This is a genomic window from uncultured Enterococcus sp. (genome assembly GCF_913775425.1).
Lineage (GTDB): Bacteria > Bacillota > Bacilli > Lactobacillales > Enterococcaceae > Enterococcus_G.
In genome coordinates this window covers 1-51,756 of sequence record NZ_CAJYIS010000050.1, presented here as the reverse complement: position 1 = coordinate 51,756, position 51,756 = coordinate 1, and the positions used below count along the sequence as shown (strand labels likewise).

The following is a 51,756-nucleotide window of genomic DNA, read 5'->3' as shown; positions in this document are numbered from 1 at the left end:
AAATGTCAATACACCATCATTTGTGCCTTTTTTTTCAAACTTTGCAGTCATGTAATTCCCTCCGAATATCTGTCTATTGTTATATGAAATAGCTTCATGCATACTTTTAAATAGTACACTATACAGGCCCAATTGTAAACATTTTAAACACAAACTCCGTTATTTCTCAGCCATTTTTTAAGAAAATAACGAGAATTTTAGCCGAATCTTTTCTTTTGTTTCTTGGATGTTTGCTAGTGCGATTTCCTGATGCACTGGCTGTGCTAAATGACTGACTTTGTAATCTAATGCATAGACATCGACCCATTGTGTCACGTCTTTAACTTCTGGTAAAAATGGATAAAGATAGGCCCAATGTGCGCGTATTTCGGCTACTGTTGCCGCTAATGTCTGCGGTTCATTTGCCAATCGTCTACTTTCTTGATCTAATACTTGTAACTGCTTGCTTCCTTCTAGCGTCGTTAAAGTAGAAAAATCGATCGCATGTTGTTGTTTTGTCAATGGATGGGTCACGTCTAAAACACGTGACTCATTTAGTTTGACCAAGAGTTCGGCTGCTTTACTTTTTAACGCGACTTGTGTTTCTGCTTGATAAACCAGTAGTTCAGGCAATAGTGTTTTTGCTTGTTGACTTGTCAATCCTTCTAAAAAAGCCAGCCAAGCTTTAGCTTGACGTTTTCCTTGTTTTAAATCCAACAATTGGCGTGCTTTTTGGGTTGCTTGTTCTGGATGAAACTGTAGATAGCCATTTTCCATCATCAATACAGTTTGCTGCAAGTCATCCTGACCTAGTGCACAACTAACAAACCATGCATCTAAAAACCGATATGTCTTACATAGCGCTTGAATGTAGCAAGTGTACATGTTCTGTGTTGTGAGTAAGGCGGCGTGTTCTTTTAAATACAACAAGACAGCTTCATATTCGCCCAAAGCCATTTGACAGTGTACGATCATTTCTTGCTCCTCTTTAGCGAGTGACTCCGGTACTAATTGCGCTAGTGCGGACAAACAAGCATGATACTCTTCATTTAAAAAGGCGGTCTTAGCTTGTTCTTGTAAGCGTTGGTGCTCCTCTGGAAATAACACGGTTAAAGGCTCACTTCCTTATATGCTGCTTCTACTTGATTCGATTCATCTGTTTGATGTAAAAAAGCCGCAACTACCTTTAGATTCACCACAGAGGTATCGCAAAAGAGATCGGCGATTTGTTGCTTTCTTTTCGTAAATAAAATCGGTGCGTATAAAAAGAGATTCAAGATCGGGATACTTAAAAAGAACCGTCCACATCCTTCACGCAACAAAACCGTTTGCCAATCCAATGTGGAACTCGTCAAAGAGACGACCCGGATGCCAAAAATCATTTTACCGATCGTTTGCCCGTAATTGTATTTAGTCAGTAAAATAAAGTAACCATAGTAGACGATCAAACCGCAAATTCCATATACACTAAACGTACCAAGTGTTGAAAACGTGATAAACATGCCCACGATCGTACGCACCACTTGAGTCAATGCGGCAATACAAATCAGATCGAGGAGCAATGCAAACATGCGAATCCACACGCCACTAAAAAAATAAGGCGGTAATGCAGTATTTACCTCAGCAATCTCTGGAGGCAGTGTCGCTTGACTTTGTTGTTTGATCGCATTGATTTCTGCTTGTGTATACTGTTGTTTTTTACTTTGTGCGACCAATTCACTAAAAAACGTTTCTTGTTTTTCGCTCATCTTACTCCCCTCCATACATATACATTGGTTTTGGTGCGCTTTGCGTTCCAATACTTTCGATCACTTTCGTCAAACGAGTTTCTGGACTTTGTGTCAATCCTTGCCATTGCGCTAATTTCGCACCAAAGAAGGTTTGGGCAAATCCTGTGCTGCTTGTTCCATATTCAAACACTTGTGCATGTTTCAAGTTTTTATCTTTACGCAAAGCAGCTAATGCTTGATCTTCATACCCAATCTCATCGACTAGACCATTTTTAACTGCTTGACTTCCATCGTAAATACGACCGTCTGCTAATTTATATACGGTTTCTTTAGGTAACTTACGGCCAGTTGCTACAATATCTACAAATCGTTCATATGAGCTATTGATATAGTCTTGCATCACATTTTTTTCTTCTTCACTTGGCTCTTTTGTTGGTGCATTCATATCTTTTAATGCCCCGCTTTTGTATGTTTGTTCTTTTAATCCTAATTTTTCTAACAATCCGGCATAATTTAAACTAGAAGAAATGACCCCAATCGAACCAGTAATCGTTTCATCTGTAGCAAAGATTTTATCTGCCGATGCAGAAATATAATATCCGCCACTAGCAGCCATGCTTTGCATCGATACATAGAGTGCTTTTTTCTTATCTTGAATCAAATGGATCTGTCTAGCAAGTTCTGCACTTTCATATACCCCACCACCTGGTGAATTAACCTCTAATAACACTGCTTTGATAGAATCGTCTTCTTGGATCGCTTGTAACTGTTGCAATACAAAAGCATGATTGTATCCTTCACTTGAAAATAATCCACTCGACTCACCTGTATCGGCAATTGTACCATCGATCGTAACTTTTACGATACGCTTATCGACATCGCCGGGTTCCAATTGATTTTCAGCTAACTCATTGCTTCCATATAAAATACTTTGGACAGTCGTTAAATTATTCTTTTCTGTTTGATCGTCTGAAGAGCCCATCACACTGACTAGTATCGAACCTACGACAACGACACCAAATATTCCCACTGCTACCCATCTTCTCTTATTCATTTCTTATCCCTCTACTTCCATTTAATATTTATGGTCAAACACAAGAACATCTTGTTTATCCCCGGTCGTTTCTTTGGTATGCGCTTTTTCTTCTAATACGAAGCCACCATAGTATTCTTTGGTCAATACATCTTGAATTTGGAACGGTCTTGCTTGTTTTACAGTCAATGCATCAGGATCGAGTTCTTGAATGCTATCCCAGCCAGTATCTAAAAATATCGGTGTGTCTTCGCCTACACCTGAAGCTTCCAAAGCTGCGATCGTTGTTTTTAATTGTTTTAATGTCATGATTTCCATTGTGTGGCTCCTTTTAAAAAAAGAGAAAAAGATTCGATTTCACTTTTTCTCTTTTTTAATTCTTTATTCGTTTTATTGATAAGTTTGTGCAAGATAGGAAAGTAGATCATCGGCTTGTTTGATCGCCGTATACTCTCCTTCACTGTCTTCAAACATGCTAACAGTCAAATAGTTGTGCTTGCCATAATCATAAGCAAATAAGAAACTATTTTCTGTTCCAGTGGTATCATCTTGTGATTGTTTGATTTCTGCCGTACCCGTTTTAGCTGCGACATCGATTCCTAAAGCATTTAACCGATACCCAAAGGCTGTGGGTTCCGTCACAACTGCACGCAAGTCACTACCGACGATCTTCACTGCATCTTGACTGATGACATTGTCTTTTGTTTTTGTTTTGGCATCAAGTAGTAATCGTGGATAGACCAAATTTCCTTCGTTTGCAAATACCGAATACATCGTTGCTTGCTCTACTGGACTGATCAATAACTGGCCTTGCCCATAGCCCGTATCCGCTAATAAAATCTCTGAATTAAATTGATCGGCATTTGAAATTTGTGCGGCTTTCATCTCAAATGGTAGATCAAGGGTTTCTCCAAAAATAAAGCGATTCAATCCTTCTCTAAATGTCGCTTCGCCCATTTTTAATGTTTGTTGTGCAAAGTAAATATTATCTGAATACATCAAAGCATCTTTTAAATTGACTTCATCGGTCTGTTGGACACGGGTCACTTGATAATCTCCCCATGAGTCATCTTTTTGCCATTTCAATGATGGGATCGCAATTTTTTGATCTGGATCAAGCGTTTTTGCATCGATTCCTAAAGCAGCCGTAATCGTTTTAAAAGTCGAGCCCGGAGCATAACGTGTCGCAAAGCGACTGATAAACGGTTTGGCTTCATTTTCAGCATATGCATTGTAGTCTGCTGTTGAGATACCATTGGCCATTTTATTCGGATCATAGCTTGGTGAACTGGCCAAAGCTAGTAGATCTCCAGTTTTAGGCATCGTGGCAACCGAAGATCCTTTTTTGCCCCCTAAATGTTCAAAAGCGATTTTTTGTGCATTGCTATCTAAAGTCAATGTAACGTCTTGACCATTGGTGACTTGTTTTTCTAACAAAACTTTTTTTTCTTGTTGATCTTGATCTAATAAAACAATCTTACCACCGTCTTGACCACGCAATGTATCATCCAGTGTTTGTTCAAGTCCTGATCGTCCAATTAATTGCCCAGCTTCCAATTTTGTATTTTTCTCCAAGTCTTCTGCTGTTACTTCTCCTGTGTAGCCAATCAATTGCGCCGCGGCTTCTCCTAATGGATAATAACGACCTGTAGTTTGTCTAATCTCCACACCAGAAAGGTTTTCATTTGGTGCGTCTTTTGTCACTTTCAATGGTACGAAAGCATCATCTGTCACCCAACTTTGAGCTAAAGTTTGGTTGATTCCTTCACTAGTCAATCCATATAAAGTTGCGATTTGTGCGATCGCATTTTCTTTTTGTTCTCCTAGCTGTCCTGGAATAATTCCGACTTGATCAAGCGTATCATTGATTGCTAGACCTTGCTGATTTCGATCGAATATTTGCCCTCTTGTAGCTGAGAGCGGCTGATAAGAGACCGTATCGTCTTTTGTCATATCCGGGAAAATCAAAGCTGGTGTCCATTTTATCTTGTTCGTATCAACCAGCGCTTGATACGTCGCCGTATATTTTCCTAATGACGTACTTAACGTGAGTTCGTAAGACACTTCGTATCCTTTTTGTTGTTTCGTAGTCTTCATCTGATCGACTTTGACTGCTGTTACTCCGATTCCTTGGTAAATATTTTGATATTTCGTCGCCAACTCATCTTCTTTAAGCCCTGCTGTTTTGATTGAATCTGTTGTCACATATTGACTGAGTTCTGTAAATTTTTGTTGGCTCAAGGCTTGGGTAAACTCCGTCACAACTTCTTTGGCTTTGGCTTGTGCTTGATGTGTTTGGTAATACCAAGTTGCACCACCTACACCGAATAAAATCGCGATTCCACCGATGCTCCATAACTTATATTTTGTCTTCATAATGCCCTCCATTAGTCAAAAAAGCTGCGAGAGAAGTGGTTCTCTTCACAGCTTTTTTAAGGTTAATCTAAACCGATTTCTTCACGTACGACTGCCGCGATTTTTTCAACATAGTACGTAACCTTTTCATCGGTTGGCGCTTCTGCCATCACGCGTAACAACGGTTCTGTTCCAGAAGGACGAACTAAAATTCGACCTTCTCCATTCATCTCTTGTTCCGCTTCTTCGATTACAGCTTTGATTTTTGGAACGTCCATTGCACCATATTTATTCGATACACGGATATTGACTAATTGTTGAGGATAGATTTCAACTTCTGCTGCTAACTCAGATAACGTCTTTCCAGTTTCCTTCATGACATTTAACAATTGGATACCAGACAACATCCCATCACCAGTTGTATTAAAATCTAGGAAAATCATATGTCCAGACTGTTCTCCACCAAAATTGTAGTCATTTTTGCGCATCTCTTCTACGACATAGCGATCCCCAACTTGAGTGATCACATCTTTTAGACCAATTTGTTCTACCGCTTTATGAAACCCGAGATTACTCATAACTGTCGTCACGATCGTATCGTGTTTTAGACGTTTCTTTTCCGCAAGATATTTTGCGCAGATATACATAATTTTATCGCCATCGATAATGTTCCCTAATTCATCTACCGCGATTACGCGATCACCATCACCATCAAATGCCAGACCAGCATCGGCTTGTTTTTCAACAACCATCGCAGCTAATGTTTCAGGATGGGTTGAGCCTACACCATCATTGATGTTTAATCCATCTGGTGACGTTCCCATCGTATAAAAATCTGTCTCTAAATCGGCAAATAAACGATTGACACTTGATGCTGTCGCGCCATTTGCCGCGTCGATACAAACCGTCAAACCTGAAAGATCACTTGGAATCGTTTGAACTAAAAATTGTGAATACTTCATTAGTCCTTCAGGATATTCTTCTACCGTGCCTAACCCAGTTGATGAAGGACGAGGTAGTGTATCTTCCGGTGCATCCAATAATGCTTCGATTTCTGCTTCTTGGTCGTCAACTAATTTAAAACCGTCACTTCCAAAAAATTTGATCCCATTATCTTGTGCAGGGTTATGTGATGCTGAAATCATCACACCTGCGCTCGCTTTTTGCAAGCGTGTTAAGTATGCGACACCTGGTGTTGAAATCACCCCTAGTTGAAAGACTTCGATCCCCACTGAAAGCAAGCCTGCGATTAAGGCATTTTCTAACATTTGACCAGAAATTCGTGTATCTCGCCCTACTAATACGCGTGGTGTGCGGTCAGCACTTTCATGTTGGCTTAATACATATCCGCCACAACGGCCTAATTTAAAGGCTAATTCTGGTGTTAGTTCAGTATTGGCTTCTCCTCTAACTCCGTCGGTTCCAAAATATTTTCCCATAATGTCCTATATCCTCTCTTATTCAAAAAACTCAATTTGTGGTTTCGCTAGTAACGACTTCTTCAGACACTGACGTACTAGTTTCTGTTTCACTAGTCGTACTTGCTGTCGTTTCATTAGTGCTTGTTGAACTGCTAGAAGCAGCCGATGTTTGCGCACGACTAGACGAGGTGGTACTTGTTGTTGGCTTTTGTACAGGTTTGATCGTTACCGTCACTTCATTTGGTGATACTTCGACTCCTTCTGGTACATCGACTGGTGTCGTGACTTGAGTTTGTTTGACTACATTGTCGATATCGACCGATACCGAAACTTGCGTGACTTGATCAAGTGCTGCTTGTTCACCACTTACCGTCACATTGTATTCATTTAACTCATAATCGATCGATGATAGACTTGTAGCCATCTCTCCCGTTGGCACGACCGTGATCGGCACTTGCTTAGAAGGCAGTGTGACGGTTGCGTTTACGGTCACTTGTTCTGGTGAAATCACGACCGGTAACTTTTGACCATTCGCATCTACCGCTGCTACAGCTAATTTTGCATTGATATCTTTGGTCGCATTGACGATCGAATTGGCAGATACAAGCACTTGGTCGATTTCTTTTACTGTTTCTTCGCCCGTCGTTACCGACACTGTACTCGGTTCGATTGCTATTTTACCTAATTCATAGCCATCTTGCAAATTTGCTTGCGATAAATCTGTTTTGACATCAAATGTTTTGGTGACTTTTTTCTCGATTGTGACAGTGATCGTTTTGGTTTCAAGTGTTGCACTGACGCCACTACTTAAGTTTTCGACCTTGAGTGCGACTTCATGTGTTCCAGGCTCTAGTCCATCAAGGTCTGCGATCACTCTAAAATTACGCGTTTCGGTATTCAGTTCCGTATTCAATTGGACCCGATTATCACTTTTTAATTTGACCGTTACGGTTGGTGTAAATCCTTGAATAAAATATTTATTAGAGTCATATTGTGGTTGGATCGCAATTTCTTTTAACGTTTCCTCATAACTTGTTGGTGCGGGAATGATATTTCCTTGTAATGTCGATCCATTTGCATTAAAAAATAACACTAAGGTAAACAATAACGAAATCACTGCATAAAAAATATTTTTGCGCCGCTTCGTTTTTAACATTATTTATCCCCCTTTTTACTCAAGCGATTCATCTCATCGATGAAGACCTTATAAAAAGGTTTTTTAACAGTTTTTTCTTCATTTGGAATCAATTCACGACGTAAGATCGCTAAATATTCTTCGCGAGTCAGACCAGGTAATAATTGGTTGTTCATGGTGATGCTCACATCCCCAGTCTCTTCAGATACGATAAACGTTACCGCATCACTTACCTCAGAGACACCCACTGCTGCACGGTGCCGTGTTCCAAACTCTTTTGGAATCAACAAGCTCTCAGATAAAGGCAAATATGCACAACAGACACTGATTTTACCATCGCGAATAATCACAGCACCATCGTGTAGTGGTGTATTTGGGATAAAGATATTGATCAACAATTCTCCACTGATATCTGCATCGACAGGAATCCCGGTTTCAATATATTCTTCTAATCCGGTATTACGTTCGATCGTCACTAATGCTCCGATTTTTCGTTTTGACATATATTGGATCGCTTTATCAAACGCTAAAATCATTTGCTCATCTTGACGTTTATTTGATTTCGTCGAACTAAAAAACGAAGTCCGGCCTAAATGCTCTAACCCACGGCGAATCTCTGGTTGAAAAATGACGATAGCGGCGATCACACCATACGTGATAACTTGATCCATCAGCCATGAAAGTGTATGTAGCCCAATCAGCTCTGCTACAAAACGTGTTGCGATAAAGACCGCAACCCCTTTTAATAATTGGATCGCTTTCGTTCCGCGAACCAATTGAATCAATTTATATAAAATAAACCAAACCACTAGAATATCTAGTAAATTAATGGCAAAATCCCAAGATAAAAAATCAACGGAAACAAACTGTTTCCAGTGTTCTAAATTAAAAAAATTCGATAAGTTAATTGACATATATGAAGCCTTCCTTTGCTCTCAGACTTTTCAACTTTTAGTATAACATAAGCGTTTTTCAAAATTGAACAAAATCATGACTTTTTCCGAAATTTTTTAAAAACTTTTTGCATCTGTAAAAAAGAAGTGTGACAGAAAATTGTCACACTCTTAAAAATCAAATATGCGATTTTTTTAGAAGTAGCTTATTGACTACACCCTCTTTTACTCGCGCTGCTTTCGCGCAGCTCGTCTGGCCAAACGACGTTGGGTCGCTTCATCGACTTCAGTTGACTTTTCTTCACGATTTCGTTTACCAGTCAATCCTTCATAATAGCTAAAGCGTTGTGTCACTTGCTCGGTCAATTCGTTTACCATCGGGGTCAATGTTTTGGTTTTTTGCGCCTGTTTAAACCGCAATTGTAACGTTAAAAAGTCTTCTAAGCGTTCGAATTTAGGCCGTTTCGTATCTAAAGTAAATCGTTTCGTTTCTGGGTGATACCGATACAGTGGCCAATAGCCGCTTTCAACAGCCAACTTGGCTTCGGTTAGACTTTGTCGCATACCACCGATCAATCCATGCGCGATACATGGCGTATAGGCGATTAAAATCGATGGTCCAGGGAATTTTTCAGCTTCTTCAATCGCTTTGATCGTCTGTATCGGACTAGCTGCAAATGAAATTTGAGCCACATAGACCGATTCATACGTCATCGCGATTCTTCCTAGGTCTTTTTTGCGTTGTGCTTTTCCGTTTGATACGAATTTTGCAACAGCATGTTTCGGGGTGGCTTTTGAGACTTGTCCTCCTGTATTTGAATAGACTTCATTGTCTAACACAAGTAAATTGACATCCGCACCGCTTGCAATGACATGATCCAATCCACCATAGCCAATATCATAGGCCCAACCGTCACCACCGATGATCCACTGACTCGGTTTCACAAATAGATCTTCTTGTGCTAATATGGCTTGTCGCTCTACTTCAAAAGCTGTTTCATGGTACAAAGCTTGTCTTAATTTTGCAGCGCGTTGCTTGGTTCCGTCACTTTCTGCTAAATGATCAATAAACTCTTTCATCAATTGTACTGTTTCTTTTTCAAACACATTGCGAGCTTTTTTTGCAAGTAGATGGATCTGACGCGCTAGTGCTTGGCGTCTAGTTGTTATGCCAATATGCATACCATAGCCAAATTCAGCATTGTCTTCTAATAATGAATTCGACCACGCCGGTCCTTGACCTGACGCAGTTGTCGTATAAGGTGTCGTGGGAAAAGAAGCGCCCCAAATTGAAGAACAACCTGTCGCATTGGCCACAAGCATCCGATCACCAAATAATTGGGTCAACAATTTGACATAAGGCGTTTCACCACAACCGGCACAAGCACCTGAAAATTCTAGTAGCGGTTGTTCGAATTGTGATCCCATGACACTTGATACTTTTACGGGATTTTCTTTTTGTTTCAATGTCATCGCAAACGCCCAATGAATCGCTTCTTGCTTTTTCGTTTCATAAGGGACCATTGCTAACGCTTTGCCTTTTGCTGGACAAGCCTCAACGCAAAGTCCACATCCTGTGCAATCTTCTACTGAAACTTGGATCCGATACCATAGTCCATCCTTACCTCGAAACTTGCGTGTAATAAATCCTTCTGGAGCTGCTTGTTCCTCTTCTTCGTCTAATAAAAATGGGCGGATCGCTGCATGTGGACAGACAAAAGCACATTCATTACACATCGTACAACGTTCACTAAACCACTCTGGAACTTCTAAAGCGATCCCTCGTTTTTCATACGCAGCAGTCCCCAATGGCATCTGACCGGTTTGCCGTGTTGATGGTGAAAAAGCCGAGACAGGCAAGCGGTCTCCTTTTTGTTCCAGCACTGGATTTGCCACGTTTTCCATATAGTCGTCTGTCGCTGTCTTTTTATGTGAGTCGACTTCCAATGTTGCCCATTCTTTAGGCACAGCGACTTTTTTTAAACTATTGACGACTTCTGCTAAAATCGCTAAATTGTTTTCGACGACTTGCTCGGTTTTATATCGGTATTTTTGTTTGATTTCAGCTTTCATCGCTTCCATTGCTTGTGTAAAGGGACATGGATTCATTAAATAAAAGAAGACCGTTTCCATAATTTTATTGATATGTCGACCTAGACCATAGCGTTGCGCAAGTTCCATAGCGTTGATCGTATAAAACTGTATCTGTTTTCGTGCCAAGTCACGTTTTAATGCAGTTGGCAGTGCCCGCATCAGTTGCTCTGCCGTCCATGGTGTGTTTAAGACAAAAATACCTTGTGTTTTCAAATCTTCTAATAAAGAATAACGATGAACGTAAGCAGGCGTATGGCAAGCAACGTAGTCCGCTTTTGTGATCAAATATTCTGAACGGATCGCATCGTTTCCATAACGTAGATGCGAAATCGTCAATCCACCTGATTTTTTTGAATCATAGTAAAAATAGCCTTGAACGTTTTGCGTTGTTTGTTCGCCAATGATTTTGATCGCTGATTTACTTGCACTGACTGTTCCATCTGAACCAAATCCCCAAAATTTTGCTTGCTTGATTGTACTTGGTGTGAGATCAAGTGTCGCTCCTACTTTCAACGAAAGGTGTGTCACGTCGTCTACAATGCCTAAAGTGACTTCTTTTTGCGGTTGCTCTTTTTCCAACTCATCAAATAAAGCGTTGATATCTTCTGGTCGTGTATCTTTTGCGCCTAGACCGTAACGCGCACCAATAATAATGGGCGTATTCTCCTGACCATAAAAAGTACTTTTTACATCTAGCAGTAAAGATTCTCCAGGAGCAGTCGCTTCTTTACTACGGTCTAGAACAGCGATCTTTTCAACAGTCTTTGGCACCACTTCTAATAGATCTGTTACTGGAAAAGGACGATATAACCGTATACATACCACGCCCACTTTTCGTCCTTTCGCCTGTAGATATTCGACAGTTTGGCGAATCGTTTCCGTGATTGATCCCATGGCAATGATCACTTGCGTTGCTTTAGGATCACCATAGTAGTTTGCCACATCATAATCGGTTTGACGAAAAGCATTTAACTTAGAAAAATATTCTTTAACTGTAGCAATCACGTCTTGATAAGGTTGGTTTAGCGCTTCACGTTGCTGAAAATGAACATCTGGATTTTGATTGACACCACTTACTGTGGGATGATTCGGATTCATCGCTTCGGCTTTAAACGCTTTAAGCTGTTCTTTGTCGAGCCATTTTTCCAATTGCGCATAAGGTAGCACTTCGATTTTTTGCATCTCATGACTCGTTCGAAAACCATCGAAAAAATGCACAAAAGGAATTCGACTGGTAATCGTTGCTAGATGAGCAATCGCTGCAAGGTCCATTGCTTCTTGAACGGAACTAGATGCTAGCATGGCATAACCACTTTGGCGCACGGCCATCACATCAGAATGATCCCCAAAAATACTCAATGCATTAGTCGTCAACGCTCGACTCGCTACGTGAATCACACTTGGCAACAACTCTCCAGCGATTTTATACATATTAGGTAACATCAATAATAATCCTTGCGACGCGGTATACGTGGTTGTTAAAGCTCCTGTTTTTAAGGCACCATGTACAGCCCCTGCTGCTCCTGCTTCAGATTGCATATCCACGATCGTGACCGGTTCGTGAAACATATTTTTCTTTTGTTGCGCGGCCCATTGTTCGACCAATTCAGCCATTGGTGAACTTGGAGTAATAGGATAAACGGCAGCAACTTCAGTAAAGGCATACGACACATACGCTGCCGCTTCATTCCCATCCATTACACGATATTCTCTCATACTGACACTCCTCTACTTGATTTTCTTCTCTAGTATAATAGATTGTGAAAAAATTATAAAGATGAAAGTTATCTTTTTCACAAAAAATCAAACTGCTTGATTAGTGGGCATTTTGGTAAAAATTAGGTACAATAGTGATAGTCATTAAAGGAGGATATGAGAATGGATATTTCTGTTATTAAACCTGAGGCAACAAATACTACACATGGAATTAAAATCGGAGACAACGAACGCGTGATGATCGAGTTTGTGAATCTACGTTGCCCTTATTGTAAAAAGTGGTTCCAAGAATCGGAGCACTATTTAAATGAAGCGGTAAAAGCCAATCAATTGTCTCGTCTGATCAAACTGACGGATCGACAAAAAGAATCCTTACAACGTGGAAATGTGATGCATCAATACGTGACAACAAATGATGCGAAAACAGCATTGATGGAGATCGCGAAAATTTTTGACACACAAGATCAATGGGGCGATCTATCTCTAGAAGAAGTCGCAACGTTTGCTGAAGAAAAACTAGGCCTAACACGTCATAATCATGAAGAGTATGCCAAAGAGATCACAGCTGAGAGCGAAGCCGCGAATATCAAATTTGTTCCAACGATTTTATTTGCGGATCAAATCTTTGATGAAAGTATCACCCATGAAGATTTAGTTTCATTAGTCGAACGCTAAATAAAAAAAACCAAAAGCCGAAGTGTTGAACTAACCTAGGCTTTTGGTTTTTTATTTTGCTTCGCGCAATCGTTCAGCGAATTCATTGATTTTGCGAATCCGATGATTGATTCCCGACTTAGAAATCGCTCCTGATGGAATCATTTCTCCTAATTCTTTCAAACTAACTTCTGGATTTTCTAAACGTAATTCTGCAATTTCTTGTAATTTTTCCGGCAATGCACTGAGTCCGACCGTATCCTCGATAAACGCAATATTTTGCAATTGTTTTGATGCTGCGTCGATTGTTTTATTCATATTGGCCGTTTCACAATTGACTAAACGATTCACCGAATTGCGCATATCTCTTACAATCCGTACATCTTCAAATTTCAGCATCGAATTGGTAGCCCCGATCACCACAAAAAAATCGGCGATTTGCTCGGCACCTTTAAGATAAGAAATATAGCCATTACGGCGTTCAAGCGTACGTGCATTCAACTGAAAAAAATTCAACATTTCGCAAATATCTTGATTATGTTCTTCATAAAGTGAATAAATCTCTAAGTGATATCGACTCGTTTCCGGATTGTTCACAGAGCCTGATGCCATAAATGCTCCTCTTAGATACGAACGCATTTTTTGACTATTTCCCATGATCTCATCGGATACATGCGTGTGAAACATCATGCCATCCATAATGTCTAAATCTGTTAAAATCCGTTGAGTATCTTGTTTTAGACGTACGATATACACATTGTTCTTTTTCAATTTCATTTTACGACGTACAAGTAACTCACTTTTTACATCATAATGATCTTTTAATAACGAATAGATTCGTCTAGCGATCGCCGCATTTTCTGTTTGGACATTTAAGATGAATTGATGGTTGGCTAAACTTAGAGAACCATTCATCCGAATCAACGCCGCAAGTTCTGCTTTAGCATGCTCGCGATGCACTTCAAGACCCGTTAATTCTTTTTTGACCTCGGCTGCAAAAGACATCCAGATCACCTTCTTTCTACACTAGCCCTTAATGTCTTCGTTTTCGTTCATACACTAAGCGCAATAATTCTTGTACAACTTTTTCGCCATCGTGAAACACTCCACCATCACGCAATTCAAGAAAGTCAGTAGATACTACTCGACAACCTTCATCACGTAAAGCCGAAAAGTCATGTTTTACTTGGACTAAATACTCATCGTAACGCTCATTGTCCATATAATCTTCTGGTACTTTTTCAATATTGACCAAGACGGTATCGATAAAAGGTTGACGCAAGTGCTCATGCAAGACACGCACATGATCGGCATCGCTAAAATACTCGGTTTCGCCTTTTTGCGTCATAATATTACAAATATAGACTGTTTCTGCTTTTGTTTCTAATAACGCTTGGCCGATTTCAGCAATCATTAGATTTGGTAAAATACTGGTAAATAAACTACCCGGCCCTAATACCACCATATCTGCCTCTAAAATTGAAGAAATCACTTTACGTGCCGCTTTTGGCTCACTTTGATTGTGTTGATTTTGCACAAAAACACGATCAATCGTTTTTCGCTGTTTAGCAATATTCGATTCTCCTACAGCCGCCGTTCCATCTTTAAACACTGCATGTAAAATCAAAGGTTCATCAGAAGATGGAAAGACGCGACCGTCGACATGCATCATTTTAGATAATAATTGTACCGCGTCATATGTACTCCCACGCATTTCAGAAATAGCCGCAATAATCAAATTTCCTAACGCATGATTGGCTAAAAAATGATCTTCTGATTTAAAACGATACTGAAAAATATCCTCATAAAGTCTTGGCATATCCGATAGCGAGACCAATACATTCCGTAAATCTCCTGGCGGGGCCATTGTGATCGAATCACGAATCACCCCACTACTCCCTCCATCATCTGCGACCGTCACGACTGCTGTAATGTCTACTCCTTGATTGCGTAAGCTTTTTAAGATCACCGGCAATCCCGTTCCGCCACCTAACACCACCACTTTTGGTTTATGGATACGGTAAGTCTTTAAGCTCATGAACGATTGACCGTTTCTTTACGTTTATCTTTATCTCGATGTGTGGTGTGTACGAGATACTCTTGCTTCAACAAGTCTCCGATTCGTTTTGTCAATGCCACTGAACGGTGTTGTCCACCCGTGCATCCAATCGCAATCGTTAGACTGCTTTTGCCTTCTTTGATATAACCTGGCATCACGCTAAGTAGCAATTGACTAAACTGTTGGTAAAAAGCTTCCGTTTCATCAAAAGACATCACGTAGTCGTAAACAGGTTGATCGAGTCCCGTTAATGGACGCAATTCTTGGATATAATGTGGATTTGGTAGAAAACGCACGTCCATCACGATATCTGCATCGATTGGCAATCCATACTTAAATCCAAATGACAACATCTCGATACGAAATCCCGGTGTAGTATCGCTCGTCCGAAACTCGGCATTGATTCGCTCTCTTAATTGACGTGGAGTCAATTCTGTTGTATCGACAACAACCGATGCTTGCGCTTTAAATTCTTCTAATAAGTGACGTTCTTTCTTGATGCCTTCTGTGACCAAACCATCCATTGCCAATGGATGAGCTCTACGGGTTTCTTTATAGCGAGAAACCAATTCGGCATCTGACGCTTCTAAAAATAAAATACGTGTATTGATAAAATTGGTATTCTCGATTTCAATCAACATACTTTGGATCTCTTCAAAGAACGAGCGTGAACGCATATCGACGACCAATGCGATTTTTGAGATTTTGCCAGATTCTTTGATCAATTCCCAAAATTTTGGAATCAATGATGGCGGCATATTATCAATACAAAAATAGCCCATGTCCTCGAAACTTTGAACAGCCACCGTTTTTCCAGCTCCGCTCATCCCTGTAATAATGACTAATTCTAAATTATCTACCATAGTATTACCCCCTCTTTTTTCATAATCTAAACAATTATATCATCCCGGGCGTATCATGACTACATTTTATCGAAAAAAAAGTAAAGACGAGTTTCGCCTTTACTTTTTTTTAAGACAATACTGTCTTCAAATACTTTCCAGTATAACTTTCTTCTACTTGTGCGAGTGCCTCAGGTGTCCCAGTCGCTAGAATCGTGCCCCCACCGGCACCGCCTTCTGGTCCAAGGTCGATCAAATGATCCGCAGACTTGATCACATCAAGATTGTGTTCAATTACTAACACCGTATTGCCTTTTTCAACTAAGCGATCCAAAACCTTTAACAAACGGGCAATATCTTCTGAATGTAGTCCAGTTGTGGGCTCATCTAAGATGTAAAAACTTTTTCCATTTGATATCTTGTGTAACTCACTTGCGAGCTTCATCCGTTGGGCTTCACCACCAGATAATGTGGTAGCAGGTTGACCTAATGTGATATATCCTAGACCGACATCTACGATCGTTTGCAGTTTCCGATTGATCTTTGGAATCGATTGGAAAAATTCGACCGCATCTTCAACCGTCATATCTAAGATATCGGCAATATTTTTTCCTTTATAGTGAACTTCAAGTGTTTCCGAATTGTACCGTTTCCCATGGCATACTTCACACGGTACATAGACATCGGGTAAGAAATGCATTTCAATTTTGATAATTCCATCTCCACGACAAGCTTCACAACGACCGCCTTTGACGTTGAAACTAAAGCGCCCTTTTTTATATCCCCGGACCTTTGCTTCATTGGTTTTTGCAAACAGATCACGGATATCATCAAAAACACTCGTGTAGGTCGCAGGGTTACTTCGTGGTGTACGACCGATTGGACTTTGATCGATATCAATGATTTTCTCAATAGCTTCATATCCTGTAATCGAGCGATATTTTCCAGGCTTTGCGCTGTTTCGATTGATTTTTTGCGCTAAGGCTTTTTTCAAGATCTCATTGACCAAAGTCGATTTTCCTGAACCAGAAACACCTGTGACCGCAACGAATTCACCTAGGGGAAAAGCTACATCAATATTTTTTAAGTTATTTTCTGAAGCCCCAAGCACTTCGATCGCCTGACCATTTCCTTGTCTTCTCGTCTCAGGTACTGGGATTTTTCGTTTACCAGATAAATATTGTCCAGTAAGCGATGCTTTATTTTTTTCCACTTGTTTTGGTGTTCCTTGTGCGACGATTTGACCACCAGCAGCACCTGCTCCTGGACCTACATCGATCAAATAATCCGCAGCGCGCATCGTGTCTTCGTCGTGTTCTACAATAATTAGTGTATTTCCAAGATCGCGCATTTTTCGAAGCGAATCTAATAAACGATCGTTATCACGCTGATGCAATCCAATCGAAGGCTCATCTAAAATATACAAGACACCAGATAGATTTGATCCAATTTGTGTAGCCAAGCGGATCCGTTGTGCTTCGCCTCCAGAAAGCGTTCCGGCTGCACGGCTTAACGTTAAATAATCAAGTCCTACATTACGTAAAAAGCTTAACCGATCATTGATTTCTTTTACGATCGGTTGTGCAATCGTTTGTTCTTTTTCAGACAAGATTAGCTGATCAACAAAATGTAACGCCTCGGTGATCGCCTTTTCACTCACTTGACCGATATGTTCCCCTCCGACTTTAACGGATAACGCCTGACGGTTCAAACGATAACCATGGCAGACGTTACAAGGCAATTCTGTCATATACAATTTCATCTGTTCTCGCGTAAAATCACTATTGGTTTCGTGATAACGTCGTTTGATATTGCTCATCACACCTTCAAACGCGATATCGACATCACGGACACCACCAAAATCATTTTCGTAATGGAAATGGAACGCTTCTTCACCAGAACCATACAAAATGATGTTTTGTTCTTGTTGACTTAATTGTTCAAAAGGCGTATCCATATCGATTGAAAAAGCATAGCACGCTTGTTCCAACAATTGCGGATAATATTGTGAACTGATTGGATTCCAAGGCACCAGAGCGCCTTCACGCAACGTTTTGGTTGTATCAGGTACGACTAAATCTAAATCGACTTCTAATTTCATCCCTAACCCATCACATTCAGGACAAGCCCCAAATGGTGCATTGAATGAAAATAAACGCGGTTCCAATTCACCGACTGTAAACCCACAATAAGGACAAGAATAATGTTCACTAAACAATAACTCTTCCTCGCCGTTCACATCAACAACCGCATAGCCATCTGCTAAACGTAACGCCGCTTCAAATGAATCAAATAAACGTGAACGAATTCCGTCTTTGATTACGATACGATCGACAACGATCGCAATCGAATGTTTTTTCGTTTTAGGTAATTCCGGAACTTCTGTGATGTCATAGGTTTCTCCATTTACCCGTACGCGAACATAACCTTCTCGTTGGATCATTTCAAACACTTTTTTGTGTTGTCCTTTTTTTTCATGTACAACGGGTGCTAATAATTGGATTTTTGTACGCTCAGGTAGCGCCAATACTTGATCGACCATCTGCTCTACTGATTGACTGGTAATCTCTACATGATCGTTTGGACAAATCGGATGACCTACACGTGCATAAAGCAATCTTAGGTAGTCATTGATTTCAGTGACTGTCCCAACGGTTGAACGCGGATTTTTACTCGTAGTCTTTTGATCGATCGAAATCGCTGGGCTCAAGCCATCGATACTGTCGACGTCCGGTTTATCCATTTGACCTAAAAATTGCCGTGCATAAGCAGAAAGACTCTCAACGTAACGACGTTGTCCTTCTGCATAAAGCGTATCAAAGGCAAGCGAGCTTTTCCCAGAACCAGAAAGTCCGGTCACTACGACCATCTTGTCACGCGGAATGGTCACATCAATATTTTTTAGATTATGTGCTCGTGCACCATGAATCACTATTTTATCATTTGCCACAAATAAGCCCCCTATATTATTCTGCTTTTAATTCTAAAATGGTATCGCGTAGTGTAGCAGCTGTTTCAAAATCTAATGCTTTAGCCGCATCGCGCATTTCTTTTTCTAACTTCAATAGTAATTGTTCTTTTTCCTCTTTTGAGAGTTCGGTAATCGACTGCACGTCATAAGCTTCTGCAGTTTCTGCGACCTTAGAGATGCGGATCAGATCACGGATCTCTTTTTTGATGGTAATCGGTGTGATTCCATGTTTTTCATTATACGCCTCTTGGATCGAACGTCTTCTAGCCGTTTCTTCGATCGCTTTATTCATGGAATCGGTCATTTTATCTGCATACATGATCACTTTCCCATTGGAATTTCGTGCCGCGCGCCCAATCGTTTGAATCAATGAGCGTTCGCTACGTAAGAATCCTTCTTTATCGGCATCTAAGATCGCAACTAGAGAAACTTCTGGCACATCGATCCCTTCTCGTAGTAAGTTGATTCCAATCAATACATCAAATACGCCTAAGCGTAAGTCACGAATGATTTCAGTTCGCTCAAGTGTTTTGATATCACTATGCAAGTACTTCACTTTGATACCAAGCTCTTTGAAATAATCTGTCAAATCTTCTGCCATTTTTTTCGTCAACGTCGTAATGAAGACACGCTCGTCTTTTTCTGCACGCTCGTTGATCTCTCCTACCAGATCATCGATTTGCCCCATGATAGGACGCACATCGATGATTGGATCCAAGAGTCCAGTTGGTCGGATGATCTGTTGTACGACGTGATCTGTTTGCTCGTATTCATATGGTCCTGGAGTGGCAGAAACATAGATGATTTGATTGACATGCGCTTCAAATTCTTCCAATCGTAAAGGACGATTATCTAAAGCTGATGGCAAACGAAATCCATAGTCTACTAACATTTGCTTACGTGCGCGATCTCCATTGTACATGCCTCTAATTTGCGGCATCGTAACATGTGATTCATCGATCACCATCAAAAAATCTTCAGGGAAAAAATCAATCAACGTATAAGGTGGTTCTCCTTCTTTACGTCCATCCATATGTCGCGAATAATTCTCGATTCCTGAAGTATACCCCATTTCACGTAACATCTCGATATCATAATTAGTGCGTTGTTCTAAACGTTGTGCTTCTAGTAACTGCTCATTTTCTCGTAAAATCTTTAGACGCCATTCAAGTTCGGCTTGAATGGAAGCGATCGCGGTTTCCATATGATTCTCATCGGTCAAAAAGTGCGTTGCCGGAAAAATCGAGACATGCTCTATATCGTTGTGGACTTCACCTGTCAAGGCATCGACTTCACGAATCCGATCGACTTCATCGCCAAAAAATTCAATCCGCAACGCACGTTCATCGCGTGAAGCTGGAAAGACTTCGATAACATCGCCTCTCACGCGAAATCGTCCCCGCTGAAAATCAATATCATTGCGTTCAAATTGGATATCAATCAGACGACGCAACACTTCTTCGCGTGAAATCTCCATTCCTTCGCGAATCGAGACAACTTGCTTTTGATATTCCATAGGAGAACCTAAACCAAAAATACAAGAAACTGAAGCCACCACTACCACGTCATTGCGCTCTAAAAGCGAACTCGTTGCCGAATGACGTAATTTATCGATTTCATCATTGACACTTGAGTCCTTTTCGATATATGTGTCGCTTGAGGGAACGTAAGCTTCTGGCTGATAATAATCATAATAACTCACAAAATATTCCACTGCGTTATTGGGGAAAAATTCTTTAAACTCACCATATAATTGACCAGCTAGTGTTTTATTGTGCGCAATGATCAAAGTCGGTTTATTGACCTGTTGGATCACATTTGAGATCGTGTAGGTTTTCCCCGTTCCCGTTGCTCCTAGTAGTATTTGTGCTTTTTCTTTCTTTTGAACTCCTTCGACTAGTTGGCGGATGGCCTCCGGTTGATCACCGGCCGGTTGGTACGCAGAAACTAGATCAAAAGGAATCGAATCATTTCGTTCAATCATCCTCAAGCCTCATTTCAATTGTTCGTTTTCGTTCTTATATTTTATCATAGCGAACATATTTTCGCTATTCTTGTGACTTGTTTCATAAGGATGGAAGTTTATCTCTTAAACTTTTCATGTAAGTTTTCCTAACATTTCATGTAAGCATTCAGTTTATTTTTTTCTTTTTTCTTGTTATACTCTTGCTAATCGTCAATTCAAATCGAATCGACTAAGTTTTTATGAGAAGAAATGGAGGAAATCATTACATGAAACGAAAGCTTTTTTATTTATCACTACTTTCCATCGTGGCGACGTTAGGGTTGTTTACGGCACGTAGCGTAAAAGCAGAAGAAACGACTTATCAAATCGGAACTGACATCACATTTGCTCCGTTTGAATTTCAAGATGACAATCAAAATTATGTAGGGATCGATATTGATTTGTTAAATGCGATCGCCAAAGATCAAGGATTCGCCATCAATTTGCGTCCACTGGGATTTGATTCATCGATCCAAGGAGTCCAATCTGGACAACTAGATGGTATGATCGCAGGAATGAGTATTACAGATGAGCGGAAAAAAAGTTTTGACTTTTCTGATCCTTATTTTGATAGCGGCATCCAAATGGCTGTTAAAACTGGCGATAACTCAATCAAATCCTATGAAGACTTAAAAGGAAAAGTTGTCGGTGCTAAAGTTGGAACTGAAAGTGCAACATTTTTAGAAGCAAACAAGGATAAATATGGCTATACGATCAAAACCTATGACGATGCTACTGGCGTATACGGTGCCATCAAAAATGGAACGGTGCAAGCAATTTTCGATGATTATCCTGTTTTAGGATACGCCATCAACAAGGGAGAACCTTTGCAACTCGTTGGGACAGCTGAAAAAGGAAATGCTTACGGTTTTGCAGTCAAAAAAGGCGAAAATGCCGAACTGATCCAAAAATTCAACGCCGGTCTTAAAAAATTAAAAGAATCAGGCCAATATGACGAAATCGTTCAAACGTATATCAAAACAACTAGCGAAACGGCAACATCACAAACAGAAATGAAAAAAATCACACCGCTAAAAGAGAAATACATCATTGCAAGCGACTCTGCTTTTGCCCCATTTGAATTCAAAAACGAAGACAATGAATATGTGGGGATCGATGTCGATTTGATGAAAAAAGCGGCAGAATTACAAGGTTTCACGATCGACTTTAACTTCATCGGCTTCTCAGCAGCAGTTCAAGCCTTACAAGGGCAACAAGCTGACGGCATGATCGCCGGTATGACTGTGACAGACGAACGGAAAAAAGAATTCGACTTTTCCACTCCTTATTTCCAAAGCGGTATCCAAATCGCAGTCAAAAAAGGCAATAAAGACATCAACTCTTATGAAGACTTAAAAGGCAAAAAGGTCGGGGTAAAAGTTGGGACCGAAAGTGCGGACTTTTTAGAAGCCAATAAAGATAAATATGGCTACACGATCAAAAGTTATGATGCAGCAGATCAATTATACGAAGCAGTCAAGGTCGGCGCAGTCGACGCCATCATGGACGACTATCCAGTAATCGGCTATGCGATCTCTCAAGGTCAAGAACTTGCTACACCGATTGCACGTGAAAGTGGCGGGGAATATGCCTTCGCTGTGAAAAAAGGGCAAAACCAAGAATTACTTGAAATGTTCAACGAAGCTTTAGCACAAATGAAACAATCAGGTGAATATGACAAGATTATTGCAACGTATATCGCAGATGGCGAACCAGTCAAACAAGAATCGACTAAAGATAATTCTTCTTTATGGGGAATCTTAAAAAACAACTATAAACAATTGCTTGCCGGTTTAGGCAAAACAATGCTTCTTGCCTTGATTTCCTTTGCGCTCGCGATTTTAGTCGGCGTCATCTTTGGCTTAATGAGTGTCGCACCAATCAAAGCACTACGCATCATCGCGTCAATCTACGTGGATATTATTCGCGGGATTCCAATGATGGTATTGGCATTCTTTATCTTCTTTGGTTTATCAGGAGCGATCGGCATTACCATTCCAGACTTTGTTGCTGGGGTCATCACCTTGACGCTAAACGCCAGTGCTTATATCGCTGAAATCGTTCGTGGCGGAATCAACGCTGTACCAAAAGGACAGATGGAAGCATCACGTAGTCTTGGATTATCTTACAACCGAACGATGCAAAAAATCATTTTACCGCAAGCGGTACGCATCATGGTGCCTTCGTTTGTTAACCAATTCGTCATTACCTTAAAAGATACAACGATCATTTCCGCTATCGGTGTGGTCGAGTTGTTACAAACTGGAAAAATCATTGTAGCAAGTACGCTCCAAAGTACGTCTGTCTACTTTATTATCGCGATGATCTACTTAATCGTGATCACAGCATTAACTCGTTTAGCGAAAGTTTTAGAAAAGAAGGTGAATTAAGATGGCAGAAAAAATCTTAGTAGAACATTTAGTCAAACAATACGGAGACAATACTGTTTTAAACGATATCAATGTCTCGATCAAAGAAGGCGAAGTCGTCTGCATTATCGGCCCTTCTGGTTCAGGAAAATCGACCTTTTTACGTTGTCTAAACCGTCTAGAAGAGCCTTCTAGCGGAGATATCATCGTCGATGGCGCCCATCTAATGGATAAAAATACAGATATCAATATGGTCCGTCAACATATCGGGATGGTGTTTCAACACTTCAACCTTTTCCCACATCTATCGATTATGGAAAACATCATCCTCGCACCAACAGACCTTAAAAAATTAAGTAAAGCCGAAGCAGAAAAAAAAGCTGTTAAACTACTTGAAACAGTTGGATTAGCCGATAAAAAAGACGCTTATCCGGATAACCTATCTGGTGGGCAAAAACAACGGGTTGCCATTGCTCGCGCATTGGCGATGAATCCTGATATCATGCTCTTTGATGAGCCGACATCCGCGCTAGATCCTGAAATGGTTGGCGATGTGTTGAACGTTATGAAAAAACTAGCCAAACAAGGGATGACGATGGTGATCGTTACCCACGAAATGGGATTTGCTAAAGAAGTCGCCAACCGTGTTATGTTTATCGATGGTGGAAACTTTTTAGAAGATGGCACACCAGATCAAATTTTTAATCATCCAACCAATCCACGTACCAAAGACTTTTTAAACAAAGTTTTAAATATCTGAAAAAAGAGGTGTGACAGGACATTGTCACACCTTTTTCACTATCGAAAACATGGTATTTTAGAAGCACCGCCTACGAAAATAAGCCGAATCACGCCCGAAATTATCGGGCGTGATTCGGCCTATTTCTTAGAGCTGTCTATTTTGGTCACAGCTTCTTTGTGCTTATTTTTTCTTACCACCAAATGCATCTTTGACTTTATCGAAAAAGCCTTCTGCATGTTGTTCTGTAGTACTTAAACCAGATGCTTTCGCAAATTCACGTAACGCATCTTTTTGCTGTTCATTTAAGTTTTTCGGTGTGATCAATTTCACGGTCACTTGTTGATCACCGTTGCCACCACCACGTAGACGAGGTGCTCCTTTACCACGTAAGCGGAATTTCGCACCTGTTTGGGTACCAGCAGGGATCTTCAATTTCACATCACCATGAACCGTTGGGACTTGGACTTCATCACCTAAAGCCGCTTGAACAAAGTTTAATGGCAATTCATAGTAAATCTCACCGCCATCACGTTCAAAAATATTTGACGATTTAACTCTGAAAATCACGTATAGATCTCCATAAGGACCACCATTGGTTCCGGCTTCACCTTGAGAAGCTAAACGCATTTGTTGATCGTCTTCTACTCCAGCTGGAACAGTGACTTTTACTTTATGATTTGCTTTTTCATGCCCTGTTCCATGACACGTTTCACATGGATGCGCAATTTCTTTTCCTGTTCCATGACACACGTCACACGTTTGTTGTGTCATCACACGACCAAGCGGTGTTTGACGTTCTACATTGATACGACCTGCTCCGTGACATTTATGACAGGTTTCTGGTTGCGTACCTGGTTTTGCTCCGCTACCCTCACACGTATGACAGGTTTCTTCACGTTTATAGTGGATTTCTTTTTCTACACCAAAGACCGCTTCTTCAAACGTTAAATCGATAATGTATTGTAGATCTGCACCTTGTCTTGGAGCATTAGGATTAGCAGCACGTCCACCTCCGCCGCCAAAGAATGACTCAAAGATATCTTCAAAGCCACCAAAACCACCACCAGAGAATCCACCAGCACCGCCGAAGCCACCAAAGCCTCCGCCGCCACCATAGTTTGGATCTGTCCCGGCATGTCCATATTGATCATAAGCGGCACGTTTTTGTGGATCACTTAAAATTTCATATGCCTCTGAAACTTCTTTAAACTGAGCTTCAGCGCCTTCTTCTTTATTGATATCTGGATGGTATTTTTTGGAAAGCTTACGATACGCTTTTTTTATTTCATCGTCCGAAGCTCCTTTTTGTAAACCTAGGACTTCATAATAATCACGTTTTGTTGCCATGGGCTTCCCTCCGTTTTCTTCATATACCTTAGTATTCTAACATAGATTTTTTCAAGATGTTACTCAAATTTTATCAAAAGAAAAAGCCAAAGCAGTCGACTTTGGCTTTTTCAACGTGAACTAGATTATTTGTTGTCATCCACTTCTTCAAAGTCAGCATCGACTACATCATCAGCGCCACTTTGAGCTGCGTTAGGATCTGCTTGTGCTTGTTGTTGAGCAGCTTGTTCATACAATTTAACGGTTAAGTTTTGTACGATTTCGTTTAACGCATCACGTTTTGTTTTCATTGCTTCGATATCATTTGCTTCCACAGCCGCTTTTAATTCATCGCGTGCTTCTTCCGCTTTTTTCAATTCGTCTTCTTCGACTTTACCTTCAAGTTCTTTTGTTGTTTTATCTACAGTGAACAATAAAGCATCGACTTCATTACGTAGATCGACTTCTTCTTTACGCGCTTTATCTGCTTCAGCATTCGCTTCTGCATCTTTTACCATGCGTTCGATTTCATCATCAGATAAACCTGAAGAAGATTTGATTGTGATCGTTTGTTCTTTTTGTGTACCTAGATCTTTAGCCGATACATTTACGATACCATTTTTATCGATATCAAATGTTACTTCGATTTGAGGGATTCCACGTGGTGCTGCTGGGATATCTGTCAATTGGAAGCGACCTAATGTTTTGTTATCTGCTGCCATTGGACGTTCACCTTGTAATACGTGAATATCTACAGCTGGTTGGTTGTCTGCTGCTGTTGAGAAGACTTGTGATTTACTTGTTGGGATCGTTGTGTTACGATCGATCAATTTCGTAAATACGCCACCCATTGTTTCGATACCTAATGATAATGGAGTTACGTCTAGTAAAACAACGTCTTTTACATCTCCAGTGATTACCCCACCTTGGATCGCAGCTCCCATTGCCACTACTTCATCCGGATTTACAGATTTGTTTGGTTCTTTACCAGTTTCTTTACGTACTGCTTCTACTACTGCAGGAATACGTGTAGAACCACCAACTAAGATCACTTCATCGATATCTGATTGAGATAAACCAGCATCTTTTAGTGCTTGACGTACAGGACCTTTTGTACGTTCTACTAAGTCAGCTGTGATTTCGTCAAATTTCGCACGTGTTAAGGTCATTTCTAAGTGAAGTGGACCTGCTTCTCCAGCTGTGATAAATGGCAAGCTGATTTGTGTGCTTGATACACCAGAAAGATCTTTTTTCGCTTTTTCAGCAGCATCTTTCAAACGTTGAACTGCCATTTTATCTTTACTTAAGTCGATTCCATTTTCTTTTTTGAACACGTCTACCATGTGGTCGATGATTTTGTTATCAAAGTCATCCCCACCTAATAAGTTATCTCCAGCTGTTGACAATACGTCAAACACGCCGTCACCTAATTCAAGTACAGATACGTCAAATGTACCTCCACCAAGGTCAAATACTAAGATTTTTTCATCTTTATCTGTTTTGTCTAAACCATAAGCCAAAGCTGCTGCTGTTGGTTCATTAACGATACGTTCCACTTCTAAACCAGCGATTTTACCAGCGTCTTTTGTTGCTTGACGTTGCGCATCGTTAAAGTAAGCAGGAACAGTGATGACTGCTTTTTCAACTTTTTCACCTAGATAGTCTTCTGCAAATCCTTTGATGTATTGTAAGATCATTGCTGAGATTTCTTGAGGTGTGTAGTTTTTACCTTCTACTTCAACTTTGTATCCAGGTTCGCCCATGTAGCGTTTGATTGAAGAAATCGTATTTGGGTTTGTTACAGCTTGGCGTTTTGCTACTTCACCCACTTGGATTTCACCATTTTTAAATGAGACAACAGAAGGAGTTGTACGATTTCCTTCAGGATTGGTAATGATTTTTGCTTCTCCGCCTTCTAATACAGCTACTGCAGAGTTTGTAGTTCCTAAGTCGATTCCGATAATTTTACTCATATCTAATTCTCTCCTTTTTCATTTTACATCAATATTGGTTTGATTTATTTTTTATTGTGCAACGATAACCATACTTGGTCGTAAGACGCGATCATGCAAGCGATAGCCTTTTTGCAAGACTTCCACGATCGTATCTGTTGCTTGATCTTCAGTTGCTGGGATCGTTTGTACTGCTTGATGCAGCATTGGATCAAACGGTTCACCTTTAGCCGGAATTTCTTCGATTCCTTCTTCTTTTAACGCATGTCGTAAGCTTTCTAAGACCATTTCAACGCCTTTTTTCAAGCTTTGACTTTGTTCATCCGTTACTTCAGCAGCCATTGCACGCTCTAAATTGTCGATTGCAGGCAATACTTTTTTCCCTAAATCTTGAGAACGGTATTTTTGCAACAATTCACGTTCGTTACGATTGCGTGAAGTAATATTCGCAATTTCCGCAGAAGCACGTAAGAACTTATCTTCCATTGCTTCAAATTCAGCTTTAACTGTATCTAGTTCAGATACAACCTCTTCTTCCATTGCTTCGGTCACTTGATCTTCTACAAGTTCCTCGACTTGTTCTTCTTGCATATCTTGCTCATGTTTTGTCACTTAATTCCATCCTTTCTATAGATGATAGACATGGTCTAATCCGTTATAATAATTGGCTAATGTCGTGGATAGCTCATCTTTGAATAGATCCATTAAGCTATACATTTGCGCATAAGGCATATTCGCCGGGCCTAGTAAGGCAATGGTTCCTAAGCCATGGTTTTTAATTTCATAGTTTGCTTGAATGATACTCATATTTTCTAGTAGATCCACACCGATCTCTTTTCCAATTTTGACTTGGATCGAGTCGTTTCTAGAAGCAAACAATTGACCGAGCGCTTCAGAATCTTTCATAAAATCATACAATTGTTTCACTGTCGTGCCACTTTGATTCGTTTCGAAATTCAATACATTCATCCGTCCACTAACGAATACCTTATCTTCAAACGCTTGACTGAGTAGATGATAAAACACATCTAAAATCCCTTCCGTCGATTGAAAATAGCGATTCATAATCATGGGAATCTCGGTTCGTAAACGATGGTATACCGTTAACAATGACTCATTGAGTAGACGCTCATTTACTATTGAAGCAATCGTTTCTAAATCTTCAAGCTTCATCGTATCCGGAATTGTAAATACGCTACTTTGTACGTTATTTTTATCCGTTACAATAATCGTCACTACTTGTCTTTGATTTAACGGAATCATCCGAAACCCGGTCAGCTTGCGATCACTCATCTCCGGACCAAGTGCTAGTGCAGTATAATTTGTCATCTGGGATAATAATAGCGCAGATTGACGAATGATCTCATTGATTTCATGAAATTCTTTTGCAAAAGCATGTTTGATCATGACTGTCTCTTCTTTAGAGATCGTTTTTGGAACCAATAAATGGTCCACATAATAACGATACCCTTCTAATGAAGGAACACGTCCTGAAGAAGAATGGGTCTTTAATACTAACCCTTTTGCTTCTAATGTTTTCATCTCGTTTCGAATCGTAGCCGAACTCGCTTCAATTCCAGATTCCATCAATGTTTTCGAACCAACTGGCTGTTCATCGCTAGTATAGTTCTGGATGATAAGACGTAGAATCTCTTCTTGTCTATTGGTCAACATTTTCATCACCCCTTGTTAGCACTCGATATACTTAAGTGCTAATACAAGTATAAATATATCATATTCTAGATAATTGTCAAGAATTTCACTCACATTTTTAGCACTCTTTTACATCAAGTGCTAAAAACCGCTAGAGTCCAATTGCTCTAGCGGTTTCGTAACTATTTATCCAATAAAAAACGCTCAAATACTTCATTTCCTACAAACATTCCTGCTTTCGTTAAAGCAATTGCTTCTTTTGTTTCGATCAACCATCCTTTAGCAATCAGTTCATCTAAAACTGGTCGATACAACGCGTCGATCGTTGTCGAAAATTTCGTTTCAAAGTGTGCTTTTGACACACCCGTTTGTTTCCGCAACCCTAAAAAGAGTTCTTCTTCGATTTGATTGACTCTAGCAATCGGTTCTTGTTCCATAATGGGGAGAGTTTGTTCGCGTAATGGGTTGAGATAATGCTGGATCGGACCAAAATTACGATAACGAGTCTGATCGACATACCCGCTAGCACCTGCACCAAACCCAAAGTATTCCTCATTGTTCCAATACACTAAATTATGCTTGGATTCAAAGCCAGGTTTTGCAAAATTACTGATTTCATATTGGTGATACCCTGATTTTTCCATTGCTTCAATCGTTTGCTCAAACATCGCCACTTCGACTTCTTGACTAGGTAGTTCCATTCGCCCTTGGCGGACCCAATTCATAAACATCGTTTTATTTTCTAAAATTAATGAATACAAGGAATAATGAGGCAAGTCAAAGGCTAACGCTTGCGCTAAGGTATCCGAAAATCCTTCAAGCGTTTGACCAGGTAAAGCATAGATCAAATCGATACTGATATTGTGGAATCCTTCTTTATCAAGCAAGGCTAACGTATCGTAAACATCTTGCGCGGAATGTTTACGCCCAATTTTTTTTAGCAAACGGTCGTCAAATGTTTGCACCCCCATCGACAGACGATCGATGCCATAATTTTTCATGACTTGTAGTTTTCCTTTTGTCAAATCACCAGGATTTGCTTCAATCGTAAATTCTTTAACCGTCTCCATCGGAAAGCGCGACACGACTCCAGAAAGTAAGGCATCGAGCTGCGCTTCATTTAGAGAAGTCGGTGTGCCGCCTCCGATATAGATCGTAGGAGATGCGGTGATCGGTTGTTTGGCTAACGTCAATGAGATCTCATCTAATAAACGTGTCACATATTCGTCGACTGGTTGTCCTTCTAAAAATACTTTATTAAAATCACAATAAAAGCAGATATGTTCACAAAATGGGATGTGAATATAAGCGGATCGTTGCAATTGTGTTGGTTGATTCATGATTATCAAATTCCTCTTCATTCTTTTGGTCTTTGGTTAGTGTACCACAAAACCATCACGATCCACACTGTTTAAAAGTCTGAATGTATTATCTTTCTTTTAGGGTAATGATTTGCTCCGCTAGAATATCCTCTTGACTGATTTGCTTTTTGGCCTTTTCAGGATCTTTTTTTACAGCCTCGATCGTCTGCTCTTGGTCAGAAAAAATAAAGACCCCTACAGCACCATTTTTTGATTGAGTATAAGGGACAAAAGCACAAAAGGTCTTGTCAAAAGACCTACTGCTTCCGTAAGCATCCATCTCTCCATATTTAGTGTCGGATACAGACATCTTGACTTCAGATATTGCCTTCCCTTCTTTTTGCGCTGTACTAAATGTGACAGTATAGGTTATAGTGGAAGGTACTTGACTATTTTTTGTCGACATTTCCTCTGCACTTGTATTCGTTCGTAAATCCTTGCTTTCAATCTCGATATATTCGTCTTCTTTTTGCGTGATCGTATAGATCATTTGGTCTTTTTCTTTTGTTACAGTAAATTCTGGTTCTGTCTTTGTACTCGTCTTCACGATAAACAATCCAATCCCGATCAATACAACGAGCCCTACTATACTATACCCAATATACCTCATTTTCATAAAACTCACTCCCTTACCTAAAATTTGAATACACTCATCTTTATTTCATTTTAATTTAATTTAAGAGATTCTTCAACATGAAACCGAAATGTCAGAACACTACTTTCACTCGTGCGCTAAATTTAATTTTACTATCAAAATCGTGATTTCATTTCTGAGCGAGTTCGAAAAAAATACATAACTTTTATAGCACAATCATTTGTCTACTCATTTAACTGCTATGCACTAATCGCTTTACAAAAATCTAAACACAAAAAGTAAGTTCACTTTTGACCTCCTATTCTATATACTTGTAAATAAGAGATCGTTTGGGATGGATAACATACTATTTTCTTTAAATGATCTTATTTTTGAATAAGAAAGAAGGAAAAAACATGAAAAAAAGTGTATTGATTGGGTTTTGTGCGACAATTTTACTCGCAGTTAGTGCCTCAGCATTGACTACCACTACCGTTTATGCAGAAAGTCAACCACCTGTAATGACCGAAAAAAATACGGTTATAAGTACATGGGGTACAGCAAAAGTAACCTTTGATACCAAAACAGGTACTTTGCGTGTTGAAAACGGTGTGATCTATGATGCTGCCACACTTTCAGAAGTTGAAAAGAATTCAGAATTTGTAGACGCCTCTCAAAAAATTGCTCGTAAAGAAGTGAAACATCTTTTGTTTGGAGAAAATGTTTCTATTAAAAATAGCGAATCTGCTTGGCAATTAGATGGAACTGCAACATCGCTTGCACAATTTAAAGAAGAATTTACCCATTTTGATCAATTGACGTTCATTTTGGGTGAGCTAGGCAATCCAAATTTGCCATATCCAGCACCGTTCGCTCACGGAGTTATTCAGGATGTTTATCGTGCGTATAACCCAAACTCTGGAGATCATCTTTATACAATGTCTAAAGATGAATTTAATTATGTTGTCGATAAAGGGTGGAAAAATGAAGCTGTAGCATATGCAGGATACGACTGGTCAACTGTACCGATTTATCGTATTTATAATCCAAATTCTGGTGAGCATATGTTTACGACGAGCCAAGATGAATATTTTGCACTATATGAAGCGACTTGGATTCCAGAAGGAATTTCATTCGGTGCAGCAGAACAAACAATGAATACACAAGCCGTATACCGTGCCTTTAATCCGAATGCTAAAGGACCGGGAAGCCATTTATTTACTAAAAATGCCTCTGAGATCCAGCATTTAGTCAATCTTGGTTGGAAAAATGAAGGGACAGCTTATTTTGTTCCTACCGGGGCAGATATGTTGGAAAATACAAAATAAAACTAGAATGAGCACGGCAAATGAATAGCTTATTCTATAATAATTTTTACCATGTAAAGTCACTCTACAAAGAGCAAAACAAAAAAAGAAGCCATCCTTAGATGACTTCTTTTTTGTTTATTTAGTCCATTCGTCGACTTTATCTTGATTTTTTTCAATCCAGTTTTGTGCTGCTTTTTCAGGTGATGTACCATTAGAAATTTCAAGCATTACAGATTCAACATCATCTGTTGTCCAGTTAAAGTTGTCTAATACTTCGTTTACTTCTGGCATATCGTCTTTAAAGCCTTCACGAGTCATGGTATGGATGCTTTCTGCTCCACCCATTGTCTCTTTTGGATCTTCAAGATATTTCAAGTCATATTTTGCAAACATCCAATGTGGTGACCAACCTGTGATCACGATCGGTTGTTTATTTTGGTACGCTTGATCTAACGCAACCATCATCGCACCTGATGAAGAAGTCGAAACTTTCCAATCGGCTAAGTTTGGATAAGACTCTTGTGTTTTTTCAGCTGCAGCGACTGCACCTGAACCAGGTTCGATCCCAACGATTTCTTTGTTGGCTTGGTCTTTTAGGTCTTCGATTGAATTTACGTCCATATAAGATGGCACAACTAATCCAACTTTAGCCCCTTCAAGGTTCGGTCCTAAATCGACCAATTGATCTTTATACTTTTCATATTGTGGTTTATGTGTACTTGGTAACCAAGCAGATAACATCGCATCTGACTGACCAGTTGCCACAGATTGCCACATGATCGCATTATCTAAAGGGGTTAAGTTTACCGTGTAGCCCATTTGTTTCAAGACTTCACCGACAACATTTGTTGACGCAACTTCAGTATCCCACTCCACATAAGCTAAGTTTACCGTACCTTTTGCTCCAGCTTGATTGTCTTTACCATTAAAGAAAGCACCACTTACGATTGATACTACGATAGCAGCAAGTGCTACGACTGTTACAATACGAGAAGTTTTCTTGCTAACCGCTTTTTCTTTTTGGTGATTTGGTTTATTGATCAATTGTGTGAAACGGTCGATAATAATCGCTAAGATTACTAAGGCTAACCCGTTTACAAAACCATTTCCGACTTGCGCATGTTGTAAGGCAGATAATACTCCACGACCTAGACCAGGAGCTCCGATCATTGACGCGATCACGACCATTGACAATGCAAGCATTGTTGTTTGGTTGATCCCAGCTAAAATCGTACTTTTTGCTAATGGCAATTCTAATTTGAATAGACGTTGACGTCCGGTACTACCAAATGAATCCGATGCTTCAACCAATTCTTTTGGAATTTGACGAATCCCTAAGTTCGTAAAACGAACAGTTGGTGGTAAAGCAAAGATTACAGAGGCAAATACCCCAGGAACCATCCCGATACCAAAGAAGGCAACGGCTGGAATCAAGTAAACGAAACCAGGCATGGTTTGCATGAAGTCAAGGATCGGTTGGATCACTTTTTCTGCACGATCACTTTTAGCCATCCAGATCCCTAATGGTACCCCGATGATGATCGACACTAAACTGGAAACGATCACTAACGTCACGGTATTCATCAAGTCGCCCCACAAGTTTTGATTGTAGATGTATAGCAATCCAATAAAACTAAACGCAGCTAATCCCCATTTACGACCAGAAATCATAAAGGCTGCGACAGTCATCACGACAATAAACAATAACGGATTAATCAATGTTAATACGTTGGTAATAAAGTTCATTCCGGCAGTTCCGCCATCTTGAACGATTTGGAATAACCCAGAAAACGTACTGGTTATCCAGCTTGATGCACTTTCAACCCAATCTGCAACTGGAATCGATTGTTGTAAAAAATTATCCATTTAACATTTCCTCCTCAATGATTGATTCTTCGATAGGTCCTTCTGTATCAGCCAAAGCTTCAATCACACTACCGCGAATCACAACTCCCATTAATTTTTCATTGTCATCGACAACAGCTAATGGAGTTGGAGAATCATAAATCAAGTTGAAAATGTCCGTGACTAATGTATCTGCATGGACTTTTTTCACGTTTTTATCGATTACTTCTTTTAATGGTAAATTATTTTTACGAGCGTCACGAGCAGATTCTGCCGTTAAACTTCCTTTTAATTTACGCTGTTTGTCGATTGCAAGTAACATACTTACTTCTTCTTTACGCATACGTGTTAACGCAACGTTTGGTCCATCGATTTCGATGTTTGTGGTAATCGCAGGAACCATAATGTTTTGCGCCGTCAAGACTTTCGAGCGATCCACATCTTCTACGAATTCGCGGACAAAGTCATTGGCTGGGTTTGTTAAGATTTCCTCACCCGTACCGATCTGCATGATTTGACCATCTTTCATCAAGGCGATGCGATCCCCAATACGTAATGCTTCATTTAAATCATGAGTGATGAAGATGATTGTTTTTTGAACTTTTGTTTGTAGTTCCAATAACTCATCTTGCATTTCACGACGGATCAACGGGTCAAGCGCTGAAAAGGCTTCATCCATCAATAAGATTTCAGGGTCATTTGCTAGTGCACGGGCTAGACCCACACGTTGTTGCATCCCACCAGATAATTGATTTGGATATTGATCTTTAAATGAGATCAAACTAGAATTTTCTAAAGCTTGTTCCGCTTTTTGTGTTCGTTCTTCTTTTGGTACACCACGAACTTCCAAGCCATATTCCGTATTTTCTAAAATCGTACGGTGTGGGAATAATCCAAAGTTTTGGAATACCATGTTGATTTTGTGACGACGGATCTCGCGTAATTCTTCTTTATTCATTTTTGCGATATCTTCACCATCGATATAGATATCTCCATAAGAAGGATCGATCAGACGGTTGATCAAGCGAACAAGTGTTGATTTCCCACTACCAGATAGACCCATAATTACGAAGATTTCCCCTTCATTCACTTCGAAATTCGCGTCATAAACCCCAACGGTCGCACCGGTTTTTTCTAAGATTTCATTTTTCGATTTATTTTGTTTTACTAATTCTAACGCCTGTTGTTGACGTTTCCCAAAGATTTTTGTTAAATGTTCCACCCGAACTTTTACCAAAAATATCACTCTCCTATTTCTGATTTAAATATTAAAAAAATATCAAACTGACCATACTAGATTAACATCGTGTGGTCAGTTTGTCAAAAAATTGAACCGAAACTTTTCATGAAAAAAAGTTCCGGCTCAATGTAAGCTGATATTAACGGGTTTCATTCGCATAAAAAAAGTTAGATACACGTTGGTAGACGACTTCACTTCCAACAAAAAACACTCGATTGCCAACACTTAGTTTCGCGTATGGCCCTGGAGAAATAATTGTTTCCGTATCTGTTTGAATGGCAATAATCGTTCCACCTGTTTGATGCCAAAAGTTTAAATCTTTGATACTCACTTCTAAGTTACGTGCTTCACTCGTCAAAAAAATCTCATATGGTACAAAAGGCAATTGATCGTGAACTTGCTTCATTTGACGCACCAAGTCATTTAACAACTGATATTGCCGTTCAGCTTCTTCTTTAGATCGCTGGATACTTTCTTTCATATCTTCACGAATCATTTGAATGGTCTGGATCCCCTTATATTGCTCGACAAAATCATGTGCTTTCTCTTTTGATGATACAAATGCACCACTTCCATGTTTGACGTCCATAATTTGTAGATCCACTAACACATTGATCGCTTTGCGTGCCGTTTCTGGTGAAACATTAAAATGCGTCGCAAGTGTCGAGCGTGCATGGATTTTTTCCCCAATATGGTAACGGCCTTCCACAATACGTTCCGCGATTTCAATCGCAACTTGTTGATATTTCGGTAAGCCCGTCGTTGTTTTTGTTTTTTCGCCCAAATAACCCCTCCTTTATTTGTCAGTAAAGTAAGCACGACTATTTTTTTCATCTAATTGTAGCTGCGTGATCAAAGCGTCCACTGAAGGATAGGCTTCTTGATCACGTAGGTAAGCCAACCAACGTACTTCAACATGTTCGCCGTAAATATCTTCGTGAAAGTCAAAAATATTTACTTCCACTGTAATGGGTCGATTTTTTTCAAAGGTATCATTTCGACCAATAGACCCCATTGAAGGATACCACGTTTCACCGATCAAAATCTCGGTTACGTAAACCCCTTCTTTTGGTAAACGCACTGTCGATTTGGTTTGGATATTGGCAGTCGGAAACCCTAATAAACGTCCTCTAGCATCTCCATGAACGACCAACCCTTCTGTTACGTATTCATACCCTAACATTGTATTCACTTCCTCCATTTCTCCTGCAGCTAACGCTTGACGGACGCGCGTCGAGCTGACCTTTTCACCTGTTAGCGTCTTTTTAGGTACCGTAATGACCTCAAAACGTTCCTTGGCATATAACGGTAAATGCTCCATCGCCGCGATTTCTTTGGGTCCATACGTATAATCAAACCCCGCAACGACGACTTTCGCTTGCCAATTGACGATATATTGATCGACAAATGCTTGCGGAGATAGACTAGCAAATCCTGAAGTAAAATCGACAACAAATAAGTAATCCACGCCTTGTTGCGCCATCAAGTTTGCTTTTTGTTTCACTGTTGTTAAATACTTCATCGAATGTGGCGCGATTTTTTTAAATACGATCGATGGATGTTGATTAAACGTCATCACAGCTAATTTAATGCCTAATTCGTCTGCCTTTTTACGCCCTGTTTCAATCACTTTTTGATGTCCTTTGTGTACCCCGTCAAAAAAACCCAATACCAAAACCATGGGTTCATTCGGTAGTTGTTCTTGATGATAGGGATGTCTAATCTCAATTACTTGCATACTGTCTCCTTAATCGTTTCGAAATACTTTTAGCGGTTTTAAAACCGTCGTCTTCTCATCATAGCGATAGTATAAACTTACAACGTTTTCTTGATAAAACAAAGCAATCGGCTCACTTGGAACATGTTGAAGGCCAAAAACAGTATAGTCTAAACGCATTCCATTTTTGACTTGTTGGTATAAACGATCGCTAATATCGACTCGATCAAATTTTTTCACACCATACTCGATCGGCAAAATAAAGTCTTCTAAGCGATTTTCTTCTTTTGCTTCTTGAACTTGACTTAACGTCAATGCCTGTGCTTTTGTAAATCCACCACTTTGCGTCCGAACAAGATCTGACATATGCGCTGGATAGCCTAATGCTTTGCCTAGATCAACAGCTAAAGTGCGAACATAGGTCCCTTTGCCACACGCTACTTTAAAGTACCATGACTGTGTTTGTGTTTCTTGATCGAACACTGGCTCTGTTGTGCGTTCAAAAGAAGTGATCACAGCTTTTCTGATTGGACGCTCAACTTCTTCGTTATTGCGCGCGTACTCGTAAAGTTTACGACCGTTGACTTTGACCGCTGAATACATCGGAGGAATCTGTGTGATCTCTCCTACCATACTTGCCATTTTTTCATCGATCTCGATCGTTGTAAGTGGCGCAAGTACCGCTTTTTGCTCCACTACTTCCCCTGATTTATCTTCAGTTGTCGTACTAAAACCTAGCGTGATCTCTCCTTCGTAAACTTTACCCGAGTCGGTCAAAAATTCGATCACTTTGGTTCCTTTACCGATGCAAATCGGTAAAATGCCTTCTACATCAGGATCAAGTGTTCCGCCGTGTCCAACTTTTTTTGTTTGCAAGATCTTTCTTAATTTAAATACACAATCGTGGCTCGTCATGCCACGCTCTTTCCATAACGGTAAGATACCATCCATGGTTTACACCTCTCTTTTTTTAACTGCTTTATTATAGCATATCCATCTATCAAGTTTGATCATAAAAAAAGAGTATCGACCGTGGTCGATACTCTACTTGTTTACTCTTTGTTTAAATCGCGTAACAACTGATCGATTTTTGTTCCATATTGAACTGATTGATCAATCTCAAAAACAAGTTCTGGTGTTTTATATAACGTGAGTGCGTGTCCGAGTTCACGACGGATCAGACCAGAAGATTTTTCCAATCCTTTTTGCGCCTTTTCACGATCAGAAGCCAAGTCAGATAAAATACTGTAATAAATGGTCGCTTGTTGCAAATCACCTGTAACGTGAACATCTGTAATGGTCACATCTTGTACACGTGGGTCACGCACTTTTTTACGTAAGATTTGATTGACTTCTTTTAAAATTTCTTGTGCCACTCGACGGTCTCTATAGTTTGCCATAGTATCCCTCCTATTAGTCGGCTTTGATTTCTTCCATTACAAAGCCTTCAATGATGTCATCCACTTTAAGGTCATTGAATTTTTCAACCATTGCTCCACATTCATACCCCATGCGGACTTCTTTGGCATCATCTTTGAAGCGTTTCAAGCTTTCTAATTTACCTTCGTAAATCACGATTCCTTCACGGATCACACGTACGCCACTGTCGCGACGGATAAAGCCTTCTGTAACGTAAGCTCCAGCAATCGTTCCGACTTTCGAAACTTTATACGTTTCACGAACGATCATTTGACCAGTGATTTTTTCTTCGAATTCAGGATCAAGCATTCCTTTCATCGCTGTTTCGATTTCTTCGATTGCTTTATAAATGATACGGTGCAAGCGAATATCGACTTCTTCTGCTTCTGCTTGTTGTCTTGCTTGAGGTGTTGGACGAACGTTAAATCCGATGATGATCGCATTACTTGCTGCAGCAAGCGTTACGTCACTTTCATTGATTGCGCCAACTGCTGAATGGACGATTTTCACACGTACGCCTTCAACATCGATTTTTTGCAATGAAGCAGCTACCGCTTCTGCTGAACCTTGCACGTCTGCTTTGACGATGACGTTAACATCTTTTAACTCGCCTTCTTTAAGACTAGCAAATAAGTTTTCTAATGTTACACGGCTGCTACTTGCACGTTGTTCTAACAACGCACGTTTGGCACGCTCTTCACCAGCGGCACGAGCTGATTTTTCATCATCAAAGACTACAAAACGATCGCCTGCTTGAGGTACATCATTTAATCCTGTAATCTCAACTGGTGTTGCTGGTCCTGCTGCTTTATCGCGACGACCCAAGTCATTGGTCATCACACGTACACGACCAAAGGTATTTCCAACTACGATTGGATCTCCCACGCGTAATGTCCCTTGTTGGACAAGTAACGTCGATACTGGACCTTTTCCTTTATCTAAACGAGCTTCGATTACTGTACCGATCGCATTTTGAGTTGGATCCGCTTCTAAATCTTCCACTTCAGCAACTAAAAGGATCATTTCTAGTAATTCTTCAATGTTTTGACCGAATTTCGCTGAGATTTCAACAAAGATCGTATCGCCACCCCAAGCTTCAGGAATCAATTGGTGTTCACTTAATTCTTGCATCACGTGTTGTGGGTTCGCACCTGGTTTATCGATTTTATTTACTGCTACGATGATTGGCACACCGGCAGCTTTCGCATGGTTGATCGCTTCAACTGTTTGTGGCATTACCCCATCATCTGCTGCAACGACTAAAATCGTGATATCTGTGATACTTGCTCCACGCGCACGCATACTTGTAAAGGCCGCATGTCCTGGTGTGTCTAAGAATGTGATTGGCTTGCCGTGGATATCGATTTGATACGCTCCGATATGTTGCGTGATTCCACCAGCTTCACCACTTGTCACACGTGAGTTACGCAATGTATCTAGTAATGTTGTTTTCCCATGGTCAACGTGTCCCATGATCGTAACAACTGGCGGGCGAGCCACTAGATTTTCTTTTTTCACTTCTTCTGGTTCAAAGAATTTGTCGATATCGGCAATATCCACTTGTACTTTTTCTTGTGGTTCCATACCGTAGTCGGTTGCTAATAATTCGATCGTGTCTTTATCTAATGGTTGATTTTGATTGACCATGACACCCATCATAAAGAGTTTTTTAATGATTTCAGCTGGCTCACGGTGAATTTTTTTCGCAATATCCGCAACATTCATTCCTTCTGTATATTCTAATACATCTGGTAATTCACGGAATTTACGTGCTGGTACAGCTGGTTTTTTCTCTTGATTATGATTTGGACGGCCTTTTTTCCCTTTTTTATTGAAACGATTACGGTTGTTGCCGTAGTTGTTGTTGCGTCCACGATTATTGTTATTGCCACCGCCTGATGTATTGCGGTTTTGCGTGTTTCCACCATTGCTGTTACGATTTTGGGTAGTTCCAGTCGTATTCGAACGGTTTTGTGTTGTATTTCCACTGGTTGTATTGCTGCGTTGCGCAGTATTGCCAGTCGTGTTATTACGGTTTTGTGTATTATTGTTACGGTTTTGTGTATTATTGTTACGGTTTTGCGTATTGTTATTACGATTTGCATTATTTCCTGCTGGACGCGTAGTATTGCTGCGATTTGCTGCAGGCTTCGTATTTTTTTGGTTAGATTGGTTCGTTTGATTAGATTGAGTCATCTAGTTTTAGTACTTCCTTAATGAGTATTCCGATTTTAGAGGCTATTGCCTCTCTTGCCAGATTCGTGGTTTATCTTCGATCGGTACCTTGTTTAAAGGATGAGTCCGTACTTCACCCCGTAGCTAGGCTACATTTCTTCTAAGAGCAATTCTTTAATGCGACGGGCAAACCCTTGGTCTACCACGCCTACGACCATTCGTGGCTTGCCGATTGACTGAACGATTTCTTCAGACGTAAAGGTATCCAGTACTGTCACATGATAGAATGCACCTTTATCTTTGATTTTTTTTTGCGTATTTTGGCTAGCATCTGATGCAACAAAAACTAATGGTACGTTTTGTTGACGAATCTCTCGTAACACGAGTTCTTCACCACTTACGATTTTCCCTGCTCTCATGGCTAAGCCTAACATATTTTTCGCTTTTTGTTTATTCATTTGCAAAAAGTTCCTGACGTGCTTTTTGATGTGCTACATAATCCACTAATTCTTGATAGAATTCGTCAGAAAGTGTCGTTTCAAACACTCGATCTAAGATTTTTTTGTCCCAAGCTAATTGGGCTTCTTTAGGATCGATGGCAATATATGCTCCTCTGCCAGGCATACGACCAGATGGATCGATCGCAACGTCTCCTTCTTTCGACCGTGTGATACGCAAGAGTTCTTTTTTAGGAAACATTTCGTTCGATACGACCGATTTTCTTAATGGAATTTTACGTTTTTTCATGAAAAATCCCTCCCTTGTTTACTCTTCGATTAGTTCATCTGAAACTTCTTCAACCAATGTTTCTTCGACTAATTGTTGGTCTTCTTCTACTGCCGCAGCTAAATCATCGCTGACGATTTCTTCTTCAATAAGCGCTTCTTCTTTACTTGCTTGTTCTTTTTGTTCATAAAGAGCAGCCATATCTGATTCTGATTTGATGTCGATTTTAAATCCAGTCAATTTTGCAGCTAATCGTGCGTTTTGACCGCGTTTTCCAATCGCTAATGACAATTGGTAATCTGGAACGACTACTGTACACGCTTTTGGATTAGTTTGATCAAAAATCACATCGGAAACTTCTGCAGGATTTAAAGCATTGGCAATAAAGACAGCTGGATCTTCATTCCATTCAACAATATCCATATTCTCGCCTTTTAATTCATTGACTAAGGCTTGAACACGTTGGCCTTTTGGTCCTACACATGTTCCAACTGGATCGATATTTTCATCATGTGAACGCACAGCGATTTTCGAACGATCTCCTGCTTCACGAGCAATGCTTACGATCTCAACGATACCATCATACACTTCTGGCACTTCTTGTTCGAATAAGCGACGTAATAAATCTGGATGGCTACGACTTACAAAAACTTGTGGTCCTTTTGACGTATTTTCAACACGTGATACGTAAACTTTAATTCGATCATGTGGTTGATAAAATTCGTTGGCCATTTGGTCTTGTTTTGATAAAACAGCTTCGATCTTCCCTAAATTCACGTAGATGTAACGGCTATCTTGACGTTCAACGACCCCTTGCATAATGTCTTTTTCGTAAGCGCTAAATTCATTATAGATAATTGAACGTTCTGCTTCACGAACACGTTGTAAGATCACTTGTTTTGCCGTTTGGGCTGCAATTCGACCAAAATCTTTAGGAGTAACTTCAAAGCGGATCTTATCCGCAATTTCATAAGCAGGATTGATCAACATCGCATCTTTTAACGAAACTTCTAATTGCGAATCCATTACTTCTTCAGTGACTTCTTTAACTGCAAATACATGGATATTGCCTTTTTTGCGGTCAAATTCTACCTCAACGTTTTGCGCTTGGCCATAATGACGTTTATATGCAGAAATCAATGCCGCTTCTAAAGCTTCGATTACGACTTCTTTTGATACTCCTTTTTCTGCTTCTAACGCATCTAGTGCGTTTAACATTTCTTTACTCATGATTAATTATATCCTCCGTTATTAAAATTGGATCGCTAAACGCGCTTTCGCGATGTTTTTGCGCTCAAACACGACTGTTTTTTCTCTTGTTTTGATACGATACGTCAATGTCAATGTTTCTGCCGTGACTTCGTTTAAAATACCTTCATATTGTTTTTGTCCATCGATTGCTTGATACAGTGAAATATGGATAAATGATCCCACCGCTTTTTCAAAATCTTTTTCCTTCTTCAACGGACGCTCAGCACCTGGCGAAGAGATTTCTAAAAAATAAGCTTGAGGGATTGGATCAGGATCCATAGCATCTAATTTTTCACTGACTTGTTCACTGACATACGCACATTCTTCAATATCGATGCCGCCTTCTTTGTCAATAAAAATACGTAAGAACCAGCTTTTTCCTTCTTTGACAAATTCTACTTCTACCAACTCGAACTGTTTTTCTTCTAAAATTGGCAGTACTACTTCGGTTACAGTTTCCACAACTGAACTCAACTACGATCGCCTCCTTAAACATGAACCAGAGCTTGTTTCCATTAAAAAGAGTGAGGGATAAAAACCCCTCACTCAGCTCAAGTATCATTACACTTGTAGTATATCACTTTTTCGTTTAAAACTCAACTGTTGCGCGCGTTTCTCTTAAGTCAACTTAATCTAAAACACGACTATAGTTGTTCACGTCTGCTAATAGTGCAGCAACAAATTCATCTACGCTCAACACACTTGTTTCTTTGCTACCGTAACGACGGATATTCACACTGTGATCTTGTGATTCTTGATCGCCTACTACCAATTGATATGGGATCTTTTGCGTTTGAGCGCCACGGATCTTATATCCCATTTTTTCATTACGCGAATCGACTTCTACACGAATGCCGACTTCTTGTAATTTTTGTTTCAATTCAAAGGCATATTCGCTATGCGCTTCTACTGAAACTGGAATGATCATCGCTTGCACTGGTGCTAACCATGTTGGGAAAGCCCCTTTATATACTTCAGTCAGATACGCTACAAAACGTTCCATTGTCGATACGATCCCGCGATGGATCACGACTGGACGATGATTGTTTTCACCATCTTCACCGACATAAGTTAGATCAAAACGTTCTGGTAACAAGAAGTCTAACTGGATCGTTGATAATGTTTCTTCCATTCCTAGAGCCGTTTTTACCTGTACGTCTAATTTGGGACCATAAAAGGCAGCTTCACCTTCTGCTTCAAAATAGTCTAAACCAGATTCGTCCATCGCGGCTTTCAGCATCGTTTGGGCGTTGACCCACATTTGATCATCATCGAAATATTTTTCAGTATTTTCTGGATCGCGATAGCTTAAACGGAAGCGGTAGTCGGTAATGCCAAAATCTTTATAAACAGCTAACATGATATCTAGTGTCCGTTTAAATTCATCTTTGATTTGATCTGGACGAACAAAAGTATGTCCATCATTTAAGGTCATCTCACGCACCCGTTGTAATCCCGATAGTGCTCCTGATTTTTCGTAGCGGTGCATCATTCCAAGTTCTGCAATTCTTATCGGCAATTCTCGGTAAGAATGGATATCGTTTTTATAGACCATCATGTGATGCGGACAGTTCATCGGACGAAGCACTAGCATTTCGCCATCGCCCATATCCATTGGTGGGAACATATCTTCATGGTAGTGATCCCAGTGACCAGAAGTCTTATACAAATTGACATCCGCCATAATCGGTGTATACACATGTTGATAGCCTAAGCTGATTTCTTTATCTACGATGTAGCGTTCGATTGTACGGCGAATCGTTGCCCCTTTTGGCAGCCAGAACGGTAATCCTGATCCAACTTCTTGTGAGATCATGAAAAGATCTAGTTCTTTTCCTAATTTACGGTGATCACGTTCTTTGGCTTCTTCACGCATCCGGATAAATTCTTTTAATTCTTTTTTATCAAAAAAGGCGGTTCCGTATACCCGTTGCATCATGTGATTATTCGAATTTCCGCGCCAGTAAGCTCCTGCTACTGAGAGCAGTTTCACTACTTGGATACGTCCAGTTGATGGCACGTGTGGCCCACGGCAAAGGTCGACGAATTCGCCTTGCTCATACGCTGTAATCACTTCATCTTCTGGTAACTCATTGATCAATTCTTCTTTATACGGGTCTCCTGCAAACAAGTCTAGAGCTTCTTGTTTTGTTAAGACACGTCGAGTGATCGGTAGATTTTCTTTGACGATTTTAGCCATTTCGGTTTCGATCGCAGTTAGATCTTCAGCAGTAATCGGATGCTCTCCATTGTCGGTATCATAGTAAAATCCTGAATCGATCGCAGGACCTACGCCAAAATGGATCGATGGGTATAATCGGCGCATCGCTTGTGCCATTAAATGCGCAGAAGAGTGACGGATCAAACCAAGTGCATCTTCGTGATCAGGTGTAACGATTTCGATTTTACCACCTGTTGTGATTGGTAAATCTAAATCAATCAATTGCCCGTCTAATTTTCCTGCTAAAGCTTTTTTTGCTAAACTTTTTGAAATACTTTCTGCGATTTCTTTTGTTGTAATGCCAGATTCAAACGATTTTACAGCGCCGTCTGGAAAGATAATTTCAATCATGTGAATTCCTCCTTAAGATAGTGATTGATCAGGACACAAAAAAAGTCCTAATAGCTTGGTTCGCTATTAGGACGAAAGTCATCGTGGTTCCACCTAAATTCAAATACAGTACACTGTATTCCTCAATGCGTTAACGGTGCATGCCGCCCTTGTTTCAACAAGGGTTTCGAAAGTGGTCAGCCTTTGGTTTTCTCCTAAGAGTGTTTCAGCCTAGCACTCTCTCTCTAATCGAAGACTCTCAAATTTTGTTGTCTTTCTCATCAATCAATTATGGTATCATTTAACCACTATTTTTTTGAAAATGCAAGCATTATTTCCATTCTCCATTGACCCCATACGTGCCTTTTTTCATTTCATTGATAATAATATGGATATGTTCTTTTGGCGCACCAGTATTTTTATGAACAGCTTCCGTTACGTCTTTCATCATGTTTTCTAAGGCTTCTGGTGTGCGTCCTTCAACTAGTTCGATATGGACAAATGGCATGGTTCATTCCTACTTTCTCAAGTTATTTTTGGGTTCGTTTTTCATAAGCTTTCTTAATGATACCATAAACCAAGCGGTTGGTCGTCGGTAAATCAAACTCACCGCTATATTCATGGATCTCTGGGTGAAAATTCTTTTTGAATCCAATCAAGCCATCATTTAAATGACCATCAATTCCACCTAAATTACAGTAATGATAATCTTTGCTCGCTTCTTGCATCGATTGAAACCACGTTAGATAGGCTGGCATATAATGTTTAAAGGTCTCATCCATCCCAGCGTATAACAACTCACTCGTCTGACCATACGGGATACTCAACGTACCGCTGATGAATCGTTCCTCTGAACCATGTTCGGCGATTTCTTCAACTAGCCGTGCAGCCTCTTTTTCTAAACTCATTTGCGTTTCCAATAATTTCGTCCGTTTTTTCGTTTGGTGTTCTGCTAATGTTGCAAGTGCTTCTGTCGTTTCATTTAAGGCTTTTTGCACCTCTAACTGTCGCGCTCCTAAATTGATCGTTCCAAGCATCAAAAAACTTTCTGGATACGTTTCTAATAGACGTTTGAAATACGCTTTCCCACGCAAAGAAATCCCTTGACGCTTGGCTGTTTTTTCCATCAATTCTGAAAAAACATCGATTTTTTCCACACCAAAGCGTGCGACCGTAACACCACGCTTTTGCGCAGTCTTTACGCCTTGGCGACCTTTTTTCGTTAATGACGCTAGCGAGAAATCCGTTAGATCGACTACCGCTTGAAAGCGCGGTTGGATCGTATCATGTAAATTTAAAGTCAATGGCCCTTGCTCAAATCCTGCATCGACTAAAGAGTTAGCGATCGCTTCATTTAAAATCGCAGTATCTGGTTTCTCAAGATAGAATTTACGTCGCAAAAGCGGCGGATCCATTTTCACGAATACCGCTTTTTCTGCTTTAGCAATACGCTTTAATTCACGAACAAACGGCTTGATCGTCTCTTTATTGTATTCCATGATCGGTCCTTTAGGGATATAGAGCATCGAACGACCTAAAGGGAGGTTTCGTTTTAAAATCAGTACCGTTCCAGACAACTGGTCATCTAGAAAGATCCCTAGATGAAGGCTTCCCCATCCCGATTTAATCTCACTCCATTGATACGATTGCAAAACGGTAGCCATCGGATTGCCCTCATTAAATTGATCATATAAGCGTTGATCTAATGGTTTTAATTCATATTTCACGTGACATATCCCTCATTTTTCTTCATTCTATCGACAATGTTAGAAGTACTTTTTAGGAAAGTCAACCTTTATCTAAATCCAAAAGAAAAAATTTATGGGATTCTTTGAATTGTTTTCATGAACCTTTTCCCAAAACTATGCTATACTTTTAAGGCACCATTTTAAGGAGGTTTCAAAATGACTGAACGTAAATATGAACAACAGCATTTAAGCGAAACGATCAAGACGATCACATTAGAAAATCAAGTCTTGACTAAACAAAAGACCGCATTAGAACAAACGCTACAAAGCGGCGTGAAAGAACTGACTGAAAATAAGATCAATACTGGAAATGAAGAAGCGTTTTACGAATCGGTATTGGTCTATCAAGAATATGAAAAAGACTTGCAATTAAAATACCGTAGCGCAGATATGATCGACAAACGTTTGCACACGTTAGCGACAATGAAAAATAGCCCTTACTTCGCACGCATCGACTTTACTGAAGGCCAAGAAGCTGCCGAGACCTTGTATTTAGGGATCGCCTCATTACGTGACACTACAGAAGAACCAGTGATTGTCGACTGGCGCGCTCCGATTGCCAATCTCTACTATGAAGGAGAATTAGGGACGACATTTTACGAAACTGATCAAGATCGTTTTGAAGTTGAATTATTACTAAAACGTCAATTTAAGATCCAACAAGGCGATTTGGTCTCAATGGTCGATACATCAGAAATCATTAACGATGAATTTTTACTAGACATCTTAGATGAAGCTTCTTCTTCAAAAATGAAAAATATCGTTTCGACGATCCAAAAAAGTCAAAATGAAATTATTCGAGACACCTCGCATAAAAACGTCTTGATTGAAGGGATCGCCGGCAGTGGAAAGACATCGGCTTTACTACAGCGCGTCGCTTTTTTACTGTATCATCACCGAAAATGGTTGCATGACGAGCAAGTGTTATTGTTCTCACCAAACCATTTATTCTCTGATTATATCGCGATGGTTTTACCTTCATTAGGTGAAAGTGAAGTACCTACCCGAACGTTTAAAACATTTTTACACGAACTTTTACCACACTATCAATTACTTGAAGAAGACGATGCAGAACATGCTTTTTTAGAAGGAACCATCAATCCGATCGAACAAATCAAAAATGGATTAAGTGTGATCCAAGAAATCCCGCGTTATATCCGTTCGATCACTGCAGTCGGTCCACTTTTTCGTGATTTAAAAATCAAAGGAAAAACCTATATCACGAAAAAGCAATTACGGACATGGTATCAAGAAACCAATGACCTCTTGCCCTTGTATCAACGAACGCAATTGTTGCAAGCAAAAGTTTTAAAAAAACTTGCTGGTCTAGAACGTGATGAGATGAAAGAAAAGTGGCTACAAGACGCAGCAGAAGAAAAAATGACGGAGATTTTCGAGTCTGATCCTAATCGCGAATACACTGAAGCCAAAGAACGTGCCTTACGTAAACAAGTGCGACAAGCGATCGCAAAACGTAAATTCCGTTCCATGCGTCGCGGGATTGAAGCATTCCAATTTATCAATCAACCCAAACAATATGTACACTTTTTGCAAACGAACGGTGCTAAAATTTGTCAACATTATTCATTAGATGAAATGATTTGGTCAGAACATTTGACGACACTTAAACAACAATTCCGTCAAAAAGCCTTGTATTCAGAAGATATTCTGTTGTTATTCTTACTGACAAAACAACTCTATCCGGTTTATGTTGAACAAAAAGCTCGTTTCATTTTTATCGATGAAATGCAAGATTTCCCACCAGCACAAGTGGCTTTGTTAAAACAACTGTATCCTGATGCCCATATTACATTATGTGGAGATCTAAACCAAAAGGTATTCGGAAATGATACAATCGTTTCTGAGCTAGATCATTTATTTGTCGACCAAGAAGTCAAACGGTACCAATTAACGACAAGTTATCGTTCGACTGAAGAAATCACAGCGTTTGCCAATGGACTCTTATCGCAAGAAGAAACCGTCCAATTGACAGCACGTAATGGTGAAAAACCGATGATTCTCACTCGGACAGCCACGCAACAAATCGCTGAACTTTCACGTTTACTCAAACAAGGTACACCGGCTCATTGGCGCACTGCAATCATTTGCAAAACGACCAAAGAATGCCAAGAGATCTATGCTGCTTTATCGCTAGCAGAACAAGAACAAGTCCAATTGATCGATACCGACGAAACGTTCATGAAAAAATCGATTATTTTGATTCCATGTTTCCTAGCTAAAGGATTAGAGTTTGATCGCGTTATCGGCATGCCGATTTCAACAAATTTCGCAACGGATCAAGATCGTTTCGTACTGTATACATTAGCGACACGTGCGATGCACGAGTTGATTTTATTAACAGATGGTACTTCACCATTACTTGGATCTTTAGACCCTCACACTTATCAATAACAAAAAAAAAGCATCCTAAAGCGATACTGACTGCAAAGAGTTAACGTTTTTGCAGTCGGCATCAAAATAGGATGCTTCTTTTTTACTGTACTTTAGTTTGGATATATTTGATTACATCGATTCCTTCTGACTTCGCTTCAGCCGCGTATTGAAGCAACTGGTCATCGGTCAATTCACGTGAATTGATCCCTGCTTCATATAGTGATCGACGAATTTGCGAAACAGGTTGATCTGGCTCTACTTTGCGTACATCTGAAACATCGGTACTAGTAATGACTTGTTCTTCGCTCATAACTAACTCCTCACTCGATTCTGATATTTCGGTAACAGCAGTTTCCACCACAGCTGACGAAGTTTTAGATGTATCCGTAACAGTCGAGGATTGATGTTGACGACACGCGCCTAAAAGCAAGACACAGCTACTCATCATCCCGATAAAGACAAACTTGTTTTTCATCGATAGCTCCTTTTTATTTGATAGCAAAAAATGGTCGTCCTGCTGCCCAGTCAATATAATCTTGTGAAGGAACACTCCACAAATGACTCGTCGACACTTGCCCTTTATAGAATTTTTGCCCATAAGGATCATAGATCGTTGTTTTTCCATTTGCATACCCATGCGCGACGATCGCATGTCCAATACCCACATCGACATACATAATCACGGGGTATCCTTTAGCTAAATGATTATTTAGATCCGCTAAACTATTCATCACGACAGCTTGTCGCCCATATGAACGCATCCCTTGTATTAAATCTGGTCCTGATGCACCAAAATATTTTTGGTTGAATCCACCATAGCTATAAATTCGATTCGCGGTATCGACTGGAGTCACATTTATTCCGTAACTTCCTTTCAACACCATCGCCATACTTGATGGAACACATCCTGAAGGACCTAAAGTCGACATCCCATATCGACGATTTTTCCAACGAGGATCTAGTTGTGAGTAATAATAAGGCTTTTGCTTGTTACGAACTGCTACTTCATCTTGTTCAAGTGTATAACTCGTCGTAGCTAATCCGACTAATTTGCCATTGACGACACCATAAACATGGGTAGTATACACACCTCCATGTCGGTAGTCCAAACTATCGACTACAACTGAATAAGCGCCATTACTTTCTTTTTTTCCTTCGAGCCATTTGATATCGTCTTGACCGTTGGCGTTACTCCAAGTTGGGAATTTCACGCTTGAAACGTTCCCACCATTTGGATTAGCAATGGTGATTCTCATTTGCGTTTTGCTGATTGGCGTGACAGCCAACGCATTTTTAGCCGGTGCAGTTAGTGTATAACTTGTCGTAGCTAATCCGACTAATTTGCCATTAACGACGCCATAAATGTGAGTATTAAACAGACCAGAGTGACGATATTCCGCACTATTGACGACTACAGAATAAGCTCCATTGCTTTCTTTAGTCCCTTCGAGCCATTTGATATCGTCTTGACCGTGGGTATTGCTCCAAGTTGGGAACTTCACACCTGAAACGTTCCCACCGTTTGGATTTGTGATCGTGATCTTCATTTGTGTTTTACTGATTGGTGTTTTGACGATCGTATTGCTAGCTGGTGCCGCTAGTGTATACTGACTAGTACCTAATCCGACTAGCTTCCCGTTGACGACGCCATAGATGTGAGTATTAAACAGACCAGAATGACGATATTCCGCACTATTGACGACTACAGAATAAGCTCCATTACTTTCTTTAGTCCCTTCGAGCCATTTGATATCGTCTTGACCGTTGGTATTGCTCCAAGTCGGGAACTTCACACCTGAAACATTTCCACCGTTTGGATTTGTAATCGTAATCTTCATTTGTGTCTGACTGATTGGTGTTTTGACGATCGTATTGCTAGTTGGTGCCGCTAATGTATACTGACTAGTACCTAATCCAACTAATTTGCCATTAACGACGCCATAAATGTGAGTATTAAACAGACCAGAATGACGATATTCTGCACTATTGACGACTACAGAATAAGCTCCATTGCTTTCTTTAGTCCCTTCAAGCCATTTAATATCGTCTTGACCGTTGGTATTGCTCCAAGTTGGAAACTTCACACCTGAAACATTCCCACCGTTTGGATTTGCAATCGTAATCTTCATTTGTGTCTGACTGATTTCTTGTGTCGTAACTTGATTGACAAGCGGCGTTAAGCTTCTTGCTTTTTCTTGCGTTGCTTCAGTTTCAGTAGATTCAATCGTACTAGAAAGACTTGAAGATGATGTAGTTGTGTCATGTTCTGATGTAGAAGTAGTCGTGTTCATCTCACTTGAAGTCTCATTTGAAGATTGCGTATCGCTGACTGGGGTCGTAATGATTGGCTTAATCGTCCATTGACGATTTGCCGTTAGTTCATTTGTCAGCACGACTTGATTATCATTGATTTCCAGATATCCACCGATTGTTGAATAGAGTGCATATGTACCATCTGAGGCGAATTGAAACTGCCATTTTTGCGCTTCCCCAACAACATCATGTGTCGTAGTGAG

General features: G+C 40.1%; 40 protein-coding genes and 1 pseudogene. 5 read left to right on the top strand and 36 right to left on the bottom strand.

Translation table 11 applies throughout. The features are described 5' to 3' along the window. Positions 1-177 precede the first annotated feature (177 nt). From QZ413_RS05430 to nifJ, 9 genes are all read right to left on the bottom strand, one after another. Positions 178-1,086 (bottom strand): hypothetical protein, encoded by a 909-nt coding sequence (locus tag QZ413_RS05430; protein WP_297077298.1) that lies wholly within the window; start codon positions 1,084-1,086, stop codon positions 178-180. Positions 1,087-1,088: 2 nt separating this feature from the next. Beyond that, complete coding sequence (locus QZ413_RS05425; RefSeq protein WP_297077296.1) at positions 1,089-1,727, bottom strand: RDD family protein; 639 nt, start codon at positions 1,725-1,727, stop codon at positions 1,089-1,091. 1 nt (position 1,728) lies between these two features. Next, positions 1,729-2,763, bottom strand: coding sequence for a signal peptide peptidase SppA (gene sppA / locus QZ413_RS05420; RefSeq protein ID WP_297077295.1), 1,035 nt, complete (start codon positions 2,761-2,763; stop codon positions 1,729-1,731). A 21-nt stretch (positions 2,764-2,784) separates the two neighbouring features. After that, positions 2,785-3,060 (bottom strand): hypothetical protein, encoded by a 276-nt coding sequence (locus QZ413_RS05415; RefSeq protein ID WP_297077293.1) that lies wholly within the window; start codon positions 3,058-3,060, stop codon positions 2,785-2,787. Between the two features lie 72 nt (positions 3,061-3,132). Beyond that, positions 3,133-5,118 carry a penicillin-binding transpeptidase domain-containing protein gene (locus tag QZ413_RS05410; protein WP_297077291.1) on the bottom strand — a complete coding sequence of 662 codons (1,986 nt, stop codon included), beginning with the start codon at positions 5,116-5,118 and terminating at the stop codon, positions 3,133-3,135. Between the two features lie 62 nt (positions 5,119-5,180). After that, complete coding sequence (gene glmM, locus QZ413_RS05405) at positions 5,181-6,536, bottom strand: phosphoglucosamine mutase (protein WP_297077290.1); 1,356 nt, start codon at positions 6,534-6,536, stop codon at positions 5,181-5,183. A 31-nt stretch (positions 6,537-6,567) separates the two neighbouring features. Continuing rightward, positions 6,568-7,674, bottom strand: coding sequence for a YbbR-like domain-containing protein (locus QZ413_RS05400; RefSeq protein WP_297077289.1), 1,107 nt, complete (start codon positions 7,672-7,674; stop codon positions 6,568-6,570). After that, a complete protein-coding gene (cdaA, locus tag QZ413_RS05395) occupies positions 7,674-8,567 on the bottom strand; it encodes a diadenylate cyclase CdaA (RefSeq protein WP_297077287.1) in 894 nt (297 codons plus the stop codon). Before cdaA ends, QZ413_RS05400 begins: the two co-directional genes overlap by 1 nt. Positions 8,568-8,771: 204 nt before the next feature. Next, entirely contained in the window at positions 8,772-12,356 is a 3,585-nt protein-coding gene (gene nifJ / locus QZ413_RS05390; protein ID WP_297077285.1) for a pyruvate:ferredoxin (flavodoxin) oxidoreductase, read from the bottom strand. A gap of 162 nt (positions 12,357-12,518) precedes the next feature. Between nifJ and QZ413_RS05385 the strand changes: the two genes are divergently transcribed. Continuing rightward, positions 12,519-13,031: a thioredoxin domain-containing protein gene (locus tag QZ413_RS05385; RefSeq protein ID WP_297077282.1), complete on the top strand. Its 513-nt coding sequence runs from the start codon at positions 12,519-12,521 to the stop codon at positions 13,029-13,031. A gap of 51 nt (positions 13,032-13,082) precedes the next feature. Here the strand turns inward: QZ413_RS05385 and whiA are convergent, their stop codons facing one another. From whiA to uvrB, 5 genes are all read right to left on the bottom strand, one after another. Beyond that, positions 13,083-14,015: a DNA-binding protein WhiA gene (whiA, locus tag QZ413_RS05380; protein ID WP_297077281.1), complete on the bottom strand. Its 933-nt coding sequence runs from the start codon at positions 14,013-14,015 to the stop codon at positions 13,083-13,085. Between the two features lie 28 nt (positions 14,016-14,043). Beyond that, positions 14,044-15,048 carry a YvcK family protein gene (yvcK, locus tag QZ413_RS05375; protein WP_297077280.1) on the bottom strand — a complete coding sequence of 335 codons (1,005 nt, stop codon included), beginning with the start codon at positions 15,046-15,048 and terminating at the stop codon, positions 14,044-14,046. Then, entirely contained in the window at positions 15,045-15,932 is an 888-nt protein-coding gene (rapZ, locus tag QZ413_RS05370) for an RNase adapter RapZ (protein WP_297077278.1), read from the bottom strand. Before rapZ ends, yvcK begins: the two co-directional genes overlap by 4 nt. 109 nt (positions 15,933-16,041) lie before the next feature. After that, positions 16,042-18,861, bottom strand: coding sequence for an excinuclease ABC subunit UvrA (uvrA, locus tag QZ413_RS05365; protein ID WP_297077276.1), 2,820 nt, complete (start codon positions 18,859-18,861; stop codon positions 16,042-16,044). 16 nt (positions 18,862-18,877) lie between these two features. Next, entirely contained in the window at positions 18,878-20,866 is a 1,989-nt protein-coding gene (uvrB, locus tag QZ413_RS05360) for an excinuclease ABC subunit UvrB (RefSeq protein ID WP_297077274.1), read from the bottom strand. A 248-nt stretch (positions 20,867-21,114) separates the two neighbouring features. Here uvrB and QZ413_RS05355 point away from each other — a divergent pair, with 248 nt between their 5' ends. Together QZ413_RS05355 and QZ413_RS05350 are read left to right on the top strand one after the other, a co-directional pair. Further along, positions 21,115-23,277 (top strand): amino acid ABC transporter substrate-binding protein/permease, encoded by a 2,163-nt coding sequence (locus tag QZ413_RS05355; protein ID WP_297077271.1) that lies wholly within the window; start codon positions 21,115-21,117, stop codon positions 23,275-23,277. A 1-nt stretch (position 23,278) separates the two neighbouring features. Beyond that, positions 23,279-24,016 carry an amino acid ABC transporter ATP-binding protein gene (locus tag QZ413_RS05350; protein ID WP_297077269.1) on the top strand — a complete coding sequence of 246 codons (738 nt, stop codon included), beginning with the start codon at positions 23,279-23,281 and terminating at the stop codon, positions 24,014-24,016. A gap of 162 nt (positions 24,017-24,178) precedes the next feature. Here QZ413_RS05350 and dnaJ read toward each other — a convergent pair whose 3' ends face one another. The 6 genes from dnaJ to QZ413_RS05320 form a co-directional block, all read right to left on the bottom strand. Continuing rightward, positions 24,179-25,345: a molecular chaperone DnaJ gene (gene dnaJ / locus QZ413_RS05345; protein WP_297077267.1), complete on the bottom strand. Its 1,167-nt coding sequence runs from the start codon at positions 25,343-25,345 to the stop codon at positions 24,179-24,181. A 125-nt stretch (positions 25,346-25,470) separates the two neighbouring features. Further along, positions 25,471-27,297 carry a molecular chaperone DnaK gene (gene dnaK / locus QZ413_RS05340; protein ID WP_297077265.1) on the bottom strand — a complete coding sequence of 609 codons (1,827 nt, stop codon included), beginning with the start codon at positions 27,295-27,297 and terminating at the stop codon, positions 25,471-25,473. Positions 27,298-27,348: 51 nt separating this feature from the next. Then, complete coding sequence (gene grpE, locus QZ413_RS05335) at positions 27,349-27,888, bottom strand: nucleotide exchange factor GrpE (RefSeq protein ID WP_297077263.1); 540 nt, start codon at positions 27,886-27,888, stop codon at positions 27,349-27,351. A 15-nt stretch (positions 27,889-27,903) separates the two neighbouring features. Continuing rightward, a complete protein-coding gene (hrcA, locus tag QZ413_RS05330; RefSeq protein WP_297077262.1) occupies positions 27,904-28,950 on the bottom strand; it encodes a heat-inducible transcriptional repressor HrcA in 1,047 nt (348 codons plus the stop codon). A 161-nt stretch (positions 28,951-29,111) separates the two neighbouring features. Then, positions 29,112-30,269: a radical SAM family heme chaperone HemW gene (gene hemW / locus QZ413_RS05325; RefSeq protein WP_297077260.1), complete on the bottom strand. Its 1,158-nt coding sequence runs from the start codon at positions 30,267-30,269 to the stop codon at positions 29,112-29,114. Between the two features lie 88 nt (positions 30,270-30,357). After that, positions 30,358-30,906 (bottom strand): hypothetical protein, encoded by a 549-nt coding sequence (locus QZ413_RS05320; RefSeq protein ID WP_297077257.1) that lies wholly within the window; start codon positions 30,904-30,906, stop codon positions 30,358-30,360. A 374-nt stretch (positions 30,907-31,280) separates the two neighbouring features. Between QZ413_RS05320 and QZ413_RS05315 the strand changes: the two genes are divergently transcribed. After that, positions 31,281-32,192 (top strand): hypothetical protein, encoded by a 912-nt coding sequence (locus QZ413_RS05315; RefSeq protein ID WP_297077255.1) that lies wholly within the window; start codon positions 31,281-31,283, stop codon positions 32,190-32,192. A 117-nt stretch (positions 32,193-32,309) separates the two neighbouring features. Here QZ413_RS05315 and QZ413_RS05310 read toward each other — a convergent pair whose 3' ends face one another. The 14 genes and pseudogenes from QZ413_RS05310 to QZ413_RS05245 form a co-directional block, all read right to left on the bottom strand. Then, the gene (locus QZ413_RS05310; RefSeq protein WP_297077254.1) at positions 32,310-34,040 is read right to left on the bottom strand and encodes an ABC transporter permease/substrate binding protein; all 1,731 of its coding nucleotides are present in this window, start codon (positions 34,038-34,040) and stop codon (positions 32,310-32,312) included. Continuing rightward, positions 34,033-35,256: a glycine betaine/L-proline ABC transporter ATP-binding protein gene (locus QZ413_RS05305; protein WP_297077252.1), complete on the bottom strand. Its 1,224-nt coding sequence runs from the start codon at positions 35,254-35,256 to the stop codon at positions 34,033-34,035. Before QZ413_RS05305 ends, QZ413_RS05310 begins: the two co-directional genes overlap by 8 nt. 142 nt (positions 35,257-35,398) lie before the next feature. Continuing rightward, entirely contained in the window at positions 35,399-36,043 is a 645-nt protein-coding gene (locus tag QZ413_RS05300; RefSeq protein WP_297077250.1) for a GntR family transcriptional regulator, read from the bottom strand. A 12-nt stretch (positions 36,044-36,055) separates the two neighbouring features. Further along, positions 36,056-36,997 carry a riboflavin biosynthesis protein RibF gene (gene ribF / locus QZ413_RS05295; RefSeq protein ID WP_297077248.1) on the bottom strand — a complete coding sequence of 314 codons (942 nt, stop codon included), beginning with the start codon at positions 36,995-36,997 and terminating at the stop codon, positions 36,056-36,058. A 9-nt stretch (positions 36,998-37,006) separates the two neighbouring features. Further along, positions 37,007-37,927: a tRNA pseudouridine(55) synthase TruB gene (gene truB / locus QZ413_RS05290; protein WP_297077246.1), complete on the bottom strand. Its 921-nt coding sequence runs from the start codon at positions 37,925-37,927 to the stop codon at positions 37,007-37,009. A gap of 101 nt (positions 37,928-38,028) precedes the next feature. After that, on the bottom strand, positions 38,029-38,376 hold the full coding sequence (gene rbfA, locus QZ413_RS05285) for a 30S ribosome-binding factor RbfA (RefSeq protein WP_297077245.1): 348 nt from the start codon (positions 38,374-38,376) through the stop codon (positions 38,029-38,031). A gap of 13 nt (positions 38,377-38,389) precedes the next feature. Then, positions 38,390-40,588 (bottom strand): annotated as a pseudogene (gene infB / locus QZ413_RS05280) (translation initiation factor IF-2); the annotation flags it as partial. 131 nt (positions 40,589-40,719) lie between these two features. Then, the gene (locus tag QZ413_RS05275; protein ID WP_297077244.1) at positions 40,720-41,028 is read right to left on the bottom strand and encodes a YlxQ-related RNA-binding protein; all 309 of its coding nucleotides are present in this window, start codon (positions 41,026-41,028) and stop codon (positions 40,720-40,722) included. Next, complete coding sequence (locus QZ413_RS05270) at positions 41,021-41,317, bottom strand: RNase P modulator RnpM (protein ID WP_297077242.1); 297 nt, start codon at positions 41,315-41,317, stop codon at positions 41,021-41,023. The genes QZ413_RS05275 and QZ413_RS05270 overlap by 8 nt, the downstream gene beginning before the upstream one ends. 18 nt (positions 41,318-41,335) lie before the next feature. Continuing rightward, positions 41,336-42,526, bottom strand: coding sequence for a transcription termination factor NusA (nusA, locus tag QZ413_RS05265; protein WP_297077241.1), 1,191 nt, complete (start codon positions 42,524-42,526; stop codon positions 41,336-41,338). Positions 42,527-42,547: 21 nt separating this feature from the next. Continuing rightward, complete coding sequence (gene rimP / locus QZ413_RS05260) at positions 42,548-43,021, bottom strand: ribosome maturation factor RimP (RefSeq protein WP_297077239.1); 474 nt, start codon at positions 43,019-43,021, stop codon at positions 42,548-42,550. A 154-nt stretch (positions 43,022-43,175) separates the two neighbouring features. Next, complete coding sequence (gene thrS, locus QZ413_RS05255; RefSeq protein WP_297077237.1) at positions 43,176-45,119, bottom strand: threonine--tRNA ligase; 1,944 nt, start codon at positions 45,117-45,119, stop codon at positions 43,176-43,178. Positions 45,120-45,429: 310 nt separating this feature from the next. Continuing rightward, a complete protein-coding gene (locus QZ413_RS05250; protein ID WP_297077235.1) occupies positions 45,430-45,606 on the bottom strand; it encodes a 2-hydroxymuconate tautomerase in 177 nt (58 codons plus the stop codon). A 22-nt stretch (positions 45,607-45,628) separates the two neighbouring features. Then, positions 45,629-46,825, bottom strand: a complete 1,197-nt coding sequence (locus QZ413_RS05245; protein ID WP_297077233.1) for a peptidoglycan bridge formation glycyltransferase FemA/FemB family protein — start codon at positions 46,823-46,825, stop codon at positions 45,629-45,631. A 177-nt stretch (positions 46,826-47,002) separates the two neighbouring features. Here QZ413_RS05245 and helD point away from each other — a divergent pair, with 177 nt between their 5' ends. Beyond that, entirely contained in the window at positions 47,003-49,258 is a 2,256-nt protein-coding gene (helD, locus tag QZ413_RS05240) for an RNA polymerase recycling motor HelD (RefSeq protein ID WP_297077231.1), read from the top strand. 82 nt (positions 49,259-49,340) lie between these two features. Here the strand turns inward: helD and QZ413_RS05235 are convergent, their stop codons facing one another. After that, on the bottom strand, positions 49,341-49,715 hold the full coding sequence (locus QZ413_RS05235) for a hypothetical protein (protein WP_297077229.1): 375 nt from the start codon (positions 49,713-49,715) through the stop codon (positions 49,341-49,343). A 13-nt stretch (positions 49,716-49,728) separates the two neighbouring features. After that, a partial coding sequence (locus QZ413_RS05230; protein ID WP_297077227.1) for a GBS Bsp-like repeat-containing protein occupies positions 49,729-51,756 on the bottom strand: 2,028 nt, incomplete at its 5' end.

What these genes read in the sequence shown, in the direction of transcription:
- QZ413_RS05425 (WP_297077296.1), bottom strand. Translation starts at nt 1,727, where the DNA reads ATGAGCGAAAAACAAGAAACGTTTTTTAGTGAATTGGTCGCACAAAGT.
- nifJ (WP_297077285.1), bottom strand. Translation starts at nt 12,356, where the DNA reads ATGAGAGAATATCGTGTAATGGATGGGAATGAAGCGGCAGCGTATGTG.
- QZ413_RS05270 (WP_297077242.1), bottom strand. Translation starts at nt 41,317, where the DNA reads ATGAAAAAACGTAAAATTCCATTAAGAAAATCGGTCGTATCGAACGAA.
- nusA (WP_297077241.1), bottom strand. Translation starts at nt 42,526, where the DNA reads ATGAGTAAAGAAATGTTAAACGCACTAGATGCGTTAGAAGCAGAAAAA.
- QZ413_RS05400 (WP_297077289.1), bottom strand. Translation starts at nt 7,674, where the DNA reads ATGTTAAAAACGAAGCGGCGCAAAAATATTTTTTATGCAGTGATTTCG.
- QZ413_RS05250 (WP_297077235.1), bottom strand. Translation starts at nt 45,606, where the DNA reads ATGCCATTTGTCCATATCGAACTAGTTGAAGGACGCACACCAGAAGCC.
- helD (WP_297077231.1), top strand. Translation starts at nt 47,003, where the DNA reads ATGACTGAACGTAAATATGAACAACAGCATTTAAGCGAAACGATCAAG.
- QZ413_RS05320 (WP_297077257.1), bottom strand. Translation starts at nt 30,906, where the DNA reads ATGAAAATGAGGTATATTGGGTATAGTATAGTAGGGCTCGTTGTATTG.
- QZ413_RS05355 (WP_297077271.1), top strand. Translation starts at nt 21,115, where the DNA reads ATGAAACGAAAGCTTTTTTATTTATCACTACTTTCCATCGTGGCGACG.
- dnaJ (WP_297077267.1), bottom strand. Translation starts at nt 25,345, where the DNA reads ATGGCAACAAAACGTGATTATTATGAAGTCCTAGGTTTACAAAAAGGA.
- QZ413_RS05385 (WP_297077282.1), top strand. Translation starts at nt 12,519, where the DNA reads ATGGATATTTCTGTTATTAAACCTGAGGCAACAAATACTACACATGGA.
- truB (WP_297077246.1), bottom strand. Translation starts at nt 37,927, where the DNA reads ATGGATGGTATCTTACCGTTATGGAAAGAGCGTGGCATGACGAGCCAC.
- whiA (WP_297077281.1), bottom strand. Translation starts at nt 14,015, where the DNA reads ATGTCTTTTGCAGCCGAGGTCAAAAAAGAATTAACGGGTCTTGAAGTG.
- QZ413_RS05275 (WP_297077244.1), bottom strand. Translation starts at nt 41,028, where the DNA reads ATGAATAAACAAAAAGCGAAAAATATGTTAGGCTTAGCCATGAGAGCA.
- rbfA (WP_297077245.1), bottom strand. Translation starts at nt 38,376, where the DNA reads ATGGCAAACTATAGAGACCGTCGAGTGGCACAAGAAATTTTAAAAGAA.
- QZ413_RS05415 (WP_297077293.1), bottom strand. Translation starts at nt 3,060, where the DNA reads ATGGAAATCATGACATTAAAACAATTAAAAACAACGATCGCAGCTTTG.
- hrcA (WP_297077262.1), bottom strand. Translation starts at nt 28,950, where the DNA reads ATGTTGACCAATAGACAAGAAGAGATTCTACGTCTTATCATCCAGAAC.
- QZ413_RS05315 (WP_297077255.1), top strand. Translation starts at nt 31,281, where the DNA reads ATGAAAAAAAGTGTATTGATTGGGTTTTGTGCGACAATTTTACTCGCA.
- uvrB (WP_297077274.1), bottom strand. Translation starts at nt 20,866, where the DNA reads ATGATTGAACGAAATGATTCGATTCCTTTTGATCTAGTTTCTGCGTAC.
- sppA (WP_297077295.1), bottom strand. Translation starts at nt 2,763, where the DNA reads ATGAATAAGAGAAGATGGGTAGCAGTGGGAATATTTGGTGTCGTTGTC.
- QZ413_RS05310 (WP_297077254.1), bottom strand. Translation starts at nt 34,040, where the DNA reads ATGGATAATTTTTTACAACAATCGATTCCAGTTGCAGATTGGGTTGAA.
- glmM (WP_297077290.1), bottom strand. Translation starts at nt 6,536, where the DNA reads ATGGGAAAATATTTTGGAACCGACGGAGTTAGAGGAGAAGCCAATACT.
- QZ413_RS05350 (WP_297077269.1), top strand. Translation starts at nt 23,279, where the DNA reads ATGGCAGAAAAAATCTTAGTAGAACATTTAGTCAAACAATACGGAGAC.
- thrS (WP_297077237.1), bottom strand. Translation starts at nt 45,119, where the DNA reads ATGATTGAAATTATCTTTCCAGACGGCGCTGTAAAATCGTTTGAATCT.
- hemW (WP_297077260.1), bottom strand. Translation starts at nt 30,269, where the DNA reads ATGAATCAACCAACACAATTGCAACGATCCGCTTATATTCACATCCCA.
- yvcK (WP_297077280.1), bottom strand. Translation starts at nt 15,048, where the DNA reads ATGAGCTTAAAGACTTACCGTATCCATAAACCAAAAGTGGTGGTGTTA.
- dnaK (WP_297077265.1), bottom strand. Translation starts at nt 27,297, where the DNA reads ATGAGTAAAATTATCGGAATCGACTTAGGAACTACAAACTCTGCAGTA.
- QZ413_RS05235 (WP_297077229.1), bottom strand. Translation starts at nt 49,715, where the DNA reads ATGAAAAACAAGTTTGTCTTTATCGGGATGATGAGTAGCTGTGTCTTG.
- rapZ (WP_297077278.1), bottom strand. Translation starts at nt 15,932, where the DNA reads ATGGTAGATAATTTAGAATTAGTCATTATTACAGGGATGAGCGGAGCT.
- QZ413_RS05410 (WP_297077291.1), bottom strand. Translation starts at nt 5,118, where the DNA reads ATGAAGACAAAATATAAGTTATGGAGCATCGGTGGAATCGCGATTTTA.
- cdaA (WP_297077287.1), bottom strand. Translation starts at nt 8,567, where the DNA reads ATGTCAATTAACTTATCGAATTTTTTTAATTTAGAACACTGGAAACAG.
- ribF (WP_297077248.1), bottom strand. Translation starts at nt 36,997, where the DNA reads ATGCAAGTAATTGAGATTAGACATCCCTATCATCAAGAACAACTACCG.